Raw genomic sequence first — 54842 nt, 5'->3', positions numbered from 1 at the left:
GTCTAAGCCAGCACGAGCTTCTGAAAACCTACAACGCCGGGATCGGCATGGTGGTTGTTTGTGCCGCCGATCAGGCTGATGCGCTCACCGCACTTCTGAGCGGCGAAGGCGAGACTGTCTACCGCATCGGTCAGGTAACCACCGGCAATGGCGTGACCTATGAGGGTGAGCTCAAGTGAGCCACAAGAAGGTTGCGATCCTGATTTCCGGCGGCGGCTCCAACATGGTGTCGCTGGCGAAATCCATGGTGGCGGACCACCCGGGGCGTCCCTGTCTCGTTCTGTCGAACGTGCCGGCGGCGGGCGGTCTGAAAAAGGCCGCAGATATGGGAATCGCGACCGCAGTCGTGGATCATCGTGACTTCAAGGGCGACAGGGAAGTCTTTGAAGAAGAATTGATTTCCGTCATCGATTCCTATGCTCCCGACGTCATTGCGCTGGCCGGGTTCATGCGCATTCTTACGCCGAAATTCATCACCCATTATGCCGGGCGGATGCTCAATATCCATCCTTCGCTCTTGCCGAAATACAAAGGTCTGCACACCCACCAGCGCGCCATTGAGGCGGGCGATGCGGAGGCAGGATGCTCCGTGCATGAGGTGACGGCCGAGCTTGATGGCGGGCCGATTCTGGGACAGGCGCGGGTGCCGATCCTGCCGGGCGATACCTCTGACGATCTCGCCGCCCGCGTTCTGGTGCAGGAGCACCGGCTCTATCCGGTGGTTTTGCGCCGGTTTATCGAGGGCGAGCGGACGCTTTTCACGCTCTGAGGCAAGGTGTCGCGCCAATGTGAAGGGCGGACGGTGACATTCGGGCTGTAAAAGATATATTCGAGATATAGAATATAAGGGAGTCTCAGATCGGGACCCGCGTTTCGCGAAAGGATATCTCATGCAAACCGCTGATTTCGTCGCCACCATCTTCGACGGCCATTCCAACCCCGGCAAGGTCACCGTGGCTTTCACCATGGCGCTCAACGCGCAAAAGATGGGCCACAGCTCGATCGTTCTGCTGATGGTCGAAGGGGTGGAGCTTGGCAAACCCGGATCGACCGAAGGTATGGATATCGGCAAGCCCTTCGAACCGGTGGCCAATCTGGTGAAAGAGTACCGCGCAGCGGGCGGACGGATCGGCATATGCGGTGCCTGCATGATCCACAACGGATTCTCCGCCGAGGAAATGGACCCGGACTATGAAATCATCACCGCGCCGGAAGTGGTTGAACTGATGATGGCGGCGAAAGGCACGATGCCAATCACCTGAGGCGTCTATCTCATCTACGGACCACAAAGGGGGCCATGTCTGCGCCCCCTTTGTTCTTTTCTTTCGGCGAAAACCTGCGTATGCAAGACCAAATCGTCGGGATGACCCCGCGCCGCAGGTAAGAAAACCATATGATCACCATCACCACGACCGAAGGCCTTCAGGCCTTCTGCGACCGCGCCAAGGATCGTCCTTATGTCACGGTCGACACCGAATTCCTCCGTGAACGGACCTATTATTCGAAACTCTGCCTCGTGCAGCTCGCCCTTCCCGGCGATGCCGAAGAGGACGCGGTTCTGCTCGATCCGCTGGTCAAGGGGCTCGACCTCGCGCCGCTTTACGAGCTGTTCCGCAACGAGAGCGTGGTCAAGGTGTTCCATGCCGCGCGTCAGGACCTCGAGATTTTCTTCATTCAGGGCGGGGTGATCCCCGCGCCGCTGTTCGACACCCAGGTCGCCGCCATGGTCTGTGGCTTTGGCGAACAGGTCGGCTACGAGACGCTGGTGCGCAAGATCGCCAAGCAGAGCCTCGACAAGACCTCGCGCTTCACCGACTGGTCGCGCCGTCCGCTGACGCCGGCGCAGGAAAGCTACGCGCTGGCCGATGTGACGCATCTGCGGGTGATTTACGAATATCTCGCGCGCGAGATTGCTCGTCAGGGGCGCGAGAAATGGGTGGCCGAGGAGCTTGAGGTTCTGACCACACCCGCGACTTATGTGATCGAACCGGAGGAGGCCTGGCAACGGGTGAAGACCCGCACGAGCTCCGGGAAATTCCTCGCTGCGGTCAAGGAACTTGCGGCGTTTCGCGAGTTTTACGCCCAGAGCCGCGATATTCCGCGTAACCGGGTGTACAAGGACGATGCGCTTCTGGAACTCGCGTCCACCAAGCCGAAAACCCCGCAGGACCTGTCGCGTTCGCGGCTTTTGCTGCGCGAGGCCCGGAAGGGCGAGATTGCAGACGGGATTTTGCAGGCGATTGAAAAGGCTGCGAATTATGCGCCTGGCGACATGCCGAAGCTGGATCAGTCGCGCGACAAATTGCAGGTCAATCCGGCACTGGCAGATATGCTTCGGGTGCTTTTGAAAGCGAAATCCGACCGTTTCGATGTGGCCGCGAAGATGATTGCTTCTGCCGCCGATCTCGATCTGATCGCTGCGGGCGAGCGCGATCTGCCGGTGTTCAAAGGCTGGCGCGCCGAAGTGTTCGGTGACGACGCGCTGCGGCTTTGCAAGGGCGAGATCGGTCTTGCCGTGAAAGGCCAGAGGGTCGATGTGATCGCCCTCTGATCTGCGCGGTTACGCCAGTTCCATTGCGAAACGCGTTCCGCTGAACGGGTGGGGTGCGAAACCGCAAGCGCGGTAGGCGGTCTGTGCGACGGCGTTGTGTTCCCGGGTCGAAACCGTGAGGCGCGCACAGCCGAGCCGTTCCGCCAGATCGCGACTGGCGTCGATGAGATGCCGCCCGAGACCTTCGCCGCGGACATGATCCCGGATGAACAGGTGATGCAGGTCCATCACCTTCTTGCCATGCTGCAACTGAATGCCTGCGACCAGCGCGGCATAGCCCTCGAGCACGCCGTCACGTTCGGCGACGAGGATGCGGATCCAGGGCAGATCGGCATTCAGAAGGTCGATGAGCGCAGGCAGATCGAGCTCCGGTTCGTCGCCATTGAAACGCGCCAGCGCGTGGATCATCTCCAGAAGCGCGTCCTTGTCGCCCCAGCGCGCCGGGCGGATCACGGCCGGGCGCGTCTTGGTATCAATGCGTTGCATGAGGGTCATTTCAATCTCCTGTTTCGCGCCACAGGGGATCTTCGACATAAAAAAACCGCCCTGCGGCGGCCTTTCATCGTGTCATGACTTTGGGCCGCGCTCTATGTCAGCTCGGTCCAATAAAAAACGGTCATGGTGGTTGCGTGTGTCATGGCGCGAGATTGCGGCAGAGCGCGGGTCCTGTCAACAGGGAAATCGGGGGCTCAGACCGGCATCACATAGCGTGGTGCACGCAGCGTCGGGCGCTCGAAGCCGAGGGCGCGATAAGCTGCCTTGGCCATGGCGCTGGTGCGGCCGATGGCGACGGTGAGGGTTTCACAGCCCAGCGTGCGTGCCATGGTCATCGCCGCATCCGAGAGCGCGCGCCCGACGCCCTGGCCGCGTTGCGTGGGCTCGACATAGATGTGATGCATCTCCATGGCACGGTCTTGTGCACTGAGTTGCAACCCGCCGACCAGCGCGGCATAGCCGACCAGTGTGCCGTCCTGTTCCGCCACAAGCAGGCGCACCCAGGGGGTCGGGGCGTGAAGAATGTCGATCACGCTGATCTCGTCGAGGTTCAGCTTGTCCTCGGTCAGCGGTTTCAGATCGCGGATCATGTCCATGAGACGCGGCAAATCGGAGCCTTCCGCGGGGCGGATGGTCAGGGCAGGCAGGGAGCCTTTCAGGGAAATCGGTGTCTGGAGGGACATGGCGGTCGGCTTGTGTTGATGGTGTCTACGGTGCGAATCTGTGGGATCCCGATGAGAAGAAAACCGATAAAGGTTAAAGCTCACTTATCGCCGGGACTTCTTTTTCATGACCTGTCACGCCATGCTGTTGCGGCTCATATGGGGGGCGGCGCGAAAACTGTCAATCAGCCCGGTTTGAATATTTGGTAAAAGATCTATGTCAGACATAAGGCGGGCGGTTTTGTGCCGGTTTGTGGGGGAATTCCTTTGGGCAACAAAGGAGGGCACCCGCTTGGCAAGCGGGCGCCGAAGATCGGGGGCGAGCAATGTGCCTGTAAACCGGGGCTCCGCCCATGATCAGCTTAAAAGGTCCACTGGACCTTTTGTCGCCATTGGCCGATCCGCTGATCACCCATCATAATCCACTTCTTCGGTGAGGCGCAGCGCGCTCGCGCGTTGGTTGGCGATCTCCATCAGGCTCAGGTTGTCGGGGTTCAGATCGCCCCAGCTTGCCACAAGTTCCGACGGCTCCGTGCCGGGCGCGACCGGATATTCGGAATTCGTTTCCGCATAGATTTCCTGGGCCTCATGCGAAGACAGGAATTCGATGAAGCGGGTGGCATCTTCCTTGTTCTTCGCGGCTTTGGTTAGTGCCACGCCGGAGATGTTCACATGGGTGCCGCCCCCCTCGACGGCGAAGACCGGGAAATCGAGACGCACGGAGTCGGCCCAGACCTTTTGCTCCGGGTCGGCCAGCATTTCACCCATGTAATAGGTGTTGCCCAGCGAGATGTCGCATTCTCCAGCCCAGATCGCCTTGACCTGTGCGCGGTCATTGCCCTGCGGTTTGCGGGCCAGATTGGCCTTCAGCCCTTCGAGCCAGGCTTTGGTCTCTTCCGGGCCGTGATGGGCGAGATAGGCCGAGGTCAGGCCGATCATATAGGTGTGCATGCCGGAGCGGGTACAGATGCGGCCCTGCCATTTCGGATCAGCGAGGTCCTCGTATGTGGTGACCTCGCCGGGAGCCACGCGGTCTTTCGAGGCGTAGACGATGCGGGCGCGAGTGGTCATACCCCACCATTGACCGTCGGGCGCGTGGTATTGTGCCGGGATGTTCTCTTTGAGCGTGTCGGTCATCAGCGGTTGTGTCACGCCGGCCTCAACGGCCTCGATGATGCGGGAAATGTCGACGGTCAGGATGACATCGGCGGGAGAGCGGTCGCCCTCGGCCTTCAGGCGCTCAACCAGACCGCTTTCGAGAAAGGCGACGTTGACCGGGATGCCGGTTTCTTGGGTGAACGCATCGACCAGCGGCTGGATCAGCTCCGGCTGGCGATAGGAGTACACGTTGACATCGGCAAAGGCCGGGGCCGTCGCGAGCATGAGGGGAAGCGCATATTTCAGGTGGGGCCGCATGGGTCTCTCCGTAACGTGGTGCAGGTTTTGCCCTTCTTAAACCTGACAAAAAAAATCAGGTCAATCGGGAAAGCTCTGCGCCATACATGTGGCTCACTCTCCACGCGCTTTCTCAGCCGCCTTCGCGGCATCCCAAAGCACATCCATTTCTGCCAGATCGCTCTCTTGCGGGGTCTTTCCCTTTGCATTGAGTGCGTCTTCCACTGTATTGAACCGGCGTGTGAATTTCGCATTGCAGGCGCGCAGGGCCTCTTCCGCGTCGACGCCCAGATGTCGCCCGAGATTGACCACGACAAACAGCAGATCGCCGAATTCCTCGAACACCTCGTCTTGCGTGAGCCTGTCGCGCGCCTCTTCAAGCTCGGCGGCTTCCTCACGGATCTTGTCGAGAACATGCGAGGTGTCCGGCCAGTCGAATCCCACCCGCGCGGCACGTTTTTGCAGCTTTTGCGCCCGCATCAGAGCCGGAAGGCCCATGGCCACACCGTCCAGAACGCGATGCTCACCACGGCGGGCGCGTTCCTTGGCTTTCTCGACCTCCCAATCCTTGGTCTGCTGCTCGGGAGACTTCTGATTGCTCTCGTCTCCGAACACATGCGGGTGACGGGAAATCATTTTTGAGGCAATGGCTTGCGCGACGTCGTGAAAGTTGAACAACCCCTTGTCCGAGGCAATCTGCGCCTGAAACACCGACTGGAACAACAGATCGCCCAACTCGGATTTCAGATCCTCCATATCACCGCGCGCGATGGCGTCGTCGACCTCATAGGCCTCCTCGATCGTGTAGGGCGAGATCGTCGCGAAATCCTGTTCGATGTCCCAGGGGCAGCCGCCCTCCGGATCGCGCAAGCGACGCATGATTTCCAAAAGCTGTTCAATGCCTTGCGGGACGTTGTGAATGGGATCACTCATGGCGGGCTCCTTTGGCGAGAAGCGCATCCACCCGGTCCGATCTGGCGGGGGTGCAGGTGGAAAAGTTGCCTTGGCTGAGGATGTTTTCGGCGTTGGCGATCAGGCGCTCGTGAATGGAGCGCGCCAGCAAAGAGCCAAGCGAAATGCGCGCCACGCCGAGTGCGGCCAAGTCGGCGCGGGTGAGGTTTTGCAGCGGGCCGACGGGCAGGGCGTTCACCGGTTTCTCGGTCGCCGCCACCACGGTTTTCAAATCTTCCACCGTGCCGGGACAGGGCACGTAGAGACAATCCGCCCCCGCCGTATCAAAGGCCCGGAGGCGCCGCAGGGCCTCGTCCAGATCGTAATCACCATTCATCACCCCGTCGGCGCGGGCCACGAGGACGAAATCACCGGGCAGGGCGCGGGCGGCGCTCACGGCGGCTTTGATGCAGTCGACCGCCAGATCAAACTCCCGCGCGCCAGCGTTGGGGAAGGCCGTGTCCTCGATGGAAATCCCTGACAATCCAGCCTCATAGGCCAGTTTTACGGTCCGCGCGACCTCATCGGGATCATTGGAAAACCCGTTCTCGAAATCGCCAGAGACCGGCACTGAGACGGCGGCCACAAGGTCCTGCGCGTGGGCCAGCGCCTCGTCGCGGGTCAACGTGCCGCCATCCGGGCGCCCGAGGGTAAAGGCCTGTGCCGCAGAGGAGGTGGCAATCGCCTGCGCGCCCAGGCCCGCCAGCACGCGCGCCGATCCGGCGTCCCAAGCGTTGGCGAGGATAAAGGGCTGGCCGGGGCGGTGGAGGTCTCTGAATGTCGTCTGGGTCATAGGCGTCACCCTGACCCTCACATGAGGGCTTTGCAAGGCGGAAAACCCGCGCTACAAGAAACGCATGACCAACCGTGCCACCATCATTATTGGCTGCTGCATTATCCGCTGACATCGTCGCGCGGGTCCGGTCTCTTTTCACCTGAAATGGAAGCTGATAAGCCCGCGGGGGACACCCTGAGGGACTAGCTTATGACCATCAAGCTCACCAATTCGAAAACGCGCAGGAAAGAGATTTTCGAGCCGATCGACCCGAACAATGTGCGGATGTATGTCTGTGGGCCGACGGTTTACGACCGCGCCCATATCGGCAACGCGCGGCCCGTGATTGTGTTCGATGTTCTGTACCGCCTGCTGCGCCATGTGTACGGGACGGAGCATGTCACCTACGTTCGCAACTTCACGGATGTAGATGATAAGATTAACAAAAAGGCGCAGGACACCGGCCGGACCATCAAAGAGATCACCGACGAGACCACCCAGTGGTATCTCGACGATATGCGCTCTGTCGGCGCGCTCGATCCCGACCAGATGCCGCGCGCGACCGAGTTCATCGGTGCAATGATTTCGATGATCGAAGGGCTGATCGCGAGTGGCCACGCCTATGAGGCGGAGGGGCATGTGCTGTTTGCGGTCGAGAGCTACAAGGATTACGGCAAGCTGTCTGGCCGCTCCATCGACGATATGATCGCGGGTGCGCGGGTCGAAGTGGCGCCTTACAAACGCAACCCGATGGATTTCGTGCTGTGGAAACCGTCCTCCGACGATCTTCCGGGCTGGGACAGTCCGTGGGGGAGAGGTCGTCCGGGGTGGCACATCGAATGTTCGGCGATGTCCTATGAATTGCTGGGCGAGACCTTCGATATTCACGGCGGCGGCAACGATTTGATGTTCCCGCACCACGAAAACGAGATCGCCCAAAGCTGCTGCGCCCATCCGCAGGGGGGATTTGCGCGCTATTGGCTGCACAACGAGATGTTGCAGGTCGAAGGCAAGAAGATGTCCAAGTCTCTGGGCAATTTTTTTACTGTGCGGGATTTGTTGGATGGCCACGACGGGATGCCGGGTGTGCCGGGGGAAGTGATCCGCTTTGTGTTTTTGAGCACGCACTACCGCAAGCCGATGGACTGGACGGCGGAGAAGGCGGAGCAGGCGAAGAAGACTCTTCGCAAATGGCGGGAGATGATCGGTAACGCAAAATATGATCCACGACATGCGCCAGACGTCGATTTTGAAAATGCACTTGCGGATGACTTGAATACGCCAAAAGCGATTTCAATCATGCATAGAGCGTTTGCGCGCGGTGATGCGAAAACGCTAATGGCGAGCGGTCATCTAATCGGATTGTTGACGCCGGAATTGGGTGAATGGTTTGTCCCGGGGGAAGAACCCCTTGATCAACACGAATATGTCGATGCTCTTCTTGAGCTAAGAGCAAAGGCTCGTGATGATAAAAACTACGCAACGTCAGATAGAATCCGCGATGCGTTGGCTTTGAACGGTGTTGTCGTCAAAGACTTTAAAGACAGGCCATCAGTATATTACTTCAACTTGGAGAGGGCTATTATGGAACGCTCTCATAGAGTTCACAAAGCGATAAGCGACGGAAACTTTGATGCCGCGAATAGCATCGCGCAAGATTCATCGGCTTTTGGAATGATATATGGCGGCATAGAGAGTGTTGATGATGCATCTTATAGTGTTTTGGATGTGGCGGATTGGCAAAATGCAGCGATCGAAAGGCTCGCTCAGGTCGTGAGGGAGTTTAGTGCATGACCAAAGACCACCTCTACCTCTACGACACCACACTCCGCGACGGCCAGCAGACCCAAGGCGTGCAATTCTCCACCGAGGAAAAGCACCAGATCGCCGACGCGCTCGACCATCTGGGCGTCGATTACATCGAAGGCGGCTGGCCCGGCGCCAATCCGACCGACAGCGAATTCTTCGCCGACGCACCCAAGACCAAAGCCCGTTTCACTGCCTTCGGCATGACCAAACGCGCCGGGCGCTCGGCAGAGAACGACGAGGTGCTCGCGGGCGTGCTGAACGCGGGGACGGACGCCGTTTGTCTCGTCGGTAAGACCCATGATTTCCACGTCACCACGGCGCTTGGCATCACGCTCGACGAGAACATCGAGAACATCGAAAAATCCATCGCGCATACGGTCGCCATCGGCCGCGAAGCACTGTTCGATGCCGAACATTTCTTTGATGGCTACAAAGCCAATCCGGACTACGCCTTGGCCTGCTGTAAGGCCGCGCACAAGGCGGGTGCGCGCTGGATCGTGCTCTGCGACACCAACGGTGGCGCTTTGCCCGGCGAGGTCTATGAGATCACCGGCAAGGTCATCGCGGCGGGCATTCCCGGCAGCCATCTCGGCATCCACACCCATGACGACACCGGCAACGCCGTCGCCAACAGCCTCGCCGCGGTCAACGCCGGCGCGCGGCAGGTGCAGGGGACATTGAACGGCCTAGGCGAGCGCTGCGGCAATGCCAATTTGACGACGCTGATCCCGACATTCCTGTTGAAAGAGCCCTATAAATCGACGCTCGACACCGGCGTCACCGAAGAGGCGCTCCACAGCCTCGTCAAGACCTCGCGCATGCTCGACGACATCCTGAATCGCGTGCCGCTGCGTTCCGCGCCCTACGTCGGGGCCTCGGCCTTTGCGCATAAGGCGGGGCTGCATGCCTCGGCCATTCTCAAGGACCCGACCACCTACGAACACATCCCGCCCGAGACCGTCGGCAACGCCCGCATCGTGCCGATGTCCAATCAGGCGGGGCAGTCGAACCTGCGCTCGCGTCTGGCGGATATGGGGCTTGAGGTCTCGGAACGGGCCGATCTTGGCCGCATTCTCGACCGGATCAAACAGCGCGAGAGCGAGGGCTATTCCTACGACACCGCGCAGGCCTCTTTCGAGCTTGAAGCCCGCCGCGAGCTGGGCCTCATGCCCGCGTTTTTCGAAGTCGAGCGCTACCGCGCCACGGTCGAACGCCGCCGGGATGCCAAAGGGCGTGAAATCCATCTCTCCGAGGTCACGGTGGTGGTCAATATCGGCGGAGAACGTCACCTGTCGGTGTCCGAAGGCATCATGGCTGACGGCAGCGATGGCGGGCCTGTGAATGCGCTCTCGAAAGCTTTGGTGAAAGATCTCGGCCCCTATTCCGACATGATCACCGACATGGAACTCGTTGATTTTAAAGTCCGTATCACCAATGGCGGCACCGAAGCTCGCACCCGTGTGATTATCGACCATGAGGACAGTCTTGGCCGTCGCTGGTCGACCGTTGGCGTGTCCTCGAACATCATAGACGCGTCGTTCGAGGCGCTTCTGGATGCGGTGCTTTGGAAGCTTCTGCGGGATGGCGCGACCGCGCTCGGGGCCGAATAATGTCGGTTCAAGCCTGCGCAGAGATCGTTCAAAAGGGCGATGAGGACCGGTTCCGGGCCACCATGGCCGCGCCTTTGGCGACACGCGAGGTATTGTTTCCAATCCATGCCTTTTGTCTAGAGGTCGCAAAGGCGCCTTGGGTGACCAAGGAGTCGATGATTGCCGAGATGCGGTTGCAGTTCTGGCGCGATGTGTTGCAGGAGAAAATCGATGGCAAGGCGCCGCGCGCCCATGAGGTGGCGGGGCCACTGGCTGCGGTTCTGGACACGGCCTCGGCGCAGGCGCTTGATGCCACGGTCACCGCGCGTCAGTGGGACATTTACCGCGACCCGCATGAGGATGCGGCGGCGCTCAGGACCTATCTGCACAACAGCTACGCCATCCCGATGCACCTCGCAGCCCGTCTGCTTGGTGCACCGGAAACCGCGACCAAAGCGCTTAACGCTCTGGGCTACGCGGGCGGATTGGCGCGCTATCTGATGGCCATTCCGGGGTTGCAATCGGCGGGGCGGATTCCGCTCGTGGATGGTCGACCGGAGGCCGTGTCAGAGCTGGCGAAAGAGGCCTTGGAACAGGGCCGTTGGGGCGCGCAACACTTGGGCAAACTGTCCAAAACTGCCCGCGCGCCGATGATCGACGCGGTGATGCATTTGCCGGTGTTGAAACAGGCGGCAAAAGACCCGGATGCGGTTCTGGACGGACGTCTGGGGCAGGGACCTGCGCGCAAATCTCTTCGGCTGGCCGTGGCGTCTCAGTCGCCAAGTTGGGCTTTTTTCTGAGTGTAATCGAGCACATAGACCCGGATCGCGGAGGCCAAGCCGCTGTCTACGCCGCGCAATTCGTCAATTTCGGCGGCCAGCACATTGACCGGAATGTCACGCTCTTTGGCGATGCCGCGAAAGGCGCGCCAGAACGGTTCTTCGAGAGACACGGAGGTGCGGTGACCGTGCAGCGTCAGCGAACGTTTGACGGGGCGACCACTCATTCCTTCTCCTCGCGCTCATGCGCGTCCAATGCTGCGTTCATTCTGGCTTTTTGCGCCTCTTCCAGCGTCTTCTGTGCCTTGGTGCGCCCGAATTTCACGGCATTCTCGTCACCCTGCGCGCGTTTCTCGGCGCGGGCTTTCCGTTTGCGAAACTGGTTCAGATTGGTGACGGTGCTCATGGGGTAGGATATTACCCTGTCGTGACCGAAGGGCAAGCAGTTTCATATCTCGTGCATCAGAAAAGGCGACCCGAGGGTCGCCTTTGTCGTCTGTACACATTGTCGGAGAGGCTCAGTCTTTCGGCCCGATCATCTGCTCCGGGCGGACCACGGCGTCAAAGGTCGCTTCGTCGACAAAGCCCAGCTTGATCGCTTCTTCCTTGAGCGTCGTGCCGTTCTTGTGCGCAGTCTTCGCAACTTTCGTGGCGTTGTCATAGCCGATGGTCGGCGCGAGAGCGGTCACCAGCATGAGCGACTCGTGCAGGAGTTTCTCGATGCGCGGTTCGTTGGCCTGAATGCCCACCACCATGTTGTCGGTGAAGGCGGAGGCGCTGTCACCCAGAAGCTGCATGGATTGCAGCACGTTGTAGGACATCATCGGGTTGTAGACGTTCAGCTCGAAGTGACCTTGCGAGCCCGCGAAACCGACAGCGGCGTCGTTGCCCATGACGTGGGCACAGACCATGGTCAGCGCTTCGGCCTGGGTCGGGTTCACCTTGCCCGGCATGATCGAGGAGCCCGGCTCGTTTTCCGGCAGGATCAGTTCGCCCAGACCGCAGCGCGGGCCGGAGCCCAGAAGACGCAGGTCGTTGGCGACTTTGAACAGCGAGGCGGCGATGGTTTTCAGCGCGCCGGAGAACATCACCATGGCGTCGTGGGCGGCGAGCGCTTCGAATTTGTTCGGCGCGGTCACGAAGGGCAGGCCGGTGATTTCGGCCATGTTTTTCGCGACGGCTTCCGCCCAGCCTTTTTTCGTGTTGAGACCGGTGCCGACGGCGGTGCCGCCCTGCGCCAACTCGTAGATCGCGGGCAGGCACATTTCGACGCGTTTGATGCCCATGCGGACCTGATGCGCGTAGCCGGAGAACTCCTGACCGAGCGTCAGCGGCGTTGCGTCCTGGGTATGGGTGCGGCCGATCTTGATGATGTCCTTGAAGGCCTCGGATTTGGCTTCGAGCGCTTCGGCCAGTTTCTTGAGACCCGGCAGCAGCACGTCACGCGCCTGCATGCCGATGGCGACATGCATCGCGGTCGGGAAGGTGTCGTTCGAGGACTGACCCATGTTGCAGTGATCGTTGGGGTGCACCGGATCTTTCGAGCCCATCACGCCGCCCAGCATTTCGATCGCGCGGTTGGAGATCACCTCGTTGGCGTTCATGTTGGACTGGGTGCCGGAACCGGTCTGCCAGACGACGAGCGGGAAGTTGTCGTCGAACTTGCCCGCGATCACCTCGTCTGCTGCGGCCACGATGGCGTCGCCCAACTCTTTCGCCAGCTTGCCCTGCGCCATGTTCTCAAGCGCACAGGCTTTCTTCACCACGCCCAGAGCGCGGATGATCGGAACCGGTTGCTTTTCCCAGCCAATCGGGAAGTTCATGATGGAGCGCTGCGTCTGCGCGCCCCAGTATTTGTCGGAGGGAACTTCCAGCGGGCCGAAGCTGTCGGTTTCGGTACGGGTGGTGGTCATCGGGGGATCTCCCTAGCTCTGCCAATCAGTTGCCATGGCTATAGAGCCTCGCCTCGGCGCTTGCAATGTATACCGAAGCATACATGCCCCTGTTTGCGCTAAAATCCGACGCGCCGCCGCTCAACCCGGCTGGCGGCGATATTCGAATACCCGCGCGGGCGGCAGATTGGCCCAGACCGTGCCGCGTTTCACCGCCGAGAGGCCTAGTTCGGCCTGCATCGCGGGCGTCACTGGCGAGCTGTTGGCATAGGTGATCTGGGTGAAGAAGGCCCCCGGCGCCATGACCTCGAAAGCGCGACCGACGACGGCACGTTGCAGATCGGGGCGGGCGAGAACCGGCACACCGGAGATCACCGCGCCGACGCCCGTGAGCCCGATGTCACGGATGTCCTCGGCGGAGCGGTTGAGCACGGTTACTCCGGGAAATTTCTCGCGCAGGTCGTCGCAGAACCGCGGGTTCAGCTCCAGCAGCGTCAGCCGTTCGGGTGCCACGCCACGGGCGAGGATCGCTTTGGTGAACACGCCCGTGCCCGGGCCGATTTCGACCAGCGGGCCGGTGACCTTTTCGACGCCTGCGGTCATGAGACGTGCCGCGGCGGCAGAAGAGGGCGCGATGGCGCGCACCTCGTCGGGGTTGCGGATCATCTCTCCGAGAAATACGGCAAAATCGCGCGGCATGGGGGGCTCCTGTGCATCACCTCGTGTCAGAGGTGCGCGGAGCCTAGGCGCAAAACAAGAGGCCACACGAAGCTGTTACGCAAAATTCACGGAGATGTTTCGAAAGCGTCAGAAACCCGGCAAGGCGGATGCGGGTTTATTTGCGAAACTTGTCGAGAGAGACGATTTCCGCCTCTTTCGGGCCAGCGGTTTTGCCGGTGTCGTCCTTCGGTTCGAAGGAGGTCACTTCCGCGTCATGCGGAATCTCGTCCTCGTCCATTTCTTCGACATCGTACTCCTGCGTCTCGAAGCGCAGGCCGAATTCGACGGAAGGGTCCACAAAGGTGCGGATCGCGTCATAGGGAATGTAGAGCGGTTCCGGGCTGTCGCCGAAGTTCAGCGTGATCGCAAACCCGTCTTCGGAGACTTCGAGATTGTCGAACCAATGCTGGATGACGATGGTCATTTCCTCGGGATAGCGGTCCGACAGCCAGTCGGCCAGTTCCACATCCGGGTGCATGGTGTCGAAGGTGATGAAGAAATGATGTTCCCCCGGCAGGCCGTCGCGGGCCACGCCGTCCAGCACCTTGCGGATCAGACCGCGCATGGCGTCATGCATCAGGTTGCCGTAATCGATGGTTTTGGCCATCCTAGGGTCCTTTCTCTCATCCTGATTGCAGCATACGGGATTCTGCAGCCAAGGAAAGGGGTCACCGCACGCTTGCCGGAAGCCCAAGTCCGAGGCCCAGCCCGGCCAAGGCCACAAGGGCGATGGTGAGCATCAGCGAGCGTTTCAGGCCGAAGAGCAAAAGCGCTGCGAGTCCCGCGAGCACGGCTGCGAGCGGCTCGAATGTGGCCGGATCGGGCAGGGTGAGTCGCAACGCGTCGAGGCGGGTCTCGTTGACCCCAGTGAAAAACACATGCAGCGCGAACCACCATGACAGTGAGGCGATCACGCCCACGACGGCCGCTGTCACGGCCTTCAGTGCTGTGTCGATCCGGGGGCGGGAGGCCATCCAATCGATGTAAGGAGCGCCCGCGAAAATCCAGAGAAAACAGGGGATAAAGGTCACCCAAAGAGTCACGAGCGCGCCCGCCACACCACCAAGAATACCCAAGGGCGTGGCGGCCATATAGCCAACGAACTCGGTCACGAGGATCAGCGGGCCGGGGGTGGTTTCGGCCAGTCCCAACCCGTCGAGCATCGCCTCGGGCGCGAGCCAGGCTTTGGCCGTGACCACCTCTTGCGACATATAGGCCAAAACCGCATAGGCTCCGCCGAAGGTCACCACCGCGAGTTTCGAAAAGAACAGGCCGATGGCGAGCAGACGCTCCTGACCTGTGGCCCAGAGGAGCGCGAGCGGTGCGGCCCAGAGCGCGCCCCATGTGGCGAGCGTGCGGGGCAGGTGGGTGGTTTTGGGCGTGGGCAGGGGCTTGGGCATGCTGCGGGTCGTCAACGCCCCGACGAGGCCCGCGCCGAGCACGATCAGCGGAAACGGCACGGCAAATCCCGCGATCAGCACGAAAGCGGCCAGTGCCAGCACCTTGCGCAGCGGCGTCCCGAGCGCCTTGCGCGACAGCCGCACAAGTGCTTGCAGCACGACAATCACCACCGTGGCCTTGACGCCCAGAAACAGCGCTTCGGAGGCGGGCAGGTGGCCGTAGGCAGCATAAAGCGCTGCGAGCGCCAGCATCACCAGCGCACCGGGCAGGACGAAAAACAGCCCCGCGACAATGCCGCCCGACACGCCTTTGAGCCGCCAGCCGCAATAGGTCGCAAGCTGCATCGCCTCGGGGCCGGGCAGCATCATGCAAAACGAGAGTGCGGAGAGAAACCCGTCCTCCTCCATCCAGCGCCGGTCTTCCACAATTTCGCGGTGCATCACGGCGATCTGTGCCGCAGGCCCGCCGAAGGACAGGAGGCCGATGCGGGCAAAGCTTTTGAGGAAGTCGGAGAGGGGTGGCTGGGGCGTCATGGGGAGGGCGCTCGTGGCTGGTGTCCGTCCCGCCCTTGTTAGCCGCCCCGGCCGGTCAAGTCACTCAGTTTGCGGGGGCCAGACGAACAAAACCGCCGGTCTGACCTTCGAGAACGCCATGCTCGTCCGAAGTCGGTTTCAGCATCGCCTCCAGAAGCACCGGCGCCGGGGTCCAGTAGGGGATGTACCATTCCTGATCCACTTCGAGGATCAGAACCGCGTCCCTGGCGGCGTCATAGGCGCCGATCACCGAGACATGCGGCCCGTCCCAGTCGCCGGTCACCACGCCCTGGTTGAAATAGACCAGCATCGCATCCTCGGCGCTTTCCTCGTTGAGCATCAGCCAGTTGCGCAGGGTCGCAAGGCTTTCGGCGCTGTCGTCCGTCGGTTTAAACGTGCTGACCGCATAGCTGTCGAGACCGGCGACGGGCAGGGCCTCGGTCGCATAGGTCACAAGCTCGTCGAACATCACACCATCGCCGCCCTCGGCGGAAATCTCCGACCAATGGGCATCGCCCACGGCCTCGAGCAGATCCGGCTGGGTCATCACCGTATCCTCGGCATTGGCCGGAAGCCCCGCAAGCCCGTTGAGGGCGGCGGTGACGGAGGCAACGCCACAGGCAGAGGTGGTGAATTGCGGTTTCACGAATTCGGCAAAGGCCCAGTAATCCGGCGCGGGGGCGGTTCTGAGATACTCGGTCGCTTCGGTGACGGGAATGGCGTTGGGGCCGAGTTTCGGCAGCGGCGCATCGTCCTGTGCGAGGGAGGCTTGGGCAAGGGAGAAGAGCAGGACCGCGGAGGTCAGCATCAGGTCAGTGGATTTCATGGGTCACCTGTAAGAGAAAACGGGCGATGCCATGGCCGAGTCGCACCACGGGCCCGTCCGTTTCACAGTCCGGCAAAGTTCTATGAAAGCAAGGAAAACCGTGTTTCAGGGGCTGGGTCAGGAGAAAGTTTCCCCGGCCAGCATCAATGCCACCGAATCTTTCGGAAGATTGCCCATCTGTTCGAAATAACTGACAAAATCGTAGCTGTTATGTGCCTCAATGATCTTGCCATGCTTGAGCCGCACCATGACCTGGCCGGAGATATGAATCGGCATCATGTCCTCGGCCTTCCGGGCGTGCAGCGTCATACGGGCCCAGACCTTGTCGCCGATTTCCATCGAATCCTCGAAGGTGATGCTGATGTCGCGCAATGCGTGGCGCACGGCGGGCACGAGGGTTTGGAAGTCCTCAAGCTGGGCCGCAAAATCGCTCATCAGCCCGGAGGCAAGTGCTTCCGTGTCGAAGAAATCGGCCACGGCGCTCAGATCGCCCTTTACCCATACCTTGTCATACCAGGCTTCCAGCAGCTCCATGCCGGTCATGAGACGGTCTCCTTCGGTCTTCACGTCTGGAACGATTTTGCGCTCAAAAGCTGAACGAAACCTTTCTGTTCGAGGGGAAAATACCGGAAAAAGAGAAATACATGTGTGGGTGTTGCGTCAGTCTTCGCAAATTGCAAAAGAAGAGGGCGGCAGCATTCAACCTCGCGCGCCGCAGGATACATGTCCAACAACGATTGTGCCGGGGATCGTGTCGGGCGGTGAGAGGGGGAAAGTGCAGGTTTCTGTTGCCAGGTACCTGCGAACCCCGCCTTAAGCTGCTAGGCCTAAGGGCTTAGATTTCGATATTTCGCACAGCTTACGCTGCGAGAGCCATCGGAGCTTTGTTGTCGTTTGCAACTAGCTTAGGTGTACCGATAACGGTGGTAACTCACCGAGACAAAGCAAACCCCTTTAGACGTCCGTCGATCCTATTTCGTCCCCATGATCCAATCTCTTGCCGGTCCCAAACGAAAACCGAAGAGGGGTATTTGGTGGAGACGCCGGGTACCGCCCCCGGGTCCGATCCGCTTATTACGAGCGCGTTTATGTCCATAGTCCCCGAAGGGACAGATCACAGATAGGCGATGAGGCTCCGGGTTTCAAGTGCCCGTCGGTTTGGGAGAAAGGCGATAATGTCCGGTGATCGGATAGGCGAAGAGAAAGCCCTGTTCCCGCGTGCCGGCGCCTGCATTGTGCAGGATCAGCGGCACGCCCGTCCGGGCCTCCGTCTGGTCAGACACGATGCCGATATGGGGCTTGCCGGGCGCGAAAAGCCAGGTGACCAGATCGCCGGGCAGATAGTCCTCGGCTCGATCGCTGACTGGCAGCGACTGGCCATGGCGCTCGAAATAGCGGCGCAGGTTCGGAACCCTGCGATGGTCGATATTGGAATCCGGGCCGCTCGATCCCCAAAGCGCGGGATAGTCGGAAAAGGCGCGCAGCATGTCCTCGTGAACGCTTTGTTGCAGGTCGAGACCGTGGGAGGCACGCAGCGCCCGAATGACGACATCGGTGCAGACACCGCTCTCCATGGGCACGTCCCCGTTGGGATAGGCGATCTGCGCATAGGCCCCGTCATACTGCATCGTGACGCCGATCTGAGCTCGGGCCGCGGCGATCAAGGAGGCGGCCCAGGGGGCCGCGTCCCGGCTTTCTGTCGCCGAACCATAGGAGATCGGGATGAGGTCTGACAGCTTCGCCGTGACCGTGGCTTTGAGCGCAGGCGAGAGCTGGGAAAAGCCGAAGCCAACCGCTGCAAACACAAGACAAAGCATAAGAAACACACGACGGTACATGAGGCATTTTCCTAAGTGCGCACATACTTGTCGAGCCAAAATGCAGGCATAAGAAAAACGCCGCCCACAAGGGGGCGGCGTTCCTTTTTGGCTTTCAAGGAAGGGCTTAGAAGCCAGCCTTGATCTTCTCGAATTCTTCGGACTGCTTCTCGCGCAGCTCGACCGACATCGGCAACTGGGCCAGAATCGGGGCGTCGATCGGGGCCAGGCCACCGGCTTCGAGCGCCTCTTGACCCAACGTGGCGAGGCCTTCGGTGTTGGAAATGCCATAGCCCGCGTCCATCAGCACGGCGGCGTTGGAGGCATCGAGGAAGCCGTTAAGATAGTCATAGGCTTTTTCTTCAGAACCGGGGCCGTCCTTCAGATTGACGTAGCCACAGAGCCAGAGCGAAGAGCCCTCTTTCGGCTCGCGCTGAAATCCGACGGGGAAACCTTCGTCCGCAAGCGTCGGATAGGTTTCGTTCCAGGCCCAGGAGATCAGCACTTCGCCGGTTGCCATGAGCTGCGCCAGTTCCGCAGGGTCGGTCCAGTAGGTACGCAGGTAGGGGTGCACTTCGCGCAGCCAGGCGGAGGCGGCCTCGAATTGCTCGTCTGTGGCATTGGTCCAGTCGGTCGTGCCGGTGGCGAGATAGGCCAGCGCATAGGCATCGTCGACATTGTCCGGCAGGGTCAGCCGACCCTCGTATTTCGGGTTCTTGAACACGTCGAGCGAAGCGACATCCTCGGCGGGCACTTCCTCCGTGTTGTAGGCGATGGCGGTGGAGCCGAAATCGGTCGGGATGAAATAGGCACTGGTCGCCGCCACGTCCTTGCCGACGAGATTGCTGTCGAGCTTGGCGAACTCGGTGATTTTCGACGTGTCCCACGGCTCCAGAATGCCGCTTTCCTCCCATTTCATCACGGAGCCGGCACAGACGTGGCTGACGTCGGCCTTGAAACCGGAGACGAGTTTTTGCAGCGCCTCGTCTTCTTCGCCGAAGAAGGCGAAAGAGGGGACATCGCCATTCTTCTCAACATATTTGGTGTGGAAGGCCGGGTCTTCGAAACCGGAATAGTCAAACACCAGCAGATCGGGGTCTTCGGCAAAAGCGGCGCTCGCGACGGTGGCGAAGGCGACGCTGCCCAGAAGAGTTTTAAGCGTGTTCATGAAGGTCATCTCCCTGAAAATGGACCAATTCTGGGAGATGACGCTAGCATGGGTTTTGCCTCGTGCAAGGGGCGCTTTGGGCGTCGTGGCGTTTTTTCGGGAGTTTGCCCTAAATTTGATCAAATTTAGGCGATCAATCTCTTGGATGCGGACTTTCCGGTTTGGCCGCAAGCCGATGGCCCTGCGCCGCATGGGCGGTGCGCAGGGTCTGTTCCCGCAGGTAATCAATCAGGATTTCGAGCTTCGATCCGACCCGCGCTTCCAGCGCATCGGCAATGGCCTCATGCAGGCCGATCACGGCATCGCGGTCGCGCTGGCGATAGGTGATCATGTTCATCAGCGGCTCGATTCCCTCGACCGCTGCCGCCAGTTGCCATGACAGCACCGGATTGCCCGCCGCATCCACTAGGGCCCGGTGAAACGCAACATCGGAGGCGCAGAACGCCTCGTCGCTCAGTTCCGGATCCTTCTGTCGGGCAATCTCTCGTCGCATGATGTCGAGATGCTCCGGGCCGCGATGCTTGGCGGCCAGTCGCATGCAACCGCGCTCAAGCGCAAAGCGCGCTTCGCAGGCGGTGGCGATGTCGATCTCGTTCAATCCGATCAGAAGCGTCGCCTTGGAAGCCATGTCGGCGCATGCTTCCTCGAAGCTTTGCCGATGCACGAACGCCCCGCCAGCGGCCCCGCGCCGCGTGCGGATCAGGCTCTGCGCCGCCAAGCGTTTGAGTGCTTCGCGTACGGTCGCCCGCGACACGCCATGGGCCTCGGCCAGTTCCGATTCCGAGGGCAGGCGTTGATCTGCCGCCAGCTTGCCAGAAGCAATATCGGCTCGGATCGCATCCGCGATCACGGTTGACAAGTCTCTGGACATATTTTGTTTTTCTTTATTGTCTGACATTCAAACCATGGCCCGACGTATTTGTCAGACATTTGCTTGCATTGTGTTTTCATTTGTCAGACATTTAAGCAAATCTCATGCAGCATAGCAAGGAGGACCGCATGAAAGCTTTGGTCATGGAACAGACTGCCGAGGGGCTGGCCGAACCGCATATCAAGGACATTTCCGAAGATCTTCTGCCCGAAGGCGATGTCACGGTGAAAGTCGAATATTCGACGCTGAATTACAAGGATGGGCTGTGCCTCTCGAAAAAGGGCGGCGGGCTGGTGCGGCACTATCCGCATGTGCCGGGGATCGACTTTGCCGGGACGGTCGAGCGCTCCGACAGCCCCGAATTCCACCCCGGCGACAAGGTGGTGCTGACCGGCTGGCGCGTCGGGGAGGTGCATTGGGGCGGCTATGCCGAAAAGGCGCGGGTCAAATCGGATTGGCTGGTGCCGCTGCCCGAAGGGCTCTCGACACGGCAAGCCATGGCGGTCGGCACGGCCGGGTTCACCGCGATGCTGGCGGTCATGGCACTCGAAGATCACGGTCTGACGCCTGACAAGGGGCCCGTTCTGGTCACCGGTGCCTCGGGTGGGGTCGGCTCCGTTGCGACAGCCATTCTCGCGCATCTCGGCTATGAGGTCGCCGCCGTCACCGGGCGTCCCGCAGGGGCTGGCTATCTCAAATCCTTGGGCGCAAGCCGGCTCGTGGCGCGTGAAGAAATCGCGGAGACGGTCAAACGTCCGCTCGAATCCGAGACCTGGGCGGGCTGTGTCGATGCGGTGGGGGGCGCAATGCTGGCGCGCATCCTCGGCCAGATGAAATATGGCGGTTCGGTGGCCGCGGTGGGGCTTGCGGGCGGGGCCGATTTGCCGACCTCGGTGATCCCGTTCCTGTTGCGCGGCGTGAACCTGCTGGGCATCGATTCCGTCATGCAGCCGAAAGAGAACCGCATCCGCTGCTGGAACCGGATCGCCACCGACCTTCCGATGGAAAAACTCGAGGAGATGGTGCAGTCGGTGACGCTGGAAGACCTGCCCGCGCTCGGCGCTGCGATCCTCAAGGGCGGGGTGAAGGGCCGGGTGCTGGTCGAACTCTGATCGGAAACGCAGGCACAGGCTTTGAAAAACGCGCTCTTTTCAGGGGCGCGTTTTGTCGTTAACGCTTTGCGCCATGGATTTCGCAACGCTTCTCCCCTTCGCCGCCCTGATCGCCGTCATCGGCGCGTTCGCGGGCATTCTTGCAGGCCTTTTGGGCGTGGGGGGCGGCATCGTTCTCGTCCCCGCCTTCTATTACGCCTTCTCTGGGCTGGGCTATGACAGTCCGCAACTCATGCAGATATGTCTCGCCACGTCTTTGGCGACGATCATCGTGACCTCGATCCGCTCCGTTCTGTCGCACCACAAAAAGGGCGCGGTGGAATGGCCCATCCTCAAGAGCTTTGCGCCGGGGATCGTCGTCGGCGCAATCATCGGCGTGCTGGTCGCCTCCAGCCTGCGCTCGGCCACATTGCAGATGATCTTTGGCGGGGTCGCGATCTTCATCGGGCTCTACATGGCCTTCGGCAATTCCGCATGGCGGATCGGCTCGGAGATGCCCAAGGGGATCATGCGGGGGATCATCTCGCCGCTGATCGGGTTCCTGTCCGTGCTCATGGGCATTGGTGGCGGCTCCTTCGGGGTGCCGACGATGACGCTTTACGGCGTGCCGATCCACCGTGCCGTGGCCACCGCCGCAGGCTTTGGCGCGATCATCGCGATCCCTTCGGTGATCGGCTTTCTCTTTGTCGATCTGCCCGCCGATGTGACGCCCCCCTTTACCGTGGGGGCGGTCAATATCGCAGCCTTCCTTCTGGTCATCTGCATGACGCTGATCACGGCCCCTCTAGGGGCAAAGATCGCCCATGCCATGGACCCGAAACCCCTGAAACGCGTGTTTGGCGGCTTCCTGATCCTCGTGGCGCTCAACATGCTGCGCAAGGCGCTGATGGGGTGAGGTTTTGAGTATTTCGGGCACAAAGGAAACCCGTCTCCTTTGTGCTCAAATACTCATTCCATCCGTTTCAACCGCGCCGCGCGGCCGCCACGGCGTTTGGTCGGGGCCGGTGAGCGGTTGGGCAGTTCAGCCATGATGGCGCGACGCTCTTCAGCGGACATCGAGGACCAGCGCCCGATTTCGTCGATTGAGCGGGCGCAGCCAAGGCAAAGCCTTGTGTCCGGGTGAATTTGACAGATCTTCGTGCAGGGGCTTTCGATCTCGTCGCGTTTCCAGATGTCGTCCGTCATAGGTTTCTGAGCCTGTCCAGAGCCCCTTGAAGGATCACGCCCGCCGCCACCTGGTCGATTTTCTCGGCGCGTTTGGCGCGGGACATGTCGGCCTCCAGCATGGCTCGGTCGGCGGCGACCGACGACAGGCGTTCGTCCCAGAAGGTGATTGGCAGATCTGTCAATTGGCCGAGATTGCGCGCGAAAGCGCGAGTTTTCTGACAGCGCGGGCCCTCGGTGCCGTCCATGTTGCGCGGCAGGCCCAAGACGATGCCACTCACTTCGCGCGACGCGAGCAGCTTGAGCAGTGCCTCGGCATCCAGCGTGAATTTCTTGCGCCGGATCGTATCCGTGGGGGAGGCGACCGAGTGCAGCCGGTCGGAGATTGCCACGCCAATGGTCTTGTCGCCGAAATCCAGCCCGGCAAGCGGGCACATCGGGGTCACGGCGGCCTTGAACACCGCAATATCATCGGTGATCAGCGCGCTCATTCGACCAGACCCGCACGTTCCGCGCCCTGACGCACGACCGCCAGAGCCTCGGGGGTTGCGCCGAAGATCACCTGTGCCTCGCCCCAGATCGCCTTGGCGCGCTCCGTTTCGCCCAGCATGGCGAGCGAGGAAATCAGTCGCGACCATTCCTCCGGGCTGCCGCCTTCATTGGCGAGACGGGCCGCGAGGCCTTCGACCATGCCGCGGATCATCTCCTGACGTTCCTCGGGGGTCATGTCGGCGGTGGCTTCGACATCTTCCTGCGTCGGGCCGCGCAAGCCCCCGGCCATCGGGGCAGGCGGCAGGGTATAGCGGATGCCTGCGGCCTGTGCGACGCTCTCGATCTGCTGCCGGATCGGCATCACCCAGGGGTCTTCGGCGGAGGACGAGGACAGGAGCGGTTGCCAGAGCCGGAAGGTCATGTCGGGGCGCCCGGTCTGGGCAAACATGAGGCCGGAGTAATAGATCGCCGTGCCGTTCTGCGGATCGCGTTGCAGCGCCTTGGTGAGTGCGTCCTCGGCCTCCGGCGAGACAAAGCCGCCCGCAGCGAGGATCATCATATCGGCCAGATCGGCGTAATCGTCGGCGGTGGCGCCGGGGCCCTTGATGCGGATCACCTGTTTCTGCGCCTCATAGGCGGCGCGGTAATTGCCGGCCACGGCCTCGTTGCGTGCCAGAAGGATATGGCCCTGAAGATCGTCGGGCCTAGTGGTGAGCGCATCGCGCAGCTGGACAAGCAAGGTCGTGAGGCGCTCGTCCGGTTCCATGATGGGCGGCGAGGGCGGGCGCATCTGTTCGATCGCGTCCTGTGTCGGGCGGTTGGCACGGGCCTCTTCGGCCAGTTCGATGCGATGGGTGAGCGGCAGGTCCTCGTAGCCCGGCGCACCGAGATCGTTGTAGAGCCAAAGCGCACCGCCGCTGACTGCGGCAAAGAGCACGGCGGCGGCCCAGATCGGCGCGCCACGCACACCGTGCTTTTCGCTGGCGCGGGCCTTGTCGGCATCGAGGAGACGGCGCGAGACCTCGATCCGGGCGCGTTTGGCGTCCTCGGCGGAGAGCACGCCGCGAGCCTCGTCGCGGTCCACTTCCTTGAGCTGGTCGCGGTAGACCTTCATCTCCACCTCGGCAGTGGAACTGTCGACATCGCCGATGCCATGGGCGCGCCGGAGCGCAAGGGCCAGCGGGATCGCGGACAGGAGGGCGATGGCGAAAGCGATGATCCAGAAGGTCATATCAGGGTCCGTCAAAGAGAATTCCGTTGCAAGGGTGTATCCGGCGGACGGGCTTTGCGAAACCCCTTATGACGCGGGTGTGACCGAATGGCTCGTGGGGAAGATTTATTCCAGAGAAGGGAACATCAATTCATGAAGGTCGCTTCCAAGATCGGCGCTGTGTTCACTGCTGGACAGCAGAAGTTCTTCGCCGTCCTTCTTGAGGGTCAGTCGAAGTTCGGCGTCGCGTATGTCCTCGGCGATAAGAGACGCGCCATCGAGCACCGTAAGGGTTGAAAACAGCGAGGCTTCGGCAATGTACTCCATAAGCTGACGGCAGGTCCGTTGTTGCTCCTCATCCAGAGACCTGTACCATTTAGACAACGTCACAAGTCGCTTTGCGGGTTTGCGTCCCGGAGGGTTTTGTAACGATTGTTCGGATGACGTTACGACGTCATCAACGCACTCACGGCGCAGATCCAAGGCAAACTGTTCTCTGGTGTAGTTCATTGCTTTCGCTTCTGAAAAAAACTATGTCGTCTGATCCCCCAAGTCCATGGATCATCTTCAGAAAAATCTAAATGTTTCTAATTGATCTTTCATAAATGCCCTATTTGGAACCAATCGCAACGTCAATCGTTTCTCATCTAAGCGGCCTGTCATGGCCCAGACTTAAGGAGAAAGACATGAGTGGCAATAACGGTGGCGGTAATACTGGGATCGGCATTCTGGTGGGGGCGATGCTCGTGCTGGTGGCTGGGATCGCCTATTATCTCTTCACGGGGGGCGATGTGCCGCCGATCGGCGACGAACCGGAAATCCAGATCGACCTGCCGGACAATTGAGTCCAGTCCAGACCTGATCCGTGGCGCCCGGTCGGGTGCACGGAAAACGGATGGTTGAAGGGTGAACAACCCATGTTCGCGATTTTTGGAACGATTCCAAAGTTTCTCCCTTGACCCGAGCCGGTCATCGGATCAGGTATATGCCTGACAGAAACGCACAACTTCTGAATTATGGAGGCCCCAATGGCTTTTGAACTTCCCGATCTTCCCTATGCCTACGACGCACTCGCTGATCTCGGCATGTCGCAAGAGACGCTGGAATATCACCACGACCTGCACCACAACGCTTATGTGACCACCGGCAACACGCTGGCTGCTGGCACCGAGTGGGAAGGCAAATCGGTCGAAGAGATCATCAAAGGCACCTATGCCGCTGGCGCCGTGGCGCAGTCGGGCCTGTTCAACAACGCGTCCCAGCACTGGAACCACACCCAGTTCTGGGAAATGATGGGTCCGGGCGAGAAGAAAATGCCGGGCGAGCTTGAAAAAGCTCTGGTCGAAGCCTTCGGCACCGTCGACGAGTTCAAGAAACAATTTGCGGCCGCTGGCGCGTCCCAGTTCGGCTCCGGCTGGGCCTGGCTGGTGAAAGACACCGACGGTTCGCTCAAAGTGACCAAGACCGAAAACGGCGTGAACCCGCTCTGCTTCGGTCAGACCGCGCTTCTCGGCTGCGACGTGTGGGAACACTCCTACTACATCGACTTCCGCAACAAACGCCCGGTCTACCTGTCGAACTTCCTCGACAAGCTGGTGAACTGGGAAAACGTCGCCTCCCGCATGTAAGTCGTGAGACGATGCCGGATTTTGGAAAGGGCGCCCATGTGGTGCCCTTTTTGCATTTCGGGGCGGGGGCGCGAGATTTTCCAATTGATATCAAATGCTCCGACACTCAGCCTTGCGGTACACGCGTCAAGGATCAGGAGGGGTGGATGAAATATGTCATGGCGGCAGGGCTGACGGTGATGTGTCAGATCGGCGTTGCACAGGCGGAGGATTTGAAAACCGCTTATGTGAACGGCTGTATGGCGGAGGGCGAAAGCCCCGTGGTGCGCGACTGTGCCTATGGGGTGGCGGAAAGGACGCTCGATCCGGATGTGATCCGTATCGCCATTGCCCTCTCGGGTGGAAATGTCGCGGCGGCGCAGACCCTGGTGGTGTCGGCGGGATACAGTGGCGCAGAGGATCCCGAACTCATAGCCGATGTCATGGGCTTTGCCCGGGCCGTCGAAGCGCAGTGTCTGCCCTGACGTGGTGTGACGGAGGGCTCTTTCCCTCGCGCGTGACACATGACAGGGTGCCGTTGATCTGACGACAAGAGACACCGAGATGACGCCGCTTCCCAACGCCTGAACCCTCACCCCGGACATGCTGTCCGAGGCCGTGGCACTGCGCCATGAGCTGCACCGCTTTCCCGAAGTCTCCGGTGCCGAGCATGAAACCGCGAAACGCATGGCCGCGCGGATGCGGGCGCTTGGCGCAGAGGTGATCGAGGGGCTGGGGGGCACGGGGATCGCAGCGCTGTTCGGAGTCGGACCGAAAACTTTGATGATCCGTGCCGAACTCGATGCGCTGCCGATCCTTGAGGCGACCGGGCCAGACTATCGCTCGGAGCACGAAGGTGTCGGGCATCTTTGTGGCCATGACGGGCATATGGCCACGCTCTTTGCGGTGGCGACGGCGCTCTCAAAGCGGGCTCCGGACTGTCGTGTCGTCCTACTTTTCCAACCCGCGGAAGAGACCGGGGCGGGGGCGCGTCTGGTGTTGGCCGATCCGAAATTCGATGCAATCAAACCCGATCTGGCGATCTCGCTGCACAATCTTCCAAAATTGCCCCTTGGGGCCGTGGCGCTCAAAGAAGGCCCTGTCGCCTGCGCCTCACGCGGGTTGCACATTCGGTTGACGGGGCAGACCTCGCACGCGGCCCGCCCCGAAAACGGCCGTTCGCCGGGGCTGGCGCTCTCTGCGCTGATCCCCGCGCTCGGGGCCCTGTCGCGCGATCTGCCGACCGAAGATCCGGGGTTTCGGCTATGCACCGTCACCCATGCCCGGCTCGGTGTGCCGTCTTTTGGCATCAGCCCCGGCGAGGCCGAACTTCAGATCACATTGCGAACTTTGTTCAATTCTGAAATGGCTGCGCTCGAGGCCGAGGCCCGCGCTCTGATCGAGACCACCGCCGCAGGGTTCGCACCCGAGATCACTCTCCACGATGCGTTCAGCCATTCGGTCAATGCGCCGGAGGCCACGGCGCTGCTGGAGCGCGCCTGTACGGGCCTGCCGCGTGCCGAGGGGGCAATCCCGATGTGCCCGTCCGAGGATTTCGGCCTGTTCGGCACGGAAATCCCGGCGGCCATGCTGTTCTTGGGCTCGGGCGAGGATCAGCCGGAACTGCACAACCCGGATTTCGATTTTCCCGACGGGCTCATTCCTGTCGGCGCGGAGATTTTCCTGCGCGCGATTCAGGCTTTCGCCAGCGATGGCAGGCAGGACACCTGAGCCCCTGTGCGTTTTCGCCTCTTGCCAAAGGGTGGGAAAAAGGCGCTTTGTCACGGCCATGACCGAAACGCAAAAAGGCTATGTCGCCCTCCTGATCGCCCAGACCGCATGGGGTCTCTCGCCGCTGTATTACAAGGCGGTGGCCGATGTGCCTGCCTTCGAGGTGCTGGCGCATCGCACGCTCTGGACCTGTCTGCTTTTCGGTCTCTGGATCGGGTTGCAGGGCCGGTTGGGCGAATTGCGCGCCCTGATGACCGGACCGCAGGCGGGCAAGGTGCTGGCCGCCGCGCTTTTCGTGTCGGTCAACTGGGGGCTGTTCATCTATGCGATCCAGTCGGGGCAGGCGCTTGAGGCCGCCTTCGGCTATTACATCTTTCCGCTGGTCGCGACCGTCATCGGCATGGCGATGTTTCGCGAACGGCTCTCCGGCCTGCAATATGCGGCGCTGGGGCTGGCCGCGCTCGCCGTCGTCGTGCTGAGCGTCGGGCTCGGTGCGCTGCCCTGGATCGCGCTGACACTTGCCGTGACCTTTTCGATCTACGGCGCGATCAAGAAGACGCTCGACGCCGGGCCGATCCTGTCTGTGACCGCCGAGGTGGTGCTTTTGTTGCCGATCGCGCTGGTCTGGCTCGTGGGCGCGTATCTTGCGGGCTGGGGCGGGACGGAGGCACAGCCCGCAGGCGCCTTCGGGCACTCGCTCAAGGATACGGTGCTTCTGATCTTCTCGGGGCTGATCACCGGCGTGCCGCTGATCTTCTTCACCGCCGCCGCGCGTCGTCTGCCGCTTACGGTGGTCGGCATGGGGCAATATTGGAACTCGACGCTGCAATTCCTTGTCGCCGTGCTGATCTTTGCCGAACCTTTCACCCATTGGCATGCCATCGCCATGCCGCTGATCTGGATCGCACTGGCGCTCTACACCGTCGAGGCTTTCCGCCGCGAGGCCCTGAGCCGCAAAGCACGCAAGGCCACGCGAACGGTCTAGAGAACCGTCACGCCCAGACCGCGAAGCAATTCGGTTGCCTGCGCCTTCGAGATGATCGCGCCCTTGAAACAGGCGGCACTCGCAAAACTCAGCGGTCCCAGATCGGCCTGCCGCAAATCGGCGCCCTCGAACCTGGCGGTTGCGAGATGGGCCGCCTGCATCCGGCAGCGTTCGAACGTGGCCTCCCGGAAATCGCAGCCCGCGAGATCGGCTTCGCTGAGGTCGATCTGCTCGAGCTGGCATTTGCGGAAATTCATCTGCCGCAGATAGGCGCCCGCGAGCACCGAGCCGTTGAAGTCGACCCCGAGGGCGCGGGCGTCCCGGAACTCCGCGCCGGTCAGCTTGCAATCGCGAAAGATCGCATCGGAAATATCGCTGCCGACCCAGCGTGACAGCGAGAGGTTGCAACCCTCGAACCGGGCCTCTGAGAGACGGGCGTAGCTGAAATCGGCCTGAATCGCCTTGCATTTGATGAAACTGGTGTCTTCCAGCGTTGCGCCAGTGAAGCTGCAGGACTGGAATTCGCAGAGCTCGAATCTATAGTCCGACAGGTCCATCCCGTCGAAGTTTCGCCCTTCGAAACGGCAGGAGAGGACATCCGTCCCGTTCAGCGCCGCGATGTCGTCAATGACCTGCATCGGTCCGCGCGGTGCGCAAAGCTTCGGCCAGTTCGCCGACCGTCTGCACCGTCTCGTAATATTGCGCGGTGGAAAGCGGCGCGAAGCCTTCGTCGATCACATGTTCGATCAGCGCCTCAAGCGGTTTCCAGTAGCCTTCGGTCGACAGGAGGAAGATCGGCTTGTCATGCAATCCGATCTGTTTCCAGGTCAGCACCTCGAAGAATTCGTCGAGCGAACCGGCGCCGCCCGGCAGCACCACGATGGCGTCGCAATTCATGAACATGACCTTTTTGCGCTCATGCATGTTCTCGGTGACGATGAAGGTGGTGAGATCGCGTTTGCCGACCTCTTTCGGCAGAAGATGGGTCGGGATCACACCAAAGGTCGCCGCCCCCTTGGCCTGTGCCGCCCGCGCCACGGCGCCCATCAACCCGACATCGCCCGCGCCATAGACCAGCCGCCAGCCTTCGTCCGCGATCATCTCTCCGACCTCTGTCGCCGCCGCCTCGTATTCGGGCTTGCCTCCGGGGCGCGAGCCACAGAAGACACAGATCGAAAACAAGGAGGAAACGGGTTGGGATGACATGGCGGTCCCTTTGCGACGGGTTTGAAAAAAGGAAGTCTTTGACCCTTGTTAGCCCCCTTGCTAGGTTGTCTCAAGCCTTGATCTCGCAGCCCTGATCCGTGTCTCAATCTCGGGGGGTGACGGTCGTGCGACAGGGCCGGACCATCAGGGGGATGTGCCGAACATGGCGAAACAGAATGCATGGATGATGCCGGCGGCCGGTGTCGGGGCTGCGGTGCTGGTCGCGGCGATCGGGGCCGTGCTCTATCTCGGGCGTCCGATGGAGGAGGAGGCTTTGCCTCAGCCGGTGGCGGCGGTTCCAGAGCCTGCGACCGGAGACAACGGGACGATTGAGAGCGCCGAAGCCGTGCCGACCCCGGCGCAGATTCTGCCGCGCTTCGATCTCGTGCGCATTCCGCCCGACGGGCTTGCCACCGTGGCCGGACAGGCCGAGCCGGGCACGGAGGTGCATATCCTCGTCGATGGCACCGAAGTCGCCAGCGCAGAGGCCAATGAGCGAGGCGAATTCGTGGCCCTGTTCGGGCTCGACGCCTCCGGGACGGCACGCGAAATGCAATTGGTGAGCGGTACGGGCGCGGGCGCTTTGGCGAGTGCCGAAAGCGTGATCGTCGCACCGGCCAGCCCCGCCGAAACGGTGGTGGCAGAGGCACAGCAGCGGCCGGACGCGACCTCGCCGGACGAGGTGCCCGACGAGGTCGGGGCCGAGGCGATCGAAACTGCGGGCGGTGCCCCTCTGGCCGCCTCCGGGGCGGGCACTTCCATCGCGCAGAAAATTCTCGACGGCAACGGCAACGTGGTTTCGCCCATCGCGCCAACGGTGCTGATGGCCGATGACGAAGGCGTCAAGGTGCTGCAACAGGACGGCACGGCTCCCGGTACATTGCATATCGACGCGGTGAGCTACGATCCCGAGGGGCGAGTCTTCGTCTCGGGGCGGGCTGAGCCGGGCGCGGCGCTGCGGCTCTATCTCGATCAGGCGCTTATTGCACGCACGCAGATTGGCAAAGACGGACAATGGCGCACGGAACTCAAGGATGTGGCCGCCGGGCGCTATGCCCTGCGCGCCGATCAGGTGGACGCCTGGGGCGCGGTGGTGAGCCGGGCGGAAATCCCGTTCCATCGCGAGGAGGTGGCGTTGCTGGCGCAGATCGCGGGAGAGACGGCCGAGGCCGAACCGCGTCAAGAGACGGGCGTTGCCGAAACCGTGGAGGTTCCAGAAGTGACGCCGCCCGCATCGCGCATCGCCTCCGTCACCGTGCAGCCGGGCAACACGCTTTGGGGCATCGCTTCGACACGCTATGGCGACGGGTTCCTTTATGTGCGGGTGTTCGACGCCAACCGTGACCAGATCCGCAATCCCGACCTGATCTATCCGGGGCAGATTTTCCAACTGCCCGAGGAGTGATCCGCCCCGGTTCTGAGATTGCGCAGAAAGCGCCAGAGGGGTATGCGGGCAAGGCCTCTTGCCTTGCCACGCCTTTTCCGCGATTTTGGCGTCCCTTCACTCCGATCTGAAGTGTTGCGATTTGGGCTTGAGGCACAAAGATAACTCGAAACGCGCACAACATTCAGATGTTCCACAGGTTTCGCGAAAAGCTGTGTCTCAGGTTTTTCCCGAAACGCTCTAGCCCGAAAGGTTGCCATGAGAGGTATGCGTCCCTCCGTCACCACCGACCGAAACCCCGAGAACGGCTGGCTCGTTCTGCGCAAGGTCGCGCCCTATCTCTGGCCCAGGGGCAACACGCCCGTGCGTGTGAAGGTGGTGATTTCAGTCGTCCTGCTGGTGATCGCCAAACTGACCGCCGTGGCCACGCCGTGGTTCTACAAGGCCGCCGTCGACAGCCTCTCGGGCGAGACGGCACAGGACGCGGCGTGGTTCGTTGCCGTGGGGGCGATCGGGCTGACCGTGGCTTATGGCGTGGCGCGGATGATGGAGGTGGGGTTCCAGCAACTCCGCGCGGCGGTGTTTTCGCCGGTCGAGCAGGGTGCGCTGCGGGTCATCGCGCTCCAGACCTTCCAGCACATCCACAAGCTGTCGCTGCGCTACCACCTGACCCGACGCACCGGGGGCCTCAGCCGGATTATCGAGCGCGGGGTGAAGGGCGTCGCGTTCCTGATGAACGTGCTGATCTTTGGCATCGCGCCCCTGATCTTTCAGCTCGGGCTGGTACTGATCATCCTCTGGGGGGCATTTGGCTGGACGTATATGGGCGTCGTGGCCGTCACGGTCGTGGCGTATGTGGTCTTCACCCTCAAGGTCACCGAATGGCGGGTGAAAATCCGCTACGAGATGAACAAGCAGGACACGGAGGCCAACCAGAAGGCCGTCGACAGCCTGTTGAACTTCGAAACCGTCAAATATTTCAACGCCGAAGGCGGCGAAGCGCGGCGCTACGATCAGGCTATGGCGGGCTATGAGACGGCGGCGATCAAGACCGAACGCTCGCTCGCCTTTCTCAACTTCGGCCAGACCTTCCTGATCACCTCCGGGTTGATCGCGGTCATGGTCCTGGCGGGGCTTGGGGTTCAGAACGGCACGCTGACCGTCGGCGATTTCGTCATGGTCAACGCCTATATGATCCAGATCACCATGCCTTTGAACTTCTTGGGCTCGATGTATCGCAACATCCGCCAGTCCATCGTCGATATGGAGGATATGTTCTACCTCCTCGAACAACCGGCCGAGATCGTCGACGCGCCGGGTGCGCAGCCGCTCAAGGTGACGGGCGGGACGGTGACCCTCGATCATGTGGAATTCGCCTACGATCCGGCGCGGCCGATCCTGCATGGCGTCGATCTTGAAGTGCCGGCGGGGCGCACATTGGCCATCGTCGGCCATTCCGGATCGGGCAAATCCACCATCGGGCGGCTGTTGTTCCGCTTCTATGATGTGACCGGCGGGCGGCTGATGATCGACGGGCAGGACCTCCGCGATGTGACGCAGGACAGCCTGCATGCCGCCATCGGCGTGGTGCCGCAGGATACGGTGCTGTTCAACGACACGATCCGCTACAACATCGGCTATGGGCGCGACGGCGCGTCCTATGAAGAGATCGTTGAGGCGGCGAAAAAGGCCAAGATTCACGACTTCATCATGGGTCTGCCGGAGGGCTATGAGACACAGGTCGGCGAACGCGGGCTGAAACTCTCAGGCGGCGAGAAACAACGCGTCGGCATTGCCCGCACGCTGCTCAAGGACCCGCCGATCCTTCTGCTCGATGAGGCCACATCGGCGCTCGACACCCAGACCGAACGCGGCATCTTGGGCGCGCTCAAACTCGCTGGCGAAGGCCGCACGGTGATCACCATCGCGCACCGGCTCTCCACCATTGCCGACAGCGACGAGATCGTCGTGTTGGAAGCGGGCCATGTGGTCGAGCGCGGCACCCATGAGGCGCTTTTGCAGGCGGGCGGCAAATATGCGGCGATGTGGGCGGCGCAGGCCGAGGATCGCGACGCGGCGGCGGCGTGATCCGCCTCTGTCGCGGCAATGAAAATGCCCTATATCATCGGCAGATGTTGATATGGGGCAGGGTATGACGGCGATTTGGTGGATCCGGCGCGATTTTCGGTTTGAGGACAACCCGGCGCTTGTGGTGGCGGCAGAGCGCGGCGACGTGCTGCCGGTGTTCATCCGGGACGAGACGGTGGACGGACTGGGGGCTGCGCCGAAATGGCGACTTGGGCTGGGCCTTGCGCATCTCGTGGAGCGCATCGAAGCTCAGGGCGGGCAGGTTGTTCTGCGCTCCGGGTCTGCGAAAGACGTTTTAAAACAGATCGTTGCCGAGACCGGCGCAGAGGCGGTTTTCTGGAACCGGCTTTACGACAAGGCCTCGATCGCGCGGGATACCGAGGTCAAATCGGCATTGAAAGACACCGGTATCGAGGCACAATCCTCAAATGCGCATCTTTTGTTCGAGCCCTGGACGGTCTCGACGAAAACCGGCGGCTATTACAAGGTCTACACGCCCTATTGGAAGGCCGTGCGCGAGATCGGGGCGGGGCAGCCGGTGAAAACACCGCAGGTCACATGGGCCGGGGCGCCCGAAAGCGAGGCTCTGGAAGACTGGATTCTCGGGGCCGAAATGCGCCGGGGGGCGGCGGTGGTTTTGCCCTATTGCCATGTCGGCGAAACGTCGGCAAAGCGTCGGCTTTCCGTCTTCCTCGACACTCATGTGGGCGACTACAAGGCCCGGCGCGATTTTCCCGCCGATCCGGTTTGCTCGGGCCTGTCGGAAAACCTGACCTATGGTGAAATCTCGCCCCGGACCATCTGGCACGCGGGGCTTCATGCCATGGAAGAGGGGGCCGCGGGCGCGGAGCATTTTCTTAAGGAACTCGTGTGGCGTGAGTTTGCCTATCATCTTTTATACCACGAACCCGATTTGCCGGAGCGCAATCACCGTGACGGCTGGGACGCGTTTCCCTGGCGGGGCGACAACGAGGACGCAGAAAATTGGCGGCACGGGCGCACCGGTGTGAGCTTTGTCGATGCCGCCATGCGCGAAATGTTCGTGACCGGTACGATGCACAACCGCGCCCGGATGATTGCGGCCTCTTACCTGACGAAACATCTGCTGACGGACTGGCGAGTGGGGCTCAAATGGTTCGAGGATTGCCTGATCGACTGGGACCCGGCATCGAATGCCATGGGGTGGCAATGGGTGGCGGGCTGTGGCCCGGACGCCGCGCCCTATTTTAGGATTTTCAACCCGGACGGGCAGGCGGAGAAATTCGACCCGGACGGCACCTACCTGCGCCGCTGGATCGCCGAAGGCGCGGGGCAGCCGACGCAAACCGCGCTGTCCTATTTCGACGCCGTGCCGAAATCATGGGCGCTTTTGCACAAGGATGCACCAGCGACCCCAGCAATTTCGCTCAAGTCCGGGCGGGAACGCGCGCTTCTGGCTTATGAGACGCTAAAGGGGTGACGGATCGGAGATTTGCGTTACTCTGGGGCTGATATGGCAGTCAGGAGGCGCAGATATGCCCGGGACAGCACCCGTTTTGATCAGCACCGAAGGGCAGGGCGATCTGCCCCGGTATTTTCCGCAGGTCTTTGCCATGGCGCAAAGCATGGCGGCCGGACAGCTCGATTTCATCCTGCCCGACGGGCGGGTGTTTCGCGCGGCTGGCCCTGCGCCGGGGCCGGTTTCGGCGCTCAACATCCATTCGAACGATGTCTTTGCCCGGCTGATCCGCGAGGGCGATCTGGGGTTCTGTGACTCCTACATTGAGGGTGGCTGGTCGAGCCCGGATTTGCAGGATTTTCTCGATCTGCTGCACGCGGGCAATGACGTGCTGTACGACGGGTTTCCCGGCATGGGGCTCCTGCGCGCTTTCGAGCGACTGCGGCACTGGATGAACGCCAATACGCGCAAACAGGCCAAGAAGAATATTTCCTATCACTACGATCTCGGCAATGAGTTCTACAGCCTCTGGCTCGATGACACGATGACCTATTCCTCGGCCCTGTTCGAGACCGGACAGGAGAGTTTGGAGCAGGCACAGCGCGCGAAATATGCGTCCCTGATTGACGAAATGGGCGTCAAGGACGGCGATCATGTGTTGGAGATCGGCTGCGGTTGGGGCGGGTTCGCGGAATATGCGGCAGGCGAGCGCGGCTTGCGCGTCACCGGGCTGACGATCTCCGAAGAGCAGTTCAAATTCGCCGCCGAGCGGATCAAAAAGGCGGGTCTGTCGGATCGAGTGCAGTTGAAATTGCAGGATTACCGCGACGAGCGGGGGGCCTATGACGGCATTGCCTCCATCGAGATGTTCGAAGCGGTGGGGGAGAAATACTGGCCGACCTATTTCGGCAAGCTCTTCGAGTGCCTGAAACCGGGCGCCAATGCCACGCTCCAGATCATCACCCTCACGGATGCGCGGTTCGAAAGCTACCGCAAATCCGTCGATTTCATCCAGAAATACATCTTTCCGGGCGGCATGTTGCCCAGCCCCTCGGCGCTTCGGGACCAGATCGACAGCGCGGGACTGCATTTCCGGGGCTCGAAGGAATTCGGCGAGAGCTACAGTCAGACGCTCCGGCGCTGGCACGAGACCTTCAATGCCGAATGGGAGCGGGTCGCCGCACTTGGCTTCGACGAGCGATTCCGCCGGATGTGGAATTTTTACCTGACCTCTTGCGCCGCCGCGTTTCACGGGGGAAACTGCGACGTAACACAGGTTACAATGACACGACCGGGGGCCTGAACCCCGAGAATTCAGAGCAGGTCACAGATGCCCACAGCCGCCAAACTCGTCGCAGCCCTCTGGTTTGCCCTTTTGGCATGGTTCGCCGCCGAATTGGTGATCCCCTACCTGCCGGAAGGCACACAAGTCGGGTTGTTTTCCTATATCACCGGGGTCATCGGACTGTTGACCGGCTGGGTCTTTCTCGGGCGGCGCGCGGGCGACACGATGGCGGCGGCACTGAGCTACGGGTTTTCTGCCTCGGTCATCCTGACATTCTGGGCGATCTTCTATTTCTCCTTCGAAATGATGATCCACCGCTCGCTCGACAAGCATTATCGCGGCCCGACGCAGGCGCTGATGTCGATGGTGGACATGATGCGCGACAACGGTTTGTTGATGCTGAAATGGGACATTGTCATCGTATTGGTCGCGGGCGGGTTCTTTGGCGGTTGGATCACTGAGAAGGCGGCGCGCAAATGGTCGTAAGCGATGTTTTTGCGCCGCTGAAAGCCCGGTTCAACTCGGATCAGGTGGCGTTCCTGCGGGCGGTTCTCGACGGCGATGAGCCGTTCCTGTCACCGGCTCTGATCGCGGCTGCCGCCGAGGAGGTGGTGCTTTACGAGGGCGAACGCGAGGTGGAGGAGTTGCGGGCGCTGCGCTCCGCGATCTTCATCCGGGCCTGGGCAAGGCTGACCGCAGCGGCGGGCGAACGTCCGAGGGCGGAAGGCCGGACCGATCTGTCGCGGGCCGATGTGACGCTGATGTCCCGGGAGATTCCCTATTCGCATTTCTTTGCGCTCGACGACAGCGTGCTGACGCATCGGTTGTTCGACGGCGGCAGTTCCGAGGTGATGACCCGAGCGGGATTTCTCATGGCGGATGCGGCGACGGTGCTGCCCTATGATCCGGTGCGCGACCATGTGCTGGTGATCGAGCAGTTCCGCTTCGGCCCCTATGCGCGCGGGGATGCTCGGCCCTGGATGCTGGAGCCGATTGCCGGGCGGATCGACACCGGCGAAGGCCCGGAGGCGACGGCGCGGCGCGAGGCGGAGGAAGAGGCGGGTGTCACGATCGGGGCGCTTCACAAGGTGGCGGAATATTACCCGTCCTCGGGCGCGATCACCGAATATGTGACCTCTTATGTGGGGATTGCGGACCTGCCCGAGAGCCTCGCCAAACGGGGCGGCGGGCTGGATCACGAGCATGAGGACATTGCGTCCTATGTGATCCCGTTTGCGCGGCTGATGGAGATGTGCGACGCGGGTCAGTTGGACGTGGGGCCGCTTTACATGTCGGCGCTGTGGCTTTCGCGTCATCGCGACCGGATCAGGGCAGAGGCGGGGGTGTAAAGGCCCCCGCCCACCGCGTTACCCTTTGTTTTTCGGCTGCATCCAGAGCCAGATCAGCGCCGCACCGGCGAGCGTCAGGAGCGGGATCATCGTCAGGTTGACCGCGATCCAGCCGTCCTGTGCCGAACCGCCGGAACAGTTCAACAGACCGCCGGAGGCCAACGAGGCCAGCGTCACGCCGCCGAAGACGATCAGGTCGTTCATGCCCTGAACGCGGCCACGCTCCGACGGCTCATGGGCCGAGGAGAGCATGGCCGTTGCGCCGATGAAGCCGAAGTTCCAGCCGACGCCCAGAAGGATCAGCGCGCCGAAGAAATTCTCCAGCTCCACGCCCATCATCGCCACGACACCGGCGGCACCCAAGATGATGAGGCCCAGCGACATGATCCGCTCGACGCCGAATTTGGCGATCAGATAGCCGGTGAAGAAGGACGGCAGGAACATCGCGATGACGTGGGCGGAAACGATATTGGCGGCGGTGTTCTGTTCGAACCCGCAGCCCACGACGGCGAGCGGCGTCGAGGTCATCACGAGGTTCATCAGCGCATAGGAGGTGGTGGCGATGATGATCGCAACCGCAATGCGCGGGGTCTTCAAAAGCTCCATCCGCGAGCGCCCGATCAGGTGGTGATGGGTCGACACCGGAGGTTTCGGGATGTCGAGGAAGAGAAACAGCAGCGAGCCGACGATGTTGATCGCGATCACCGCGAGATAAGTGCCGAGGAAGGGCACGACCATGGCTTGCGACGTCACTTTCACAAGCTGAGGCCCGATGATGGCGGAGGCGAGCCCGCCCGCCATGACATAGGAGATCGCTTTCGGGCGGAAGGACTCGTCGGCAGTGTCGGTGGCGGCAAAGCGGAAGAATCCCTGCGCCGATTGATAGACGCCGGTGAAGAACCCGCCGAGAACGAAGAGCCAGAAACTTTGGTGCAGAAGCGCATAGGCGCCGATTCCCGCGCCAATGGTGCCCGACCCGGTGCCGATCCAGAACCCGACACGACGGCCCCAGCGCTGCATCGCGGCCGAGAGCGGCGTGGCGGCCATCATCGACCCCAAAACGGTGGCGGAAATCGGCAGGGTGGAGAAACAGAGGTTGGTCGCCAGAGACTGACCGGCGAGGCCGCCGATGGTGAAGATCATCGACATCTGCGCGCCCAAGAAGGCCTGAGCGAGGACGAGGATCATCACGTTGCGCCGGGCGCGCTGGGTGTCGGGGCTGAGGGCCGTATCGGTCATGCGTGGTCCGTAAACTGTGCGAGTTCTTGAATGTGTTTTCCGTTTAGCGGCAGATGCGCGCCCTGAGAACCCGCGTTCTTCAAGGGGCGCTGTGCATCTGAGATCAACGCCGGTCGATCAGATGCAGGAACGACCCCGCAACCGACCCCGCGATCAATCCTTGCGGCCCGAGATCGGCACCTTCGGCATCCGAGGCGGAGAAAAGCGGCGCGCCTTCGGCCTTGAGCGTCGTGGCATAGTGAAACTCATGCGCCGCCCATTGGCCGGGGAACGGCCCGTTCACGGCCTGCGCATGGCGATACCCCAGATGCAGCTTGCGTTGAGCGAATGAGGTTTCGAGCCGCAACAGCCCGGCCATTTTGTGCCGTACCCCGTCCTTGTCGACCAAACCGTCGCCCAAAACCATGTAGCCGCCGCATTCGCCGTAAACCCGTCGCCGCGCGGCGGCCTCGCGCAGGCCCTGAAGGAAGGCGTGATTGGCCGCGAGACGCCCGGCATGCAGCTCGGGGTAACCACCGGGCAGGTAGACCAGATCGGCGGGCGGCGGCGCGTCATTGGCCAGAGGCGAAAAAAACCGGATCTCCGCCCCCTGCGCCCGCCAGTCCGCCAGAAGATGCGGGTAGGTAAAGGCGAAGGCCGCGTCATGAGCCACGGCAAGGCTCTGGGCGGGCGGCGGCACGCGCGGGGTGTGAGCTGCGACAGGCAGCGGGGTGGCGAGGCTCTGCAACAGATCGAGATCGAGCGCCGCTTCGACCGCCTCGGCGGCGGCGTCGAGAAAGGCGTCGAGATCGGGGCGTTCGCCCGCCTGCACAAGGCCGAGATGACGGTCGGGATGGCTAAGCGCAGTGTTGCGGGGCAGGGAGCCGATCAGCGGGATGTTCAGCGGCGCAAGGGCGCGGGCGAGCATCTCCGCATGGCGCGGCGAGCCGGTTTTGTTGAGGATCACGCCTGCGATTTTCACACGCGGATCGTGATGGGCAAAGCCTGCCACCAGCGGCGCAACGGACCCGGCCATGCGTGCGGCATCGACCACCAAAATCACGGGCATGTCGAAGAGGCGCGCGAGATCGGCCGAGGCGCCCTTGCCCTCGGGCGGCGCGCCGTCGAACAGGCCCATGGCGCCTTCGACGATCAGGAGACCGTTGCCTGAGGCAAGGCTCGTGAGCCGGTCAGGCGTCATTGCCCAGGCGTCGAGATTGACACAGCTCCGCCCGGTGGCGGCCTCGTGAAACCGTGGGTCGATGTAATCCGGGCCGGATTTCGCGCCGCGCACCGGCACGCCGTGCCGGGTCAGCGCGCGCAGGATGCCAAGCGTGACAGTGGTTTTGCCGGAGCCGGAGGCGGGCGCGGCGATCAAGAGGCCCGTGGTCATCCGCCTTGTTCTGCCGGTTTGCCGCGGCCCAGCGGATCGAGGTTGCGCGGGGCTTCCCCCCGCATCAGGGCCTGCCAGTCAAGCACCTGGCGCATCAGCACCGCGCGCCCGACACAGATGATCGCGGGCGGCTCAAGCCCTGCATTGGCGATGTCCTCGACCATCGCGTCCAGCGTGGTTTCCAGCACCCGTTGTTCGGGCAATGTGGCCTGCGACACGACGGCGACGGGTTCGTCTGCGGGTCGTCCGGCCTTCAAAAGGCCGTCGCGAATGGTCGGGGCGTGTTTCATCCCCATGTAGATCACCAGAACGCCGGAGGCGCGCGACAGGGCCTCCCAATCAAGGCTGCCGGTCGGGCCGCCGGTCTGATCGTGGCCGGTGACGAAGCTCACCGATTGGTTGACGTCGCGGTGGGTGACCGGGATGCCCGCATAAGCGAGCCCGCCGATCCCCGCCGATATTCCCGGCACGATGCGCACCGGCACGCCATGTTGGATGAGCGTCTGGGCCTCTTCGCCGCCGCGGCCAAAGACGAAGGGATCGCCGCCCTTGAGCCGCAACACGCGTTTGCCCGCGCGGGCGAGATCGACGAGTTGCAGCGAAATATCGGCCTGTTTCGCCGAGGGCTTGCCGCCGCGTTTGCCGGCATAGACCAGTTCGGTGCCCTCGGGCGCCCAGCTCAAAATCTCCTGCCCCACAAGCGCATCGTAAACGATCACATCGGCCTGCCGCAGCGCATTGATCGCATGCAGCGTCAAGAGGCCGGGATCGCCGGGACCCGCGCCACAAAGCCAGACCCAGCCGGGTTCCAGTGTGGGCCAGTCGCCCGAAGGGAGGGAGAGCGTCGATTCTGTCATATCTGTTTTATGACGAAGGCCGGGGGGCGGGGGAAGCCTGTTTGGTGGCACGAATGCGTCTGGCGGAGGCTGGGCGGCTGGCTTATCGTGACCATGATGACCGAGACTTCACCTCCTTTGCGCCGTGGCTGGACCACGGGGGCCTGCGCGACGGCGGCAACCCGCGCGGCGCTAATGGCGCTGTGGGGCGAGGGCTTCCCCGACCGTGTGCGGATCACATTGCCGAAAGGCGAGCGGCCCGAATTTGCCCTGTCGCACCGGGCCGAGGGGCCGGGCTGGGCCGAGGCGGGCGTGATCAAGGATGCGGGCGACGATCCGGACGTGACCCATGGCGCGGAAATCCGGGCGCGGGTGCAGATGTCCGGGGGTGGCGTCGTGTTCCGGGCGGGTGCGGGCGTGGGGACGGTGACGAAACCGGGCCTGCCGATCCCGCCGGGAGAGCCCGCGATCAACCCGGTGCCGCGCGAGATGATGGCCGGGCAGGTGGCGGAGATGGCGAAACGGCTGGGGCAGGCGGCGGATGTAGAGATCACGGTCTCCATTCCCGGTGGCGAAGAGATCGCGCTCAAGACATGGAATCCGCGCCTTGGCATCAAGGGCGGGCTGTCGGTTCTGGGCACGACGGGCGTGGTGCGGCCGTTCTCCTGCGCGGCATGGATCGCCTCGATTCAACGTGGCGTCGACGTGGCACGCGCCGAAGGGCTCAGTCATGTGGCGGGTTGCACCGGCGCGACGTCGGAGCGCGTGGTGCGGGGGCTGTACGACCTGCCCGAGGGCGCGATGCTCGACATGGGCGATTTCGCGGGCGGGCTGCTGAAATACCTGATGAAACACCCGGTGCCGCGCGTCACCATCGGCGGCGGTATCGGCAAGATCGCCAAGCTGGCGCAGGGCGAGATGGACCTGCATTCCAAGCGGTCGCAGGTCGACAAACCTTATTGGGCCGCCGAGATGGGCGACCCGGATCTTGTGCATTGCAACACGGCGCTGGAGATTTACAGCCGTCTGGGGGCTGACTTTGCCGCGAGGGTGGCGCAGAAAGCGCTGGAACAGGTCGAGACACGGTTCGGCGGGCGCGGCTGCGCTTTCGACATCGTGGTGATCGACCGCAAGGGCACCATTATAGGACGGGCATAAATGATCCTTCTTCTCGCAGGCAGCACCGAGGCGCGCAATCTGGCCGGTCATCTGGCCTCTTCGGGGATCAAGGCCGTGGCCTCTCTGGCGGGGGTGACCGACGATCCGCTGACCTATCCGATCGAGACGCGTGTCGGGGGCTTTGGCGGCGAAGAGGGGTTTCGCGCCTATCTCAAGGAGGCTGGCATCACCGCCGTGATCGACGCCACAAACCCCTTTGCCGAGGCGATCACCGCGCGCACGGCGCGGGTTTGTCGTGAGCTGGGCCTGCCGTATCTGCTTTATGAGCGCAAAATCTGGCGCTCGCAGCCGGGCGACGCCTGGCATCACCTCTATGATCTCGCGGAGCTGCCCGCGATGATCCCCGAAGGCGCGCGCGTGTTCCTTGCGACCGGGCGGCAGAGCCTTGATCGCATCGGGCCGCTTTTGCCGGGGCGGCATCTGATTTGCCGGGTGATTGATGCGCCGACGCAGCCGTTTCCCTATGAGGGGGACTGGATCACCGGGCGTCCGCCGTTTTCGGAAGCCGAAGAGATTGCTCTTTTTGAGCGGCTCAAACCGGATTTCCTTGTGGTTAAAAACGCAGGCGGTGCGGCGCGCGGCAAGCTGGACGCGGCGCGCAAGCTCGGCATTCCCATTGCCATGATCGCCCGCCCGCCGGTGCCCGAGGGCGTTGAGCGGCGCGAGCAAGTGCTCGATGCGCTGGAATGGGCGGAAACCCATGGTGAGACCTTCTGATGCGGATCATCGCCTGTGACGCGGATGTCGCCGAAGGGGCGGCGCATCTGGCCACATGCGAGCCGCGTTTTGCCCATGCGCTGAGCCTCACCGGGCCTTTACCGCTCCGGCGGCGCAAGGACGGGTTCGAAGAGCTTCTGGGCGCCATCGTCAGCCAGCAAATCTCCGTCGCCGCCGCCAATGGCATCTGGCGGCGCATGAAAGCCGCGAAACTGACCGGTCCGCGCAAGGTGCTCTGGGCCAGCGAAGATGATCTGCGTGCCTGCGGGTTGTCGCACCAGAAGGTGCGCTATGCCAAGGCCTTGGCCGAGGCGCGGATCGACTACCGCGCGCTGCGGGACTCGCCCACGTCCGAGGTGGTCGCAACCCTGACCGAAGTGCCGGGGATCGGCGTCTGGACGGCGGAAATTTATGCGATGTTCTCGCTGGGCCATGCCGATGTATTTGCGCCGGGCGATTTGGCCTTGCAGGAAGCGGCGCGTCTGTTGTTCGATCTGCCGGACCGCCCGAAAGAACGCGCGCTGCGCCAGATGGCCGAGGCGTGGGCGCCATGGCGGGCAGTCGCGGCGCGGGTGCTCTGGGCCTATTACCATGTGGCCAAACAACGCGAGGGTGTGAGATGATGAAAACCGGTGCGGGTCTTGTGGCTCTTCTGGCGCTTTTGGTTGGGTCTGTTTTGACGGGACCTGTGTTGGCCGAAGATGTGCCTCTGGCGCATATCTATGCGCAAGGCGAGTGGGATCAGTATGGCGATGACTGGGACTGCATCGAGATTTCCTCGACCATGGGCTGGCAACGCTACATGGTGCCGCACGAGGGGATTCTCGGACGGAACTTTTCCTCTATGACCATCCATACCGATCAGGAGGGGTGGACCGTCGACAAGGCGCAGTATGCGCCCGTCCTGAATGGCGGCCACACCGGGGCGGATGCCGAGGCGCTCGCGCCCTTTAATCAATATAAATTCGATCAATCCGTACCCTTCGGCGCGCTTTTGCTCCGCTTCGCGGATGGCGACACTCGGACAATCCTCGAAGAAGGCGAAGAGCCTTGGATGATCGGGCAGGAACCGCAACTCAATTTCCGCATCAACGACACCGGGTTTGGCGACAACGCCGGCGTGTTGCAACTCTGTTTCTGGTGAGCCGGGGGGCTGCGCCATATTGCGCGGTCGCTGTCGGCCCGGTTGCGAAGCCCCTGCTTTGTGCTTAGAGCTTGGCCATGACCCAGTTTGAGAGGACCCCATGAGCGATCTGACCAACCACAAACGCGACAGCTTGTCGGGGCGCACGAGCTCTGCGGTGATCTTCCTCCATGGCTACGGTGCCGATGGCAACGATCTCCTGAGCCTCGCCGATCCCTTGGGCGAACACCTGCCCGACACGATGTTCTTTGCCCCGGACGCGCCCGAGGTTTGCACCGGCAACCCGATGGGGTTTCAGTGGTTCCCGATCCCTTGGATCGACGGCTCCTCGGAAGAAGAAGCGCGCAATGGCATGCTTCGCGCAGTCGATGAGCTCAATGACTATCTCGACAATCTCATGGTCGATTACGGGTTCGAGGCGGAGCAGATCGCGCTCGTGGGCTTTTCGCAGGGCACGATGATGTCGCTGCATGTGGCGCCGCGCCGCGAAGAGGCGATGGCCTGCGTCGTGGGCTTCTCCGGGCGGCTGATTGCGCCCGAGATGCTGGAAGACGAGATGAAGGTGAAACTGCCGATCCTGCTGTTGCATGGCGATCAGGACGAGGTGGTGCCGCCACAGTCGATGCCGGAGGCCGGTCAGGTGTTGCAAGAGGCGGGGTTCGAGACCTACGCCCATATCATGCGCGGCATGGGACATGGCATCTCGCCGGACGGTCTGGGCGTCGCACTGGCGTTTTTGCGGGAAAAGCTGGGCTATGAGGCCGGATAAGGCGGCGTGACGTAACGGTCTTGCGCATCGCGGGTGCGAAAGGGACGAAAGTTAGCCTTCTGTTCACTTTTTTCACCACATGATGAGCGCGACCCCTTGACCCTGCACCTTCGGGTGTTACCTATTTTATACATAGCTAGGAGGGCTGACCTATGGACATTCTCATGACGACCGCACTCGCCTTGATCGCAACCGGTGTCGTGGTGGCCTATGCCTTCCTTTCCCAGCGTCCGACTGAGGAACGTCTCCCTGTCCGCATCCGTGTTGAGGACCGCAAACGCAAGCTCTGAGCTTGCGTCATCAGGTTCTGAATCGCGTGTAGCTTTCGATCTGACCCTCGGGCCCGGTGTGACCGGGCTTGTGGGCCGAAATGGATCGGGGAAATCCTCGCTTCTCAAATTTATTGCAAGCTCTGGGCTAACCGGGGCAACTGACCTGCCCGTGATGGGGGAGGTCTCACTCTCCGGCCCCGTGCGCCTGCTCGATCAATCGCCCGATCCGCAGGCCCGGCTGTGCGAGCTGTTCGGCTGTGCCGAAGCCTGGGCCGACCTCAGGCACGCTCTGGCCGGAGAGCCTACACGGGGGGCGTTTGAGGCGGTCGACTGGACGCTTGAGGACCGCATGGTGGCGCAGCTCACGCGTTTCGGGCTGCCCGGAATGGCGCCTGAACGGCGTCTTGGCGCGCTGTCGGGAGGGCAGCAATTGCGCGCCTCTCTGGCCGCGTTGTTTTTCGACGCGCCGGAGATCATCCTGCTGGACGAACCGACCAATGCGCTCGACACGGAGGCGCGGGAGGTTCTGGCGGCGGCGTTGAAATCTCATCGTGGCATCGCGCTGGTCGCAAGCCATGACCGCACGCTTCTCGAAGAGGTCGACCGCATCGTGTCGCTGGAACCGGACGGCTCGGTGGCCCAGTTCGGCGGCGGCTGGTCGGCGTTTCAGACCGCCAGGGAGGCGGAGCGTGCCCGGCTCGTGGCAGAGGCCGACAAGGCCGCTCGCGCCCTGCGTCAACATCGGGCACAGGTCGAGGAGGCCGCAGCCCGACAGGCAAGGCGCGCGCGTCAGGGCAAGGCGCTGCGCGACGGCTCGCAATCGAAGATGCTGCTGGACAAGGCCAAGGAAGGCGCTGAAGGCGCGGCCGGTGGACGGCTCCGGGCCACGGCTCGACGGCAGGAGGCACTGGGGGCGGCACAGGCAAGCGCAGTCAATCGGATCGAGGTCGTAACACCGGTGGCGATGGTCTTTCCCGAGATCAGCCTGCCCGCGACGAAACAGGTGCTCGTGCTGCGCGAGGCGGTGTTTGCCATTGGCGATCGGCGGATCGGGCCGATCACCCTGAGCCTGACGGGGCCGGAAAGGCTGGCGATCAGCGGCCCCAACGGCGCGGGGAAATCGACGCTCCTGCGCGGCATCGCAGGCGAGATCGCGCCGCTGTCGGGCGAGGTGATCCGTCCGGTCAAATGCGCCCGGCTCGACCAGAGTGGCGGTCTTGCGGGACCGGGGAACCTGATCGAGGCGGCGCGCCGCGAACATCCGCATCTCGAGCCCGCCGATATCCGCACCGCACTGGCACAGGCCGGGTTTCGCGGTGATACCGCGCTGAAACCGGTGGCGGTGCTGTCGGGCGGCGAGCGGCTCAGGGCCGCGATTGCACTTTTGGGCGCGGGTGGCGATCCGGCACCGCTTCTTTTGCTCGATGAGCCGACGAACCACCTCGATCTCGATGCGTTGGAGGCGCTGGAAGAGGGGCTTTCTCAGTGGCGTGGCGCGCTGATCGTGATCAGCCACGATGCGCATTTCCTGCGGAAACTGGAGATTTCGGCGAGGTTCTGCCTGAATTCGCGTCACATGGGCGTCACGAAAGCCCTGTAAAGACCGAGACGAAGGTTTCGCATATTCTGAGGCTTGTCAGGTCAAAGCCGCGATATATAGTGAATCACAAGATGTGGGACGGGTCGTCCCGTCCCGCCAGCCGAGAGTTGAGCAGGACGAGGACCAGTGCACCCATGGATGGAGACTTCAGGACACATTTTGTCAGGGAACCCAACGCGGCCAAGGCGCATCCCGCGCTGGTGCTGAACGCGGATTACCGGCCGCTCTCTTATTACCCGCTGTCGCTCTGGCCCTGGCAGGAAGCGATCAAGGCGGTCTTCCTCGACAGGGTCGACATCGTGGCGGAATATGACGACTTCGTTCATTCCCCGAGTTGCAAGATCCGCATCCCCTCGGTCGTCGTCCTCAAAGATTATGTCAAACCTCAAAAGCGCGTGGCCTTCACGCGCTTTAATTTGTTTTTGAGGGATGAATTCCGCTGCCAGTATTGCGGTTCGAAAGGCGATCTGACCTTCGATCACGTCATTCCGCGCGCCCGGGGCGGCATTACGAGCTGGGAAAACATCGTGGCGGCCTGCGTGCCCTGCAACCTCAGGAAAGGCTCGAAATCGCTGCGTCAGGCCGGGATGAACCTGCGCAAGCCGCCGCGCGCGCCCGGCGCCGAAGAGCTCAAGAACATGGGGCGCAAATTCCCGCCGCATCACCTGCACGAAAGCTGGATCGACTTTCTCTATTGGGATGCCGAACTGGACATGTGACGGGATTTTCCGAGGACCTAAATACTCAAATCCCGTGCGATGAAGCGCGATCAGGCGGAACAGGACGCGCCGCCCAGCACACAGAATTTCGCACAATGCGGATGATTGAGTGCAACCTCGCCCATGGCGCCCGCAAGCGTCGGACCTAGGTCGAACTCTGCCTCATAGGGCAAAAGCGTGCAGGCGACCACCGACGGCGCTGCCCCCTTGCGTTTCACCACCATGCGTTGCGACGCGCACATGATCTCCGAAGGCGATTTGCCAAGAATGCCCCAGCAGGCGGTGGTAATTTCCGGGACCTCGACCGTTATGTCCATCTCCGGGAAAATCACGGTTTTCGCCGGATGATCCGGGTCGATGTCATAGCCGCGATCGGCATAAAGCGCGGCAAATCCGGCGCGGGTCTCGGCCTCTGTTTCATGCCAGAGCGAGCGGGCTGCGACGGTCATGGCGATGCCGTGATCGCGCAGCCAATCCATACCCGCAAGCGTCGTTGCGAAACTGCCCTTACCGCGCATGGCGTCATGATGTGCGGCGGTGAAATGATCGAGGGAGATACGGAGCGTGAGCCGACCGGGAAACGCCGCGTTCAGCTCTTCGATCGCGCTCAAAACGGCGGGCCGCTGCATCGGGCGCATGGCATTGGTGAGCACCAAAACCTCATAGCCCCGCGCCAGCGCCACCCGCATCATCGCAGGCATCTCGGGGTTCATGAATGGCTCGCCGCCGGTAAAGCCGATCTCGCGCGGGCGCATCCCGAGGGTGTCGAGCTCGTCGAGATAGCTCTCAACCTCCGCCGCCGTCAGATAGGTCAGGGCATCGTTGGTCGGCGAGCTGTCGATATAGCAGTTCACGCAGGTGATGTTGCACAGCGTGCCGGTGTTGAACCACAGGGTCTCGAGCCGCTCAAGCGCCACACGGGCGCGCGTCTCGCCCTTGGCCGTCATCGCCGGATCGGAAAATTTTCCAATGCTGGCAATATCTTGGTTCTGATCTTTCATTGAAATGGCTCTCTGGCAGGCGGAGGAAGCAGGATATGGCGGCATCGGATCAGAGGCAGGGTAATCCTCCAGCGGCGTGGTGAAAAGGTCTCACTTTTTTGCACAGCACCCGCCGGTGGAGGATTTGTCCCTAAGGACACTTGAGAGGTTGCGTGGCGGTGCTAGACTTCTTCCGGGCAAGGCGTTACGACAGAGGTTCGTTAGCGCTAACACTCAAAGCGCTGTGAGAGAGGGGCAGTCCGCTCTCACGCGGCTCAAACGCGAAAAGGAACACAGCCATGGCGTCACGCGTCATTCCGGTCGACGATTTCGATCTGGTGATCTTCGGGGGCACGGGGGATCTGGCGCGCCGGAAAATCCTGCCGGGGCTTTACCGCCGGTTCTGCGCCGGTCAAATGCCACCCACGGCACGCATCATCGGGGCGGCGCGCTCCGACCACGACACGGAAGAGTTCCGCCGCATCGTGCGTGCGGCGATCCTCGAATTCTCTTCGAAACACAGTTGCGACGAGGCGCTGATCGGCGATTTTCTCAAGCGGCTCGATTACGTGCAAGTCGATGCCCGTGGCGAGGACGGTTGGGACGCGCTCAAGGGGATGATGCGCGACGATGTGATCAAGGCCTATTATTTCTCGGTGGCGCCGTCACTGTTTGGCGACATTGCCGAACGGCTGATGAGCCATGGTATCGCCGATGACAAGGCGCGCATCGTGGTCGAGAAACCTTTTGGCCGCGATCTCAAAACCGCCAAGGCGCTGAACCGCGATCTCGCGAAACATTTCGACGAGACGCAGATTTACCGCATCGACCATTATCTGGGCAAGGAAACGGTGCAGAACCTCATGGCGGTGCGCTTTGGCAATATCCTGTTCGAGCCGCTGTGGAATTCGCAATACGTGGATCACATCCAGATCACCGTAGCGGAGACCGTCGGCGTCGGCGGGCGGGGAGACTATTACGACCGCTCGGGCGCCATGCGCGACATGGTGCAGAACCACCTGATGCAGCTTTTGTGCCTGATCGCGATGGAGCCGCCCTCGCGGTTCGAACCGGATTCGGTGCGCGACGAGAAGCTCAAGGTGATCCGCGCTTTGGAGCCGATCGACCATCACCATATTGTGCGCGGCCAGTATGACGCGACCGACGACGAACCATCGTACCGCGAAGATGCGGGCGATCCGCGCTCGCGCACCGAAAGTTTCATTGCGCTCCGCTGCATGATTTCGAACTGGCGGTGGGCGGGCACGCCGTTTTTCCTGCGCACCGGCAAGAAACTCAAGGCGCGCAATTCGGAGATCGCCGTGGTGTTCAAGGATGCGCCGCATTCGATCTTTGGCGAGGAGGCGGGGCGGCATGCCAACCTGTTGTCGATCCGCCTGCAACCGAACGAGGGCATGACGCTCAAGGTGACGATCAAGGAGCCGGGGCCGGGGGGAATGCGCCTGATCGACGTCCCTCTGGACATGTCCTTTGCTGAGGCGCTCGGCGAGGATGCCGAGGAGATCACCGACGCCTATGAGCGCCTGATCATGGATGTGATCCGTGGCAACCAGACGCTGTTCATGCGCGGCGACGAGGTGGAGGCGGCCTGGGCCTGGACCGATCCTCTGATCGAGAGCTGGGAGGCGCGCGGCGACGTGCCGAAACCCTATGAGGCCTATTCCTCGGGCCCCGAAGAGGCGGCGATCATGCTGCACCGCGAGGGGCGACGCTGGCGGGAGATCAAGGGATGAATTTCGTCGAATTTCCTGACCGCGAGGTGATGCTGCTCGATCTCGCCAACAAGATCGCGGGGGAGCTGCGGGCGGCCCTTGAGGTCGAGGACCGTGTCAGTTTCTGTGTGCCCGGCGGCACGACGCCAGGGCCGGTGTTCGACATCCTCTCGGGCGTATCGCTCGACTGGGGCCGGGTCGATGTGCTTCTGAACGACGAACGCTGGGTGCCGGAAAGCTCCGAGCGCTCGAACACGTCTCTTTTGAAGCGGCGGCTTCTGGTGGGCGAGGCGGCGCGTGCGCGGCTCATCCCGCTCCATCGCGACGTACCGACGCCGGAGGAAGGCCTGCCGGGGCTGATTCCTGCGGTGGAGGCGGCCCTGCCGCTCAATGTGCTTTTGCTCGGCATGGGGACGGATATGCACACGGCCAGCCTGTTTCCCGGAGCCGATCAGCTTGAGCTGGGGCTCTCGGAGGACGCGCCGACGCTTTTGGCGATGCGCGCGCCCGGCGCGGGTGAGCCGAGGATCACGCTTTCGGCCAAGGCGCTCAAAACCGCGATCTCGACTCACATCCTGATCACCGGAGCGGAGAAACGCGCGGCCCTCGAGCGTGCGGAAACCCTGTCGGAGATCGAGGCGCCGGTGCGCGCTTTTCTGGCCGATGCGACAGTGCATTGGGCACCCTGAGCTCTGCGCGAACCGTTTCGTGTTGAAATTTCCTCTTCTGCGAGGAAGGTTTAGCGTCCCTGAAACAATTCGACTATAAGCAGAATGAAAGAACCGGGCTGACAGGCGCGTCGGCCCGAGCTGCCGAAAGGACTTGCAATGACTGTTGATTTTGCCGCCCTCAAATCGCTGCGCAGTGCAAGCGCAGACCGTCATATCCTCGATCTCTTCGCAGAGGATTCAGACCGGGCCTCACGGTTCTCGGCGATGGCGGACGGGCTTTTGTTCGATTATTCGAAGACCAACATTGACGAAGCGACGCGGGCGGCTCTGTTCGACCTTCTGGATGTGGCGGGGGTGCCGGAAAAACGCGAGGCGATGTTCTCGGGCGAGAAGATCAACGACACCGAGGGGCGTGCGGTACTGCATACGGCGCTGCGCAACCTCGATGGTGGGCCGGTCATGGTCGACGGCAAGGATGTGATCCCCGGTGTGCGCCATACGCTGGCGCGGATGGACGATTTCGCCGACCGGGTGCGGCGCGGCACGATCACGTCCTATTCGGGCGTGCCGTTTGAAAACGTGGTAAATATCGGCATCGGTGGCTCCGACCTTGGGCCGGTGATGGCCGATGAGGCGCTCAAGCCCTATGCCGACGGACCGCATTGCCATTTCGTCTCCAATGTCGACGGCGCGCATGTGCATGATGTGCTCTCCGGGCTGAACCCCCAGACCACGCTGGTCATCGTCGCCTCCAAGACCTTTACCACGATTGAGACCATGACCAATGCGCAGACGGCGCGGGACTGGTTGGTGAAAGCGGTGGGCGAAGAGGGCATTTCGAAACATTTCGCGGCGCTGTCGACCGCGAAGGACAAGACCGCCGCTTTCGGAATCGACCCCGATCTGGTGTTCGGTTTCGAGGATTGGGTCGGCGGGCGCTATTCGGTTTGGGGACCGATCGGGCTGTCCTTGATGCTGGCCATCGGGCCGCAGCGCTTTGCCGAATTCCTGCGCGGCGGGCAGGCCATGGACACGCATTTCCGCACCGCCGACTGGCAGGACAACCTGCCGGTGCTTTTGGCGCTGGTGGGCATCTGGCACAATCAGGTCTGCGGCTATGCCACCCGCGCGGTGCTGCCCTATGAGCAACGTCTGCTGCGGCTTCCGGCCTATCTGCAACAGCTCGAAATGGAATCGAACGGCAAGCGCGTGGCGATGGACGGCAGCGATCTGCCGTTCGACAGCGGGCCGGTCGTCTGGGGCGAGCCGGGCACCAACGGTCAGCACGCGTTTTATCAGTTGATCCATCAGGGCACGCGGGTGATCCCCTGTGAATTCATGGTCGGGCGCTTCGGTCATGAGCCGGGTCTGGCGCATCAGCATGAGCTTTTGGTCTCGAACTGTCTGGCGCAGTCCGAAGCGCTTTTGCGTGGCAGGTCTCTGGCGGAAGCCACCGAGATTATGAGGAAAAAAGGGTTCGAAGGGGCAGAACTCAAGCGGCAGGCACGGCACCGGGTTTTCCCGGGCAACCGGCCTTCGACAACGTTGGCCTATGAGAAACTGACGCCCTTCGTGCTGGGCCAGATCGTGGCGCTTTACGAGCACCGGGTGTTTGTCGAGGGTGTGATCCTCGGCATCAACTCCTACGACCAATGGGGCGTGGAGTTGGGCAAGGAGCTGGCTCTGGCGCTGCAACCGGTGCTGGCCGGCGAGGCCGATGGCGCGGGCAAGGACGGCTCGACGTTGCAGCTCGTCGACTACCTGAAGATGAACGGGTAGCGCCTTGAAATAAGGAAAAAATGGCCCATTGATGTGCCATTCTTATCCGAACAGGTTGCCGAATTTCAGCGCGGTCTTGGCATCGCCTGCAATCTTCAGCTTGCCGAACATGGCGGCTTTCATCGGGTTCAATTGTCCCGCGAGGATTTTCTCGAAGGTCGGCTGGTCGGCGATGATGGCGCAATCGGCACGGTCGTCTGAAATCTCCGCCGTATCGCCCTTGATGATGAGATTGCCGATTTCCTTGATCCTGAGCGACACGGATTTTTCGAAATTCTCGCCCTTGAGCCGTTCGGTCAGCGCCGCTTGCGCGATGTCCAGAAAGTCTTTGGTCATGTGAGGTCCTCCCGGCAAAATCCCTAGCCGGTCGAAGCGGACAGCCAAAGCGAAACCTCACGTCACAGGGGCCGTGCGACCATATTCCAGATCAGCGCGGCGAGAAACAGACCGAGACCGAAAGACAGATGTGCGACCAGGCTGCGCCAGCGTGCCACGCCGGGGCGAGGTGACCGGGCGGCGGCAAAGCCAAAGCCGAAGGCCGGTTGCATCACGCAGTAGGGCAAGAGAACGGAGGCAGCTCCGATGAACATGGCGGGGCCGAAGATCTCTCCGGCGGCAAGCTCCGCCGGCCCCCGGTGCGCCCCGAGCCAAAGCAGCAGCAGGGCGGCAAAGCCGATGCCGATCAGGTAATGCAAGGCCCAGCCGACGGGACGTTCTCCGGCAACCGGCGGGCTGTCGAGGATGGTGCGATGGCGGAACCGGCCCCGCGCCATGCCAAGCCCCCAGCGCCCGACGAGCGCATAATCGAGCGAAGGGATCTGCCAGAGGCGTTGGCGCAGGAGGGCCAGCACATCCATGAAAAGCGTCGCACCGGTCCCGAGGAGCACGGCATCCGCCATGAAGGTCAAAATCGTCATCTGTCTCTTTCCTTGATTTGAGGGAAGAGCTATCCTGCCACTTCAAGTCAACTTGAGGTCAAGCCATGTTTCTCGATATTTCCGAAGTGGCGAAACGCAGTGGATTTTCGGCATCGACCCTCAGATATTATGAGGAAAAAGGATTGATCTCCTCGGTGGGTCGCCGTGGTCTCCGGCGGGTGTTCGAAGCACGGGTGCTCGACACGCTGGACGTGATCAGCCTTGCGCGTTGGGCCGGGTTCAGCCTCGACGACATTCGTGATTGGATATCGTCCGAGGGGCAGGTGGCGATCGACCGCGACCGGCTTGAGGCGCGAGCCGGGGAAATCGCAACCTTAGCGGCCCGCCTCACTTCGCTGGCCGAAATGCTGCGCCATACGGCCGATTGTCCGCACGAAGATCACTTCGACTGTCCCGAGTTCCAGCGCATGCTACGCGCCGCGCGGCGGCGCAAGCCCGGCAGGCAGTTACAGGGTGATGAGCTTTATCGCTTCACCGTCTTTGAGGAACACCGCCACGATCTTGGTTGAGGGGCCGAAAACTGTAGGGTTACTGCATCGCCAGTGTTGCCGCCAGATACAAAGGCTTTGAACTTTGGGTGACTTATAACCCCGTCGTAAGCCTTCACATAATCCTCAGGCGTGTTGAATTCGTCGCATGTTCCCCGCTTATGTGCTTGATTTTAATTCTCATTGTAATCGGAAGATCGCCCTTGCCCGGAACATGGATCGTCGCGCCGCCAAAATCCGGCGGCGTGCCGTGTTTGATCGGGTCGTAGGGCACGCCATACTTTTTGAAGAACTTGTCATAGTCCACAACGGAGCCTGTCATGGGGTTCAGACCATGCAGGACGCGATTCAGAAGTTGCTTTTGGGGCAGAGGCGTTTCGAGCCAGATTGCTTACCAATCTTTAGGCTTGGGGCGGTCCCAATAGTCGGTCACGTCTGGCTCTTCGGTAATCCCCCCATTTTTAGAGGGGCGTATCAGTAGAATCTAAGCTGCTGTCAGTTTCTGTATCGGGGTCATGCCGCCGATGCCCATGTTTGGTCTTTCGTTGTTGTAAGTCCAGAGCCATTTCGTTGCGTGATCCTGCACGTCTTCAATGCTTTCGAAGTGGTATCGCCCGAGCCATTCGGTGCGAACTGTCCGATTGTAGCGCTCGATATAAGCGTTCTGCTGGGGCTTGCCCGGCTGGATGTAAAGCAGCCCGATCCCCGCCTTCTCGGCCCATGTTTGGAGCCTGCCACTGACATATTCCGGGCCGTTATCTACGCGAATGGCCAGAGGTTTGCCTCGCCAGGCGATGATCTGGTCCAGCGCCCGAACAACGCGCTCGGCGGGCAGTGAGAAGTCCACTTCGATGGCCAGGCCCTCGCGGTTGAAGTCATCAAGCACGTTCAATGTGCGGAATGCCCGACCGTCAGCCAGCTGATCGGCCATAAAGTCCATCGACCACACCTCATTCGGGGCCTCAGGCACGACCAGCGGTTCCGGTTTCTCGCGCTGCAGCCGCTTCCGAGGCTTGATCCGCATGTTCAGCTCCAACTCGCGGTAGATGCGGTACACGCGTTTGTGGTTCCAGCCAAAACCTTTGACGTTCCGCAGATGCAAAAAGCACAGACCAAACCCC

At 61.9% G+C, this 54842-nt stretch carries 62 protein-coding genes and 1 other RNA gene (1 of these 63 running past the window's edge); 32 read left to right on the top strand and 31 right to left on the bottom strand.

Annotated elements, in window-relative coordinates:
• From purM to rnd, 4 genes are all read left to right on the top strand, one after another.
• A protein-coding gene (purM, locus tag NH195_RS14330; RefSeq protein WP_066708259.1) for a phosphoribosylformylglycinamidine cyclo-ligase crosses the window boundary here: on the top strand, positions 1-179 show its 3' portion. 868 nt of this gene lie to the left of the window's left edge; the window shows 179 of its 1047 coding nt (coding positions 869-1047); its start codon lies off the left edge, out of view; its stop codon occupies positions 177-179.
• Positions 176-769, top strand: a complete 594-nt coding sequence (gene purN / locus NH195_RS14325; RefSeq protein WP_081423944.1) for a phosphoribosylglycinamide formyltransferase — start codon at positions 176-178, stop codon at positions 767-769. Before purM ends, purN begins: the two co-directional genes overlap by 4 nt.
• A 121-nt stretch (positions 770-890) precedes the next feature.
• The gene (locus tag NH195_RS14320) at positions 891-1262 is read left to right on the top strand and encodes a DsrE family protein (RefSeq protein ID WP_066708257.1); all 372 of its coding nucleotides are present in this window, start codon (positions 891-893) and stop codon (positions 1260-1262) included.
• Between the two features lie 131 nt (positions 1263-1393).
• Positions 1394-2551, top strand: a complete 1158-nt coding sequence (rnd, locus tag NH195_RS14315) for a ribonuclease D (protein ID WP_066708253.1) — start codon at positions 1394-1396, stop codon at positions 2549-2551.
• A 9-nt stretch (positions 2552-2560) separates the two neighbouring features.
• Here rnd and NH195_RS14310 read toward each other — a convergent pair whose 3' ends face one another.
• The 5 genes from NH195_RS14310 to NH195_RS14290 all read right to left on the bottom strand — a co-directional run bounded on the left by NH195_RS14310 (position 2561) and on the right by NH195_RS14290 (position 6847).
• Positions 2561-3085, bottom strand: a complete 525-nt coding sequence (locus tag NH195_RS14310; protein WP_066708250.1) for a GNAT family N-acetyltransferase — start codon at positions 3083-3085, stop codon at positions 2561-2563.
• A gap of 155 nt (positions 3086-3240) precedes the next feature.
• The gene (locus NH195_RS14305; RefSeq protein WP_066708248.1) at positions 3241-3729 is read right to left on the bottom strand and encodes a GNAT family N-acetyltransferase; all 489 of its coding nucleotides are present in this window, start codon (positions 3727-3729) and stop codon (positions 3241-3243) included.
• Between the two features lie 387 nt (positions 3730-4116).
• Entirely contained in the window at positions 4117-5124 is a 1008-nt protein-coding gene (locus NH195_RS14300) for a Fe(3+) ABC transporter substrate-binding protein (protein ID WP_066708246.1), read from the bottom strand.
• 93 nt (positions 5125-5217) lie between these two features.
• Entirely contained in the window at positions 5218-6036 is an 819-nt protein-coding gene (mazG, locus tag NH195_RS14295; RefSeq protein WP_066708244.1) for a nucleoside triphosphate pyrophosphohydrolase, read from the bottom strand.
• Positions 6029-6847 carry an isocitrate lyase/PEP mutase family protein gene (locus tag NH195_RS14290; RefSeq protein WP_066708242.1) on the bottom strand — a complete coding sequence of 273 codons (819 nt, stop codon included), beginning with the start codon at positions 6845-6847 and terminating at the stop codon, positions 6029-6031. The genes mazG and NH195_RS14290 overlap by 8 nt, the downstream gene beginning before the upstream one ends.
• Positions 6848-7039: 192 nt before the next feature.
• On the opposite strand from NH195_RS14290, the gene cysS reads away from it, so the two are divergent.
• The 3 genes from cysS to NH195_RS14275 are packed head-to-tail and all read left to right on the top strand — an operon-like array spanning position 7040 to position 11027.
• Positions 7040-8623 (top strand): cysteine--tRNA ligase, encoded by a 1584-nt coding sequence (gene cysS, locus NH195_RS14285; RefSeq protein ID WP_081423943.1) that lies wholly within the window; start codon positions 7040-7042, stop codon positions 8621-8623.
• Positions 8620-10248, top strand: a complete 1629-nt coding sequence (gene cimA / locus NH195_RS14280) for a citramalate synthase (protein ID WP_066708239.1) — start codon at positions 8620-8622, stop codon at positions 10246-10248. Before cysS ends, cimA begins: the two co-directional genes overlap by 4 nt.
• Positions 10248-11027 (top strand): squalene/phytoene synthase family protein, encoded by a 780-nt coding sequence (locus tag NH195_RS14275; RefSeq protein ID WP_066708237.1) that lies wholly within the window; start codon positions 10248-10250, stop codon positions 11025-11027. Before cimA ends, NH195_RS14275 begins: the two co-directional genes overlap by 1 nt.
• Here the strand turns inward: NH195_RS14275 and NH195_RS14270 are convergent.
• The 12 genes from NH195_RS14270 to NH195_RS14215 form a co-directional block, all read right to left on the bottom strand.
• Entirely contained in the window at positions 11000-11233 is a 234-nt protein-coding gene (locus NH195_RS14270; RefSeq protein WP_066708235.1) for a ribbon-helix-helix domain-containing protein, read from the bottom strand. The two genes, NH195_RS14275 and NH195_RS14270, sit on opposite strands and share 28 nt — an antisense overlap.
• Positions 11230-11412, bottom strand: a complete 183-nt coding sequence (locus NH195_RS14265; RefSeq protein WP_066708233.1) for a DUF4169 family protein — start codon at positions 11410-11412, stop codon at positions 11230-11232. The genes NH195_RS14270 and NH195_RS14265 overlap by 4 nt, the downstream gene beginning before the upstream one ends.
• A gap of 112 nt (positions 11413-11524) precedes the next feature.
• The gene (gene fumC / locus NH195_RS14260) at positions 11525-12919 is read right to left on the bottom strand and encodes a class II fumarate hydratase (protein ID WP_066708231.1); all 1395 of its coding nucleotides are present in this window, start codon (positions 12917-12919) and stop codon (positions 11525-11527) included.
• Between the two features lie 120 nt (positions 12920-13039).
• A complete protein-coding gene (locus NH195_RS14255; RefSeq protein WP_066708229.1) occupies positions 13040-13597 on the bottom strand; it encodes a class I SAM-dependent methyltransferase in 558 nt (185 codons plus the stop codon).
• A gap of 136 nt (positions 13598-13733) precedes the next feature.
• On the bottom strand, positions 13734-14225 hold the full coding sequence (locus tag NH195_RS14250; RefSeq protein ID WP_066708227.1) for an SspB family protein: 492 nt from the start codon (positions 14223-14225) through the stop codon (positions 13734-13736).
• A gap of 61 nt (positions 14226-14286) precedes the next feature.
• Entirely contained in the window at positions 14287-15552 is a 1266-nt protein-coding gene (gene chrA / locus NH195_RS14245) for a chromate efflux transporter (RefSeq protein ID WP_066708225.1), read from the bottom strand.
• A 64-nt stretch (positions 15553-15616) separates the two neighbouring features.
• The gene (locus NH195_RS14240; RefSeq protein WP_066708223.1) at positions 15617-16378 is read right to left on the bottom strand and encodes a phytochelatin synthase family protein; all 762 of its coding nucleotides are present in this window, start codon (positions 16376-16378) and stop codon (positions 15617-15619) included.
• A 117-nt stretch (positions 16379-16495) separates the two neighbouring features.
• Entirely contained in the window at positions 16496-16921 is a 426-nt protein-coding gene (locus NH195_RS14235; protein ID WP_066708220.1) for an ester cyclase, read from the bottom strand.
• A gap of 231 nt (positions 16922-17152) precedes the next feature.
• Positions 17153-17528, bottom strand: a transfer-messenger RNA (tmRNA) gene (ssrA, locus tag NH195_RS14230).
• A complete protein-coding gene (locus tag NH195_RS14225) occupies positions 17521-18216 on the bottom strand; it encodes a DUF1287 domain-containing protein (protein WP_202906510.1) in 696 nt (231 codons plus the stop codon). The genes ssrA and NH195_RS14225 overlap by 8 nt, the downstream gene beginning before the upstream one ends.
• Positions 18217-18322: 106 nt before the next feature.
• Positions 18323-19363: an extracellular solute-binding protein gene (locus NH195_RS14220; protein ID WP_066708320.1), complete on the bottom strand. Its 1041-nt coding sequence runs from the start codon at positions 19361-19363 to the stop codon at positions 18323-18325.
• Between the two features lie 133 nt (positions 19364-19496).
• Complete coding sequence (locus tag NH195_RS14215; protein ID WP_066708217.1) at positions 19497-20234, bottom strand: FadR/GntR family transcriptional regulator; 738 nt, start codon at positions 20232-20234, stop codon at positions 19497-19499.
• 128 nt (positions 20235-20362) lie between these two features.
• Here NH195_RS14215 and NH195_RS14210 point away from each other — a divergent pair, with 128 nt between their 5' ends.
• On the top strand, positions 20363-21346 hold the full coding sequence (locus tag NH195_RS14210; RefSeq protein ID WP_066708214.1) for an MDR family oxidoreductase: 984 nt from the start codon (positions 20363-20365) through the stop codon (positions 21344-21346).
• A 73-nt stretch (positions 21347-21419) separates the two neighbouring features.
• Positions 21420-22241 carry a sulfite exporter TauE/SafE family protein gene (locus NH195_RS14205; RefSeq protein ID WP_066708211.1) on the top strand — a complete coding sequence of 274 codons (822 nt, stop codon included), beginning with the start codon at positions 21420-21422 and terminating at the stop codon, positions 22239-22241.
• A gap of 53 nt (positions 22242-22294) precedes the next feature.
• Here the strand turns inward: NH195_RS14205 and NH195_RS14200 are convergent, their stop codons facing one another.
• The 4 genes from NH195_RS14200 to NH195_RS21265 form a co-directional block, all read right to left on the bottom strand.
• On the bottom strand, positions 22295-22531 hold the full coding sequence (locus tag NH195_RS14200; RefSeq protein ID WP_066708208.1) for a DUF1289 domain-containing protein: 237 nt from the start codon (positions 22529-22531) through the stop codon (positions 22295-22297).
• Positions 22528-22992 (bottom strand): Holliday junction resolvase RuvX, encoded by a 465-nt coding sequence (gene ruvX / locus NH195_RS14195; RefSeq protein ID WP_066708318.1) that lies wholly within the window; start codon positions 22990-22992, stop codon positions 22528-22530. Before ruvX ends, NH195_RS14200 begins: the two co-directional genes overlap by 4 nt.
• A gap of 5 nt (positions 22993-22997) precedes the next feature.
• Entirely contained in the window at positions 22998-24233 is a 1236-nt protein-coding gene (gene ccmI / locus NH195_RS14190) for a c-type cytochrome biogenesis protein CcmI (RefSeq protein WP_066708205.1), read from the bottom strand.
• A gap of 105 nt (positions 24234-24338) precedes the next feature.
• A complete protein-coding gene (locus NH195_RS21265; RefSeq protein WP_155846186.1) occupies positions 24339-24722 on the bottom strand; it encodes a hypothetical protein in 384 nt (127 codons plus the stop codon).
• A 176-nt stretch (positions 24723-24898) separates the two neighbouring features.
• Between NH195_RS21265 and NH195_RS21260 the strand changes: the two genes are divergently transcribed.
• From NH195_RS21260 to rarD, 5 genes are all read left to right on the top strand, one after another.
• The gene (locus NH195_RS21260; protein ID WP_155846185.1) at positions 24899-25057 is read left to right on the top strand and encodes a hypothetical protein; all 159 of its coding nucleotides are present in this window, start codon (positions 24899-24901) and stop codon (positions 25055-25057) included.
• 183 nt (positions 25058-25240) lie between these two features.
• On the top strand, positions 25241-25840 hold the full coding sequence (locus NH195_RS14180) for a superoxide dismutase (RefSeq protein ID WP_066708198.1): 600 nt from the start codon (positions 25241-25243) through the stop codon (positions 25838-25840).
• A 146-nt stretch (positions 25841-25986) separates the two neighbouring features.
• Positions 25987-26304 carry a hypothetical protein gene (locus NH195_RS14175; RefSeq protein ID WP_066708195.1) on the top strand — a complete coding sequence of 106 codons (318 nt, stop codon included), beginning with the start codon at positions 25987-25989 and terminating at the stop codon, positions 26302-26304.
• Positions 26305-26422: 118 nt separating this feature from the next.
• Positions 26423-27550, top strand: coding sequence for an amidohydrolase (locus tag NH195_RS14170; RefSeq protein ID WP_066708192.1), 1128 nt, complete (start codon positions 26423-26425; stop codon positions 27548-27550).
• Between the two features lie 58 nt (positions 27551-27608).
• Positions 27609-28535: an EamA family transporter RarD gene (gene rarD, locus NH195_RS14165; RefSeq protein WP_066708189.1), complete on the top strand. Its 927-nt coding sequence runs from the start codon at positions 27609-27611 to the stop codon at positions 28533-28535.
• Here rarD and NH195_RS14160 read toward each other — a convergent pair.
• Positions 28532-29173, bottom strand: coding sequence for a pentapeptide repeat-containing protein (locus NH195_RS14160; RefSeq protein WP_066708186.1), 642 nt, complete (start codon positions 29171-29173; stop codon positions 28532-28534). The genes rarD and NH195_RS14160 overlap by 4 nt on opposite strands.
• Complete coding sequence (locus tag NH195_RS14155; RefSeq protein WP_066708183.1) at positions 29160-29741, bottom strand: LOG family protein; 582 nt, start codon at positions 29739-29741, stop codon at positions 29160-29162. Before NH195_RS14155 ends, NH195_RS14160 begins: the two co-directional genes overlap by 14 nt.
• Before the next feature lie 163 nt (positions 29742-29904).
• Between NH195_RS14155 and NH195_RS14150 the strand changes: the two genes are divergently transcribed.
• The 6 genes from NH195_RS14150 to NH195_RS14125 all read left to right on the top strand — a co-directional run bounded on the left by NH195_RS14150 (position 29905) and on the right by NH195_RS14125 (position 37285).
• Positions 29905-31146 (top strand): LysM peptidoglycan-binding domain-containing protein, encoded by a 1242-nt coding sequence (locus NH195_RS14150; protein ID WP_066708180.1) that lies wholly within the window; start codon positions 29905-29907, stop codon positions 31144-31146.
• A gap of 246 nt (positions 31147-31392) precedes the next feature.
• Positions 31393-33213, top strand: a complete 1821-nt coding sequence (locus NH195_RS14145) for an ABCB family ABC transporter ATP-binding protein/permease (RefSeq protein WP_081423941.1) — start codon at positions 31393-31395, stop codon at positions 33211-33213.
• A gap of 64 nt (positions 33214-33277) precedes the next feature.
• Complete coding sequence (locus NH195_RS14140) at positions 33278-34672, top strand: cryptochrome/photolyase family protein (protein ID WP_081423950.1); 1395 nt, start codon at positions 33278-33280, stop codon at positions 34670-34672.
• 55 nt (positions 34673-34727) lie between these two features.
• A complete protein-coding gene (locus NH195_RS14135; protein ID WP_066708173.1) occupies positions 34728-35954 on the top strand; it encodes an SAM-dependent methyltransferase in 1227 nt (408 codons plus the stop codon).
• 27 nt (positions 35955-35981) lie between these two features.
• The gene (locus NH195_RS14130) at positions 35982-36422 is read left to right on the top strand and encodes a TrgA family protein (protein ID WP_066708171.1); all 441 of its coding nucleotides are present in this window, start codon (positions 35982-35984) and stop codon (positions 36420-36422) included.
• The gene (locus NH195_RS14125; protein ID WP_066708169.1) at positions 36413-37285 is read left to right on the top strand and encodes an NUDIX domain-containing protein; all 873 of its coding nucleotides are present in this window, start codon (positions 36413-36415) and stop codon (positions 37283-37285) included. The genes NH195_RS14130 and NH195_RS14125 overlap by 10 nt, the downstream gene beginning before the upstream one ends.
• A gap of 18 nt (positions 37286-37303) precedes the next feature.
• Here the strand turns inward: NH195_RS14125 and NH195_RS14120 are convergent, their stop codons facing one another.
• The 3 genes from NH195_RS14120 to cobA form a co-directional block, all read right to left on the bottom strand.
• A complete protein-coding gene (locus NH195_RS14120) occupies positions 37304-38524 on the bottom strand; it encodes an MFS transporter (RefSeq protein WP_066708167.1) in 1221 nt (406 codons plus the stop codon).
• 103 nt (positions 38525-38627) lie between these two features.
• On the bottom strand, positions 38628-39896 hold the full coding sequence (locus tag NH195_RS14115) for a cobyrinic acid a,c-diamide synthase CobB (protein ID WP_066708165.1): 1269 nt from the start codon (positions 39894-39896) through the stop codon (positions 38628-38630).
• Entirely contained in the window at positions 39893-40753 is an 861-nt protein-coding gene (gene cobA, locus NH195_RS14110) for a uroporphyrinogen-III C-methyltransferase (protein ID WP_066708163.1), read from the bottom strand. The genes NH195_RS14115 and cobA overlap by 4 nt, the downstream gene beginning before the upstream one ends.
• Before the next feature lie 93 nt (positions 40754-40846).
• Between cobA and NH195_RS14105 the strand changes: the two genes are divergently transcribed.
• The 8 genes from NH195_RS14105 (at position 40847) to NH195_RS14075 (ending at position 47132) form a co-directional block, all read left to right on the top strand.
• Positions 40847-41890, top strand: coding sequence for a cobalt-precorrin-5B (C(1))-methyltransferase (locus NH195_RS14105; RefSeq protein WP_066708316.1), 1044 nt, complete (start codon positions 40847-40849; stop codon positions 41888-41890).
• Positions 41891-42628 (top strand): cobalt-precorrin-6A reductase, encoded by a 738-nt coding sequence (locus NH195_RS14100; protein WP_066708161.1) that lies wholly within the window; start codon positions 41891-41893, stop codon positions 42626-42628.
• Complete coding sequence (locus NH195_RS14095; RefSeq protein ID WP_066708158.1) at positions 42628-43251, top strand: DNA-3-methyladenine glycosylase family protein; 624 nt, start codon at positions 42628-42630, stop codon at positions 43249-43251. Before NH195_RS14100 ends, NH195_RS14095 begins: the two co-directional genes overlap by 1 nt.
• On the top strand, positions 43248-43772 hold the full coding sequence (locus NH195_RS14090; RefSeq protein ID WP_066708156.1) for a hypothetical protein: 525 nt from the start codon (positions 43248-43250) through the stop codon (positions 43770-43772). The genes NH195_RS14095 and NH195_RS14090 overlap by 4 nt, the downstream gene beginning before the upstream one ends.
• Before the next feature lie 100 nt (positions 43773-43872).
• A complete protein-coding gene (locus NH195_RS14085) occupies positions 43873-44541 on the top strand; it encodes an alpha/beta hydrolase (protein WP_066708154.1) in 669 nt (222 codons plus the stop codon).
• A 164-nt stretch (positions 44542-44705) separates the two neighbouring features.
• Positions 44706-44831 (top strand): hypothetical protein, encoded by a 126-nt coding sequence (locus NH195_RS21800; RefSeq protein ID WP_274377284.1) that lies wholly within the window; start codon positions 44706-44708, stop codon positions 44829-44831.
• On the top strand, positions 44803-46413 hold the full coding sequence (locus NH195_RS14080) for an ABC-F family ATP-binding cassette domain-containing protein (RefSeq protein WP_238379765.1): 1611 nt from the start codon (positions 44803-44805) through the stop codon (positions 46411-46413). Before NH195_RS21800 ends, NH195_RS14080 begins: the two co-directional genes overlap by 29 nt.
• Positions 46414-46547: 134 nt before the next feature.
• Entirely contained in the window at positions 46548-47132 is a 585-nt protein-coding gene (locus NH195_RS14075; protein WP_066708147.1) for an HNH endonuclease, read from the top strand.
• Between the two features lie 50 nt (positions 47133-47182).
• Here the strand turns inward: NH195_RS14075 and NH195_RS14070 are convergent, their stop codons facing one another.
• Complete coding sequence (locus NH195_RS14070; RefSeq protein ID WP_066708144.1) at positions 47183-48133, bottom strand: radical SAM protein; 951 nt, start codon at positions 48131-48133, stop codon at positions 47183-47185.
• 278 nt (positions 48134-48411) lie between these two features.
• On the opposite strand from NH195_RS14070, the gene zwf reads away from it, so the two are divergent.
• The 3 genes from zwf (at position 48412) to pgi (ending at position 52295) form a co-directional block, all read left to right on the top strand.
• Positions 48412-49866: a glucose-6-phosphate dehydrogenase gene (zwf, locus tag NH195_RS14065; protein ID WP_066708141.1), complete on the top strand. Its 1455-nt coding sequence runs from the start codon at positions 48412-48414 to the stop codon at positions 49864-49866.
• Positions 49863-50534 (top strand): 6-phosphogluconolactonase, encoded by a 672-nt coding sequence (gene pgl, locus NH195_RS14060; protein WP_066708139.1) that lies wholly within the window; start codon positions 49863-49865, stop codon positions 50532-50534. Before zwf ends, pgl begins: the two co-directional genes overlap by 4 nt.
• Positions 50535-50672: 138 nt before the next feature.
• Positions 50673-52295, top strand: a complete 1623-nt coding sequence (gene pgi, locus NH195_RS14055) for a glucose-6-phosphate isomerase (RefSeq protein ID WP_066708137.1) — start codon at positions 50673-50675, stop codon at positions 52293-52295.
• 42 nt (positions 52296-52337) lie between these two features.
• Here pgi and NH195_RS14050 read toward each other — a convergent pair whose 3' ends face one another.
• Positions 52338-52631 (bottom strand): SCP2 sterol-binding domain-containing protein, encoded by a 294-nt coding sequence (locus tag NH195_RS14050; RefSeq protein WP_066708135.1) that lies wholly within the window; start codon positions 52629-52631, stop codon positions 52338-52340.
• A gap of 62 nt (positions 52632-52693) precedes the next feature.
• Positions 52694-53212 carry a DUF2938 family protein gene (locus NH195_RS14045; RefSeq protein ID WP_066708134.1) on the bottom strand — a complete coding sequence of 173 codons (519 nt, stop codon included), beginning with the start codon at positions 53210-53212 and terminating at the stop codon, positions 52694-52696.
• Between the two features lie 65 nt (positions 53213-53277).
• Between NH195_RS14045 and NH195_RS14040 the strand changes: the two genes are divergently transcribed.
• On the top strand, positions 53278-53742 hold the full coding sequence (locus NH195_RS14040; protein WP_066708132.1) for a helix-turn-helix domain-containing protein: 465 nt from the start codon (positions 53278-53280) through the stop codon (positions 53740-53742).
• A 94-nt stretch (positions 53743-53836) separates the two neighbouring features.
• On the opposite strand, the gene NH195_RS21255 is transcribed toward NH195_RS14040, so the two are convergent.
• Entirely contained in the window at positions 53837-54043 is a 207-nt protein-coding gene (locus NH195_RS21255) for a hypothetical protein (RefSeq protein WP_155846183.1), read from the bottom strand.
• Positions 54044-54205: 162 nt separating this feature from the next.
• The coding region (locus tag NH195_RS14030; protein WP_066701789.1) for an IS3 family transposase at positions 54206-54842 on the bottom strand (637 nt) is incomplete at its 5' end.

Source organism: Celeribacter ethanolicus (assembly GCF_001550095.1).
GTDB lineage: Bacteria > Pseudomonadota > Alphaproteobacteria > Rhodobacterales > Rhodobacteraceae > Celeribacter > Celeribacter ethanolicus.
Note: the sequence above shows the minus strand (reverse complement) of the source record. Positions and strands in the feature narration are given on the sequence as shown.

Coding starts and splice junctions, on each gene's coding strand:
- NH195_RS14320 (WP_066708257.1), top strand. CDS start 891: ATGCAAACCGCTGATTTCGTCGCCACCATCTTCGACGGCCATTCCAAC.
- rnd (WP_066708253.1), top strand. CDS start 1,394: ATGATCACCATCACCACGACCGAAGGCCTTCAGGCCTTCTGCGACCGC.
- NH195_RS14310 (WP_066708250.1), bottom strand. CDS start 3,085: ATGTCGAAGATCCCCTGTGGCGCGAAACAGGAGATTGAAATGACCCTC.
- NH195_RS14305 (WP_066708248.1), bottom strand. CDS start 3,729: ATGTCCCTCCAGACACCGATTTCCCTGAAAGGCTCCCTGCCTGCCCTG.
- NH195_RS14300 (WP_066708246.1), bottom strand. CDS start 5,124: ATGCGGCCCCACCTGAAATATGCGCTTCCCCTCATGCTCGCGACGGCC.
- mazG (WP_066708244.1), bottom strand. CDS start 6,036: ATGAGTGATCCCATTCACAACGTCCCGCAAGGCATTGAACAGCTTTTG.
- NH195_RS14290 (WP_066708242.1), bottom strand. CDS start 6,847: ATGACCCAGACGACATTCAGAGACCTCCACCGCCCCGGCCAGCCCTTT.
- cysS (WP_081423943.1), top strand. CDS start 7,040: ATGACCATCAAGCTCACCAATTCGAAAACGCGCAGGAAAGAGATTTTC.
- cimA (WP_066708239.1), top strand. CDS start 8,620: ATGACCAAAGACCACCTCTACCTCTACGACACCACACTCCGCGACGGC.
- NH195_RS14275 (WP_066708237.1), top strand. CDS start 10,248: ATGTCGGTTCAAGCCTGCGCAGAGATCGTTCAAAAGGGCGATGAGGAC.
- NH195_RS14270 (WP_066708235.1), bottom strand. CDS start 11,233: ATGAGTGGTCGCCCCGTCAAACGTTCGCTGACGCTGCACGGTCACCGC.
- NH195_RS14265 (WP_066708233.1), bottom strand. CDS start 11,412: ATGAGCACCGTCACCAATCTGAACCAGTTTCGCAAACGGAAAGCCCGC.
- fumC (WP_066708231.1), bottom strand. CDS start 12,919: ATGACCACCACCCGTACCGAAACCGACAGCTTCGGCCCGCTGGAAGTT.
- NH195_RS14255 (WP_066708229.1), bottom strand. CDS start 13,597: ATGCCGCGCGATTTTGCCGTATTTCTCGGAGAGATGATCCGCAACCCC.
- NH195_RS14250 (WP_066708227.1), bottom strand. CDS start 14,225: ATGGCCAAAACCATCGATTACGGCAACCTGATGCATGACGCCATGCGC.
- chrA (WP_066708225.1), bottom strand. CDS start 15,552: ATGACGCCCCAGCCACCCCTCTCCGACTTCCTCAAAAGCTTTGCCCGC.
- NH195_RS14240 (WP_066708223.1), bottom strand. CDS start 16,378: ATGAAATCCACTGACCTGATGCTGACCTCCGCGGTCCTGCTCTTCTCC.
- NH195_RS14235 (WP_066708220.1), bottom strand. CDS start 16,921: ATGACCGGCATGGAGCTGCTGGAAGCCTGGTATGACAAGGTATGGGTA.
- NH195_RS14225 (WP_202906510.1), bottom strand. CDS start 18,216: ATGTACCGTCGTGTGTTTCTTATGCTTTGTCTTGTGTTTGCAGCGGTT.
- NH195_RS14220 (WP_066708320.1), bottom strand. CDS start 19,363: ATGAACACGCTTAAAACTCTTCTGGGCAGCGTCGCCTTCGCCACCGTC.
- NH195_RS14215 (WP_066708217.1), bottom strand. CDS start 20,234: ATGTCCAGAGACTTGTCAACCGTGATCGCGGATGCGATCCGAGCCGAT.
- NH195_RS14210 (WP_066708214.1), top strand. CDS start 20,363: ATGAAAGCTTTGGTCATGGAACAGACTGCCGAGGGGCTGGCCGAACCG.
- NH195_RS14205 (WP_066708211.1), top strand. CDS start 21,420: ATGGATTTCGCAACGCTTCTCCCCTTCGCCGCCCTGATCGCCGTCATC.
- NH195_RS14200 (WP_066708208.1), bottom strand. CDS start 22,531: ATGACGGACGACATCTGGAAACGCGACGAGATCGAAAGCCCCTGCACG.
- ccmI (WP_066708205.1), bottom strand. CDS start 24,233: ATGACCTTCTGGATCATCGCTTTCGCCATCGCCCTCCTGTCCGCGATC.
- NH195_RS21265 (WP_155846186.1), bottom strand. CDS start 24,722: ATGAACTACACCAGAGAACAGTTTGCCTTGGATCTGCGCCGTGAGTGC.
- NH195_RS21260 (WP_155846185.1), top strand. CDS start 24,899: ATGAGTGGCAATAACGGTGGCGGTAATACTGGGATCGGCATTCTGGTG.
- NH195_RS14180 (WP_066708198.1), top strand. CDS start 25,241: ATGGCTTTTGAACTTCCCGATCTTCCCTATGCCTACGACGCACTCGCT.
- NH195_RS14175 (WP_066708195.1), top strand. CDS start 25,987: ATGAAATATGTCATGGCGGCAGGGCTGACGGTGATGTGTCAGATCGGC.
- NH195_RS14170 (WP_066708192.1), top strand. CDS start 26,423: ATGCTGTCCGAGGCCGTGGCACTGCGCCATGAGCTGCACCGCTTTCCC.
- rarD (WP_066708189.1), top strand. CDS start 27,609: ATGACCGAAACGCAAAAAGGCTATGTCGCCCTCCTGATCGCCCAGACC.
- NH195_RS14160 (WP_066708186.1), bottom strand. CDS start 29,173: ATGCAGGTCATTGACGACATCGCGGCGCTGAACGGGACGGATGTCCTC.
- NH195_RS14155 (WP_066708183.1), bottom strand. CDS start 29,741: ATGTCATCCCAACCCGTTTCCTCCTTGTTTTCGATCTGTGTCTTCTGT.
- NH195_RS14150 (WP_066708180.1), top strand. CDS start 29,905: ATGGCGAAACAGAATGCATGGATGATGCCGGCGGCCGGTGTCGGGGCT.
- NH195_RS14145 (WP_081423941.1), top strand. CDS start 31,393: ATGCGTCCCTCCGTCACCACCGACCGAAACCCCGAGAACGGCTGGCTC.
- NH195_RS14140 (WP_081423950.1), top strand. CDS start 33,278: ATGACGGCGATTTGGTGGATCCGGCGCGATTTTCGGTTTGAGGACAAC.
- NH195_RS14135 (WP_066708173.1), top strand. CDS start 34,728: ATGCCCGGGACAGCACCCGTTTTGATCAGCACCGAAGGGCAGGGCGAT.
- NH195_RS14130 (WP_066708171.1), top strand. CDS start 35,982: ATGCCCACAGCCGCCAAACTCGTCGCAGCCCTCTGGTTTGCCCTTTTG.
- NH195_RS14125 (WP_066708169.1), top strand. CDS start 36,413: ATGGTCGTAAGCGATGTTTTTGCGCCGCTGAAAGCCCGGTTCAACTCG.
- NH195_RS14120 (WP_066708167.1), bottom strand. CDS start 38,524: ATGACCGATACGGCCCTCAGCCCCGACACCCAGCGCGCCCGGCGCAAC.
- NH195_RS14115 (WP_066708165.1), bottom strand. CDS start 39,896: ATGACCACGGGCCTCTTGATCGCCGCGCCCGCCTCCGGCTCCGGCAAA.
- cobA (WP_066708163.1), bottom strand. CDS start 40,753: ATGACAGAATCGACGCTCTCCCTCCCTTCGGGCGACTGGCCCACACTG.
- NH195_RS14105 (WP_066708316.1), top strand. CDS start 40,847: ATGATGACCGAGACTTCACCTCCTTTGCGCCGTGGCTGGACCACGGGG.
- NH195_RS14100 (WP_066708161.1), top strand. CDS start 41,891: ATGATCCTTCTTCTCGCAGGCAGCACCGAGGCGCGCAATCTGGCCGGT.
- NH195_RS14095 (WP_066708158.1), top strand. CDS start 42,628: ATGCGGATCATCGCCTGTGACGCGGATGTCGCCGAAGGGGCGGCGCAT.
- NH195_RS14090 (WP_066708156.1), top strand. CDS start 43,248: ATGATGAAAACCGGTGCGGGTCTTGTGGCTCTTCTGGCGCTTTTGGTT.
- NH195_RS14085 (WP_066708154.1), top strand. CDS start 43,873: ATGAGCGATCTGACCAACCACAAACGCGACAGCTTGTCGGGGCGCACG.
- NH195_RS21800 (WP_274377284.1), top strand. CDS start 44,706: ATGACGACCGCACTCGCCTTGATCGCAACCGGTGTCGTGGTGGCCTAT.
- NH195_RS14075 (WP_066708147.1), top strand. CDS start 46,548: ATGGATGGAGACTTCAGGACACATTTTGTCAGGGAACCCAACGCGGCC.
- NH195_RS14070 (WP_066708144.1), bottom strand. CDS start 48,133: ATGAAAGATCAGAACCAAGATATTGCCAGCATTGGAAAATTTTCCGAT.
- zwf (WP_066708141.1), top strand. CDS start 48,412: ATGGCGTCACGCGTCATTCCGGTCGACGATTTCGATCTGGTGATCTTC.
- pgl (WP_066708139.1), top strand. CDS start 49,863: ATGAATTTCGTCGAATTTCCTGACCGCGAGGTGATGCTGCTCGATCTC.
- pgi (WP_066708137.1), top strand. CDS start 50,673: ATGACTGTTGATTTTGCCGCCCTCAAATCGCTGCGCAGTGCAAGCGCA.
- NH195_RS14050 (WP_066708135.1), bottom strand. CDS start 52,631: ATGACCAAAGACTTTCTGGACATCGCGCAAGCGGCGCTGACCGAACGG.
- NH195_RS14045 (WP_066708134.1), bottom strand. CDS start 53,212: ATGACGATTTTGACCTTCATGGCGGATGCCGTGCTCCTCGGGACCGGT.
- NH195_RS14040 (WP_066708132.1), top strand. CDS start 53,278: ATGTTTCTCGATATTTCCGAAGTGGCGAAACGCAGTGGATTTTCGGCA.
- NH195_RS21255 (WP_155846183.1), bottom strand. CDS start 54,043: ATGACAGGCTCCGTTGTGGACTATGACAAGTTCTTCAAAAAGTATGGC.